This window comes from Roseovarius albus, assembly GCF_900172335.1.
Lineage (GTDB): Bacteria > Pseudomonadota > Alphaproteobacteria > Rhodobacterales > Rhodobacteraceae > Roseovarius > Roseovarius albus.
Map to the genome: position 1 here is coordinate 57301 of NZ_FWFX01000004.1, position 56767 is coordinate 114067.

Consider the following 56767-nt stretch of genomic DNA (forward strand, 5'->3'; position numbering starts at 1 on the left):
GGTGCCGCCATTGGCTTTTTCTTCATCAAAGCGGCTAAGGTGATATTCGAAGGTAAAGATTGAGGAACGCCAATCAGCGAGCTGTAGGGTGGGCAATGTCTGCCCACCACTGGCTTTTCCCGATACGTAAACGCCTATTTTGAAACGCATGGCGGGCAAAAGTGCCCACCCTACAGCGCTGCAGTCCTATATCGATTTCTACCGCACCGAGACCGGCCAAAAGCTCAACCACGCCATGTTCGCCGCCTTTGACCAGATGTATGATGAAATTTCATACTTACTGGGGCAGGCCGTGGCGCAGCAATTGCAGAGCGAGCAGCTTTGATACGTGGTACGCCTCGCATGACACACGACTAATTGGTCAACCTAAGCTATTTGACAAAATGGCACATAGCAGGCAGGGATTTTTCTTATGAATTTAGTAGATTGGGTAAATGGAAAAAGCTTGGTTTCAGCTTTTATAATGAGCGTTTGTGCGTCTCCAATGCTTGCTGACTGCAATCAGACTGAGAGCGTGGAAATCATAAGAGAGTTGAAAGAAAATCTTCTAGATGGTGACTACAATGAGTTCTTTCTGAATGCAGACATGAATAGTAAGGTGTCGGAGGATCTTATTGAAGATACCAAAGCGCAGCTACTTAGTTACATGGGCACGCCTGAGCGTTGTGTGGATATGGTGCGCAATAACTATTCGGAAAATTTCGCAACACTTATAGTCGCATTCATTGGCCGCAATTGGCAGGCATTATATGTTCACTTTGGTGTGCTAAAAGTTGAAGGCAGGTTTGAACTAATCTCAGTTCACCTTTCGACGGAATATGATGAAATTAATAAGTACATCAGGTAAGAATATAGTATGGGCACCATTGCATGAAGGCGTTGGCTCAAAAAGCATATGCATGGATGACGACCGGACTTGTCGGGCCGATCTTTTGCATCGTTATTCTCACTGTCGGTCTGGTGAAAGGCCATCTCTGGATCCGCCAACAGGATGTTTCCCCACTCATTGAAATCGCAATATTATTAGCGATACTGTAGGGTGGGTGCCAACCCACCATTTTCGGTGAGGAAGATAGAGGGGCGCTTGATGTTCTTTCACCTTCGTGAATAGATACCTGCGGCGGCATTTGAATCGCATCAGTAAAACTGTATTCGGGCGAGGGTCTTCCCATGGGATTCAAAAAACACATCGAAACATTGGATCCAGCTTACTACATTCTAGTGCCTGTGTGTTGCGCCATCGTAATACACCTATTTGTAAATCTTGGTATCGCCGTGATTGGCGCGTCAGTTTTCACAAAGATCGTATCGATAGGAATTCGCGGAATGAGTCTCAGCGCCTACCGGGATGCGGTGGGTATCGAAGCCGGGGGATTATCAACGCGAGAACTGCGAATAAAAGCCCAAGCCGATGATCAAAATCCCAAAGCCAAAGCCGCAATTCACGCTGCCAAAGCAGATGACTATGCCGCTGTCCTAATTGTATTGTCACTTGTTGTGACCCTTGGTGTGCACCATGGATAATCTGAGGGTGCCGACGCGCCGGTTATCACTGAAAAACTTAGGTTTTGGGGAAAACTCCCCATGGGCTTGAAGAGACACGTTGGAACTTTAGATCCTGCTTGCTACATTTTGGTGCCCGTCCTTTGTGCCATCTTAGCCAACTTTTTTGTGGATCTTGGTATCGCTGTGATCGGGACGTCGATTTTCACAAAATTCGCAACCGGAGGCTTTCTCATGACAAACATGGGGACCTATCAGCAAGCGTAGGGTGGGTGTAAACCCACCGTGTCTCAGCAGTTTGGCCGGCAGATAAATCCGTAGACTGGGCACTTTCTGCCCACCATTTCAACACAAGTCATTTATGTACAAAACCCCTGTACAAGTTGTACAACCTGTACATAAGTTTTCCGGCCCAAGGACGGTGATTTCTCCTTGACTTATCATCGTATTCCCCTGATAAGCGCGCATCTTGGCGGGATACTCCTGTCCGGATTCTTTATTTACGCTTCAAAGTAGCGCGCTGTTCGGGGCGGTCCATCGGGCCAAGAACTCCTTTCACAAGGGGCCGTAGAATGCGAAAACGAAAAGGAAAACGCAATGTTTGCGGTTATGAAAACCGGTGGCAAGCAATACAAGGTTCAATCGGGCGACATGCTCCGTGTTGAAAAGCTCGCGGCCGATGCTGGTGAAACAGTCCAGTTCAATGATATTCTGATGCTGGGTGGCGACGCCCCTGTTGTTGGTGCCCCTTTGGTAGACGGCGCTGCAGTCCAGGCCGAAGTCGTTGACCAGATCAAAGGTGACAAGGTCATTCACTTTGTCAAACGTCGTCGTAAGCACAGCTCGAAGCGGACCAAAGGTCACCGTCAACAGCTGACCCTGCTGCGTATCACTGACATCCTCGCCAAAGGCGCAGACAAGTCTGGTGTTAAAGCGGCTCTGGGTGCGGGTTCTGCCCCTGCAGCGTTTGAAGCAGCGGCTCCTGCAAAGAAGCCTGCGGCCAAGAAAGCAGCTCCTAAGGCAGAGGCGAAAGCTGAAGCACCTGCGGGCGCTGATGACCTGAAGAAACTGTCAGGTGTTGGTCCAGCGCTTGAGAAAAAGCTGCTCGCCGCTGGCGTGACAACTTTTGCGCAAATCGCAGCATGGTCTGATACAGACATCGCTGAATTCGATGAGAAACTGTCGTTCAAAGGCCGGATCGAGCGTGAAGGCTGGGTCGAGCAGGCTAAAGAACTGACTAAAGGCTAAGGAGAGACAAGATGGCACATAAGAAAGCTGGCGGTTCATCACGTAACGGTCGCGACTCTGCTGGTCGCCGCCTTGGCGTGAAACTCTACGGTGGCCAAGAGGTCAACCCAGGCAACATCATCGTGCGTCAGCGCGGTAACAAGTTCTGGCCTGGTGAAGGTGTTGGACAAGGTAAAGATCACACAATCTTTGCAACTGCTGAAGGCGCCGTGAAATTCCACAAGGGTTTCAAAGGCCGCACCTTTATTTCGGTTCTCCCGGTGGCGGAGGCCGCTGAATAAGCCGACCTTAAGGTTTTGAAAAACATTAAAGGATCGGTGATAAGCCGGTCCTTTTTCTTTTTAGGCGATCACTTGAGATCAAAATTTAATGATTACGTTACGGATTGGGATTAGAGGGCTTGAAGAGGGGGCCTGATAGTCCAAATCAGATGTAGCCAGGATCAGGCGCGATAGAGGAGAGCACGCATGTTACTGGAAAGAATTACAAATCAAGCTTTGATTGAAACTGATCGGTTCGATCTGCGGCCACTGCGTGTTTCTGATGCAGGGTTGATCACGTTGAACGTCAGCGATCCGCGCGTGGCGATGAACACCAGTTCGATTCCGCATCCACTGCCCCCCGGCACGACCGAGGCGATGATTGCGCGCGCACAAGCGGAAGACCGGATTGAGGATTTTTGGGCCATGGACGGCAGCAAGTCCGGTGGCGACGAGGTCATGGGTGTGATCAGCCTTGTTCGGCTGGAGCATGACCAATCTGAAGTCGGCTATTGGGTGGCACCCGCCTATTGGAGCACAGGCGTTGCCTCGGCTGCGGTTGAGGCGCTGTTAAAAGCCAATCCGCAAGGCAGCAAGAACATCTTTGCGGCCGTGTTTCAGGATAATGTAGCTTCGGCGCGTGTATTGACGAATTGCGGCTTCAAATACCTTGGTGATGCCGAAAGTTTCTCTGTTGCGCGTAATTCCAATGTGCCTACTTGGACATATAGTTGGAAAACTGATTGAGGCGGGCGTCGCCTTTGCTTAAGGACACATCATGAAGTTTCTGGATTTGGCAAAGGTGTACATCCGATCGGGTGCGGGCGGTAACGGCTGCATTAGTTTTCGGCGTGAGAAATACATCGAATATGGTGGCCCCGATGGCGGCGATGGCGGTAAGGGCGGATCTGTCATTATCGAAACCGTCGAGGGGCTGAATACGCTGATTGATTTTCGCTATCAGCAGCATTTTTTCGCAGGCAACGGTCAGCCCGGCATGGGCAAGCAGCGCACCGGGAAGGACGGCGACGATATCCTTTTGCGCGTTCCTGCAGGCACCGAGATTCTGGACGAAGATCAGGAGACGGTTATTGCGGACCTGACGCAAGTGGGGGAGCGTCTTGTTCTCGCCAAGGGTGGCAATGGTGGTTTTGGCAACCTGCATTTCAAATCCTCGACCAATCAGGCACCACGCCGGTCCAATCCGGGGCAAGAGGGGATTGAACGCACCATTTGGTTGCGTCTTAAACTAATTGCTGATGTGGGCCTGTTGGGCCTGCCAAACGCAGGCAAATCGACCTTTCTGGCCGCAACCTCAAATGCCCGGCCCAAGATTGCGGATTATCCGTTTACCACGTTGCACCCAAATCTGGGTGTGGTCGGGGTTGATGGCGTAGAATTTGTTGTTGCTGACATCCCGGGCCTGATTGAGGGCGCGCACGAGGGACGTGGACTGGGTGACCTATTCCTTGGCCATGTGGAACGCTGTGCCATGCTACTGCATCTGGTCGATGGGACATCGATTGACCCGGTGGAGGACTACACAACGATCATTGGCGAACTTGAGGCCTATGGCGGCGTACTGGCCGATATTCCGCGCCTGACCGTGCTGAACAAGACCGATGCGATGGACGAAGAAACCCGCGATGCGCTGGTCGATCAGTTGCAGCAGGCCAGTGGCGACAAGGTGCTGACCATGTCCGGAGTGTCGGGCGAAGGGGTTACACAGGTGTTGCGTGCCTTGCGCTTCGGGATCGAAAGCAGCCGATTGAAAAAGACCGATGAGTCAGAAGAGACAGGGTCGTGGCAGCCATAAAAGACGCAAAGCGCATCGTGATTAAAATCGGCTCGGCGCTCTTGGTGGACCGGGATAGCAATAAATTGCGCCTGAAATGGCTGAAAGCCCTGGCGGATGACGTCGCCATGCTTCGTGCCCGCGGCACCGACGTGATTTTGGTGTCATCTGGATCCATCGCGTTAGGACGTGGCGTTCTGGGCCTGCCAATGGTGGAATTGTCGTTGGAGCAATCTCAAGCCGCTGCTGCCGTGGGTCAAATCCAACTGGCGCATGCCTATGACCGGGCTTTGGGGGAACATGATATCAAATGCGCGCAGGTGCTTGTGACACTGGAGGACAGCGCTGATCGCCGTCGGTATTTGAACTCGCGTGCCACCCTAGAGCAACTCTTACGTTTCGGCGTTGTGCCGATCGTGAATGAGAATGACACCGTTGCCACGGATGAAATCCGCTATGGCGACAATGACAGGATGGCTGCACAGGTTGCGGTAACGGCTGGCGCAGACCAGTTGATCCTGCTCAGCGATGTGGATGGATTTTATTCTGCCAACCCTATGCAGGACAAGTCGGCTTATCGGTTTGATGTAATTGAGAAAATCACACCCGAAATTGAAGCGATGGCTGGCGACGCCGGCTCTGGCCTCAGCAAGGGCGGGATGAAAACCAAACTGATGGCAGCCAAAACCGCCACGGCAGCGGGCTGCGATATGGCGATCACCGAAGGGTCGGTCATGCATCCCATTCGCGCTTTGGAAGAGGGCGCTGCAGTGACATGGTTTACCGCGCAAGGCGATCCGCAGCAAAAGCGCAAAGTTTGGATTGCTGCGATGAAGCCAAAAGGGCAGATCACTATCGATGCAGGGGCGGCCAAGGCCGTGATAGGCGGCGGCAGCCTGCTGGCAGCAGGTGTGCGGGCCGTATCTGGCAAGTTTGGCCGGGGCGACGCGGTTACAATCACCGATTTGGAGGGCAATGCTGTTGGCACTGGTCTGACACGCTATGATGCTCAGGATGCGGCGGATATTGTTGGCAAGCGCTCTCAGGAAATCGAAGAGATCCTTGGTTATCCGCCAAGGGGCCCGATGATCCACCGGGATGACATGGCGCTTTAATTCTGCAAGAAATACACTCAAAATCCGGCAAGAGGATGATGCAATGAAAGATCTGGAGAACATTCAGGAGTTGATGGCTGATATCGGTCAGCGTGCCAAAGCGGCAGCAACGGAGCTGGCAATTGCACCTCCGGAAGCGAAGGAACAGGCGCTGAATGCCGCCGCTGATGCGGTTTGGGCCGCTCGCGAGCATATCATTGCGGAAAACACCAAGGATCTGGAGTTTGGCCGCAACAAGGGCCTGTCAGATGCGATGATGGATCGTTTGATGCTGGATGAGGCCCGAATCCAGGGGATCGTTGAAGGTCTGCGGGCCGTGGCTGGCCAGGAAGATCCTGTTGGGAAAGTGCTGACCGAATGGGATATGCCCTCGGGGATCAATATTTCGCGTGTGCGCACGCCTTTGGGTGTGATCGGAGTTATCTATGAAAGCCGCCCCAATGTGACAGCGGACGCAGGTGCCTTGTGCCTCAAGTCGGGCAATGCGGTGATTTTGCGGGGCGGATCAGAAAGCCTCTACTCCTCTTCCGCGATCCATGGTTGTCTGGTTGATGGCCTAAGGGCTGCCGGATTGCCCGAAGACGCGATCCAACTGGTGCCAACACGTGATCGTGCCGCTGTTCAGGAATTGCTAACGATGACCGATACAGTTGACGTGATCGTTCCACGTGGCGGCAAAGGGCTGGTTGGTCTAGTACAACGTGAGGCACGCGTACCCGTCTTTGCCCATCTCGAAGGTATCGTACATATCTATCTGGACAAATCGGCAGACGCCGAGAAGGCCGTGAACGTGGTGCTGAACGCCAAGACGCGCCGTACCGGGATCTGTGGCGCGGCGGAGTGCCTGTTGATCCATGAAGATCTGGTTGATGGTTTGGGAACCGCCGTGATTAAAGCCTTGTTGGATGCCGGGGTTGAAGTGCGCGGAGATGAAAAGCTGCAAGACATTGAGGGCGTCACCGCTTCGAGTGCGGAGGATTGGGGCAAGGAATACCTTGATATGGTCATTGCCGCGCGCGTGGTCAGCGACGTGGATCAAGCGATTGAACACATTCAAACCTACGGCTCGCAACACACCGATTGCATCATTTCAGAGGATCCGGAAGCCGCGAAAACCTTTTTTGCGCGACTGGACAGCGCCATTTTGATGCACAACGCCTCAACCCAATTTGCCGATGGTGGTGAATTTGGCATGGGAGCCGAGATCGGGATTGCCACTGGCAAGATGCACGCCCGTGGCCCTGTGGGGGCGGCGCAATTAACCAGCTTCAAGTATCTTGTCGTCGGTGATGGAACGCTGCGCGGTTAACCCGGTTGGGAAGGACCGCCCCGTGCGTGATAGTAAGAGTCAGCTGGTTATGTGATTGGCTAATCTGAAACGGTAGGTTTTGCGCATTCAGTGTCATAGGCAAAAGCGCGAATTCGACAAGAGAGGCTTGCAGGTCGTTGATTTCCTGACCGTTCTGTAAACAGGACCAGTATGGCGTCTCCGTGGAGAACCGAACGCCCTGCGCGGAAATCAGATACTGATGCGCGTTCTGCGATAGGGTAATCTGTCCGCCTTGGGGGAGCGTTTTCTCGAAGCAAAAGAGGGACAGTAGCAATGATTGCGCTTGGGCCCGGTCGATGGGGCCATCGATGTTGCAGTTCACGACGATACCATCTCGGACGACGTGGGAGATGTCAGCGGTCAACAGCGCCGTCAATGACACCTGACCACTATTCGCATTCCCAAAGGCGAGGCGGTAGATGTTGAGCCTAGCAATGGCACTTTGTGCGCTTTGCAAGCTCAAGTCATATTCCGGTCCGTTGGTAGCGCCCGTCAACTCAAGAAGTTCAAGCCCGTTTGAGACAGAGCCCAGCGGGCTTGCGAGATCATGACACAGCCGAGAGGCTACCAGAGAGGCAATTTTCAAACTATCGTACATGCTGAGGCCTGTGTTCTTGGGGGGAGCGCCATGACCAATCTGAATGCTTTTCTTGCGCCCGGGATGCTGGTTGAACACCCGCAACAACCCGACTGGGGGCAGGGACAGGTGCAGTCGAATATCGGTAACAAGATCACGGTTAATTTTCGCAATGCGGGCAAGGTGGTGATTGATGGATCGCGGGTGGCGCTTTTACTGAGTGAGGAAAGCTGAAAATCCTTACTGAAGGATTAATGCAGACGAGATAGCTCCACCGTTGCCTTTGACCCCGCCGCCTCGTACAAGCAGGGCAGATTAAAAAAGGGTCGTGCATAGGCGGCCAAGAGGGAAAGAACAGGCAGAATGAAGCCGGACATACCGCGGTATCATGTCAGAGTGGCGCAAGGTGAGGCCGACATTCGCAAAGCACAGCGTTTGCGCTATGAAGTTTTTGTCGAGGAACTGGGCAGCGACGGTGCCCTAGTAGACCATGAAAACCGGTTGGAGATGGACCAGTTTGATCCGTTTTTCGACCACCTTTTGTTACTTGATGCCCGAAATAATGATGAAGTCGTCGGGGTTTACCGGGTTCTACGGGATGATCAGGCTGAACGAATGGGGCGGTATTATTCCGAAGATGAATACGACCTGACCGCACTAAAAAATTCTGGTCGCAAATTGATGGAGCTGGGGCGATCCTGCCTGGCTGCAGATCATCGTGGTGGTCCGGCGATGTTCTATCTGTGGAATGCGCTGGCGCATTATGTTTATGAGCACGGGATCGAGATTATGTTCGGCGTGGCCAGTTTTCACGGTACAGATCCAAATGAGATTGCACCATCGCTCTCATTTTTGCATCACAACCACCTAGCACCGGAAAATCTGCGCACAAAGGCGCAGCCCGCGCAGTATCAGAACATGAACCTTTGTTCCGTAGAAGAGATTGACCGACGTGCGGCGATGAAACAAATACCGCCACTGATCAAAGCCTACCTTCGGTTGGGTGGCTTTGTGGGGGATGGGGCGTATATTGATCATGAGTTCAACACGATCGATGTCTGCTTGATCATGGACACCGAACAACTCAATGAAAAGCAAAAGAATATTTATTCCAAAGGTGTTGAGCGGTGAACCTCACCTGGAAGGCGGATGATGAACCGATACTGAAACCGATCACGTTTATGGGCTGGGTGCGGGTGGTTCTGCGTGGTGGGATCTTTGCACTGATCCTTGTGTTGGGGGCGATGATCTCGTTTTGTATTCAACTGATTGAACGGCCTTTGAGCGGTGGCAACCGCCCCATCAGCCCTTATCTCACCCAATGGGTGGCGTTGTCGTTTTTCAAGATCCTTGGGATGCGGCATGAGGTGGTTGGGGAGAGTATGAAACACCCCGGGGCTGTCGTGGCCAATCACGCGTCATGGTTTGACATCTATACGTTAAACGCCAGAAAGCGCATTTATTTTGTATCCAAATCCGAAGTGGCAAAGTGGCCTGGGATCGGGTTTTTGGCGCGCATGGTTGGAACGGTCTTTATTGCCCGCGATCCCAAGCAGGCCAAAATCCAGCAAGAAGTGTTCGAAACACGGTTGCTCTCTGGGCATAAATTGCTGTTTTTCCCCGAAGGGACTTCGTCCGATGGGCTGCGGGTCTTACCTTTTAAACCAACTCTTTTTCAGGCGTTCTTTGCTGGGAATTTGCGTGAAAAACTTCATATCCAACCGGTGAGCGTGATCTACAATGCACCAGAGGGCGAAGATCCTCGGCTGTATGCATGGTTTGGGGATATGGAGTTTGGGAGTCACTTCTTGAGCATTCTGGCCACACCCAAACATGGAAGCGTGCGCGTTGTTTACCATTCGCCGCTCAAAGTGAGCGCATTTTCAGACCGCAAAGCATTGGCAAAAGTTGCAGAAACGGCTGTGCGATCAGGCATGCCAGAGGAACGTCAGATCGGGGCCGGAGGTTAAGAAACCCCGTTTTCAATCGCAGTGGAGAAATGCTTGATCGCCTGTGCAGGATCTTCGGTTTGCCACAGCTCTTCACCAATGCCGAAGAAATCGGTATAAGGGGAGAGAGTACGGACAAGGTTCAGATCAAGCGCACCTTCGGCGACAACCGGCACTTCGATCATTTGTGACCACCAATCAAAAAGATCTTTTTTAGCCTGTGAGCCATCGCCAAGATTTGATGCCCCAACAGGGCCAAAGCTGACATAATCCGCACCGGATTCGCCCGCGCTCATGCCATCATGGCTGGAATTGCCACAAAAACACCCAACAATGGCGTCGGGGCCCAGCTCCTTGCGGGCGGTGCGTACGGTGCGAGCACCATCAAGCAGGTGAACACCATCTAGGCCCAGACGTTCGGCCAATAAGAAGTGCGTGTCTAGCACCAGTGCCACGTCGCGTTCGTGCGTCGCTGCGCGGCAGGCATCGGCGGCGCGGGAGAGGGTGTCCTCGTCATGAGACGACAGGGCAAGGCGCACACAGGCAATTTCCTGTGCGTCCAGAACGCTGGCCAATTGATCGGGAAAGCGGCTGAGTTCGATCTCGGGCGGCGTGATGAGGTAGATCTGTGCGTGTTCGGCCTCGGACATTTTTCACTCTCCCGGTAGTCGTCGCGCCCCTATAGCGCGGAAATTCCGCTTTGGCTATCGGGTTATGCAGTTTGAGACAGTCTGGCAGGCTTTTCAATGGGCTGTGGCTGGATTATGACGCTGGCGAGTTAAGGAGCTATCGCAATGTCCAAAGGTCATCCACAACCCGCCTTTGTTTTGGTTCGTCCCCAGATGGGGGAAAACATCGGCGCGGCCGCGCGCGCGATGTGGAATTTCGGGCTGGACAGGATGAGGATAGTGGCGCCACGTGATGGTTGGCCCAATCAACGGGCAGTGGCCATGGCCAGCGGGGCGGGGCGATTGCTGGATGAGGCGATGCTGGTGGATGATACGGCGGCCGCGCTGGAAGATTGCCATTATGTTTTTGCCACAACGGCACGGATGCGCGGGATGACCAAACCGGTTTATACGCCTGAAGAGGCGATGCGCGTGGCGGCCAAAAAGATTGGCGCAGGTGAAAAGGTGGCCGTTCTTTTTGGGCCTGAAAGGGCCGGGTTGGAGAATGACGATATCGCCAAGGCCAATGCCATTATCAATGTGCCGGTGAACCCGGAGTTTGCCAGTCTGAACCTTGGGCAATGCGTGTTACTGACGGCCTATGAATGGCAACGCAATCGCATCGAAGTTGCCCCTGTGCGCGATGAAATGGCGGGTACCGTGGTGGCTGAGCAGATCGAGATTGAGAAGTTGGCAGAGCACTACGAGCAGCGGTTGGGTGATGCTGGGTTCTTTTTCCCTGTGGGCAAAGAAGAAAGCATGAAGTTGAACCTGCGCAATATGTGGAGCCGCCTGCCATTGACCCGGGCCGATGTGCAGATGTTGCATGGTGTCATGCGGCAGATGGTCCGTTGGAAAGAACGCGGTTGAGAGTGCTTGAAGGTCGCCCAACGGCGCAATAGGGTCTCGGACAGCTAGCCAGGAGAATTACGTGTGAGCAACAAGCGCAGCATCTTTGAGGAAGTTGGATCAGAGCAGCCGGTCGAGGCCCCCAAGGGTGGGATGATTGACAAGGGGCGGGGCGGCGCACGCAAGGCGGTCCGCGCTTGGTTGATGATTCTCTTTGCGCTGGTGGTGGCGATGATTGTCGTCGGTGGTATGACGCGCCTGACCGATAGCGGGCTTAGCATCACCGAATGGAAGCCGATTACCGGGGCCATTCCACCAATGAATGCGGCGGATTGGCAGTCGGAATTCGATAAGTACCAGCAGATTCCTGAGTTTCAGGAACAAAACAGCTGGATGACGGTTGAAGACTTCAAAACCATCTACTGGTGGGAATGGGGGCATCGTCAACTGGGTCGTTTCGTTGGCTTGGTCTGGGCCGTCGGGTTTCTAAGCTTTCTGGCTTTGCGTAAAATTCCTACGGGTTGGACCGGTAAACTGATCATTCCGGGGGCTTTGGGCGGGGTTCAGGGCGCCATTGGCTGGTGGATGGTGTCCTCTGGGCTGGGCAATGGAATGCTGGATGTGGCGAGCTATCGTTTGGCGCTGCATCTGGGATTGGCATTTGTCATTTTGGCCGTGCTGGCGTGGTTCATCATGAAGCTGTGGCGCGAAGAGCGCGAGTTGATGCAGGCCCGGCGCGGCAAGGAAGAGAAGCTTTATAAGCTTTCGACCGGATGGCTGCACTTTGCAGGGCTGCAAATCCTGATCGGGGCGCTGGTGGCCGGCATTGATGCGGGGCGCACCTATACCGATTGGCCATTGATGGCCGGGGGCATTTTACCGCCAGAGATGTGGATGCCTGAACTGGGCTGGCGCAACCTATTTGAAAACCCGGGTTTGGTGCAATTTGTGCACCGCATCGTGGGTTATTTGTTACTGGGATTCGCCGTCATGGTCTGGATGAAGGGCCGTCGAAGCGCCAATGCAGCAACACGCGGTGCGTTTAACGCGGCCTTCCTAGCGCTTTGCTTGCAAGTGGTGCTGGGCATCATGACCGTGCTCTACGCCGCGCAGTGGCACGTGGCGATCACGCACCAGATTGTTGCCGTGGTGCTGTGGGTGCTGATCCTGCGCGCGCGGTTCCTGAGCCTGTATCCCGTGACACAATCCATCAGAGGTTAATTTTATGCGTGCTTATGACGAGTTGATGGCGTTTCAGCGTGAAAGCGAAGCGCTCGGGCAGGTGGCCGGGCGGCTGTCGTGGGATCAGGAGACCATGATGGCACCGGGCTCTGGCGCACAGCGGGCCGAGGAAATGGGCGCGTTGGAGGCGGTTTTGCACACCCGCAGGACGGACCCGCGGGTGGGCGACTGGCTAACGGTTTCCGAGGCCGATGTACAAAACGAGATTGAAGCCGCCCAGCTGCGCCTGATCCGGCACAGCTATGACCGCGTGAAACGAGTACCGGGTGATCTGGCCGTGGCTCTAGCACGAGTGACCAGCACGGCGCAGGGTAAATGGGCCGAAGCACGTGCAAGTGATGACTTTGCGGCCTTCGCGCCGGTTCTCGAAGAGGTTCTGGCGCTGAAACGGGAAGAGGGCGCCGCCCTAGCCAATGGCGGCGATGTTTATGACGCGCTGATCGAGGATTACGAACCCGAAACTTCGGCATCCGATCTGCAGGCAATGTTTGACGCTATGCGCCCCGGCCTGGTGGCCTTGCGGCAGGCCGCTTTGGACAGGCTCGAAGCGCCAAGCCTTCAGGGCACGTTCGATCTGGACGGGCAATTGGCCTTGTCGCGCGAGTTGGCGCAGGTCTTTGGCTATGACCTGAACCGGGGACGGCTGGATTTGGCGGTACATCCATTTTCCAGCGGATCGGGCGATGACGTTCGCATCACCACACGAGTGAGCGAGCATGATCCGTTCAACTGCCTCTACTCAACTATCCATGAGGTCGGTCATGCCTGTTACGAGCAAAATATTGATCACGCCTATCATCTGACACCTGCGGGCAAGGGCGTGTCTATGGGCGTGCACGAAAGTCAGAGCCGGATTTTTGAGAACCAACTTGGGCGGTCACGCCCGTTTTGTCATTGGCTGTTTGGCCGGATGACGGAGGTGTTTGGCGATTACGGTATCAAAGACGCCGACGATTTTTATGCCTGCGTGAATCGCGTGCATCGCGGTTACATCCGCACCGAGGCGGATGAGGTGCAATACAATTTACACATTATGCTCCGCTTTGATCTGGAACGGGCATTGGTCTCGGGCGATCTGCAGGTGAACGATTTGGAAGCCGCATGGAATGATCGGTTTAAGGCAGATTTTGGCTATGACGTTGAGAAAGCTTCAGATGGATGTCTGCAAGATGTGCATTGGTCTGTGGGCCTCTTTGGTTACTTCCCAACTTACGCTTTGGGGAACGTCTATGCTGGCTGCTTGTATCAGGCATTGCGGCAGGAAATACCGGATCTGGATACACAATTAGGGCAGGGTGATCTGACATCGGCGACCACATGGTTGCGGGAGAACCTGCAGCAACACGGCGGGCGCTTTAGGCCGCAAGAGGTAATCGCCAAAGCCAGCGGGAAAACACCGGATTCGTCCCCTTTGATGACCTATCTCGAACAAAAGTTCAGCGCGCTGTACAGCGGCTAAGTTCTATGGCCTAGCACATCCAACAATCAGATGGAATGAATTGAGACTCCGTCCAACTTTTGCACCTTAGTGAGACTTTGATTTCCAAAATTCCATCCGGTCGAGAACATCGGGACGACCAAGGTTCACTTCTACCCCGCCAATCATAAGAATGGCGGCAGGTAGCAGGTACTGGCTGTAGTAACCAAAATGTGAGCCAACCTTCTCTAGATTTTAGAAAGCGGCGGATAGGGCCGGGGGCGTGTTTAATGCACAGATTCAATATGTTAAGGTCGAAACGCCAAAAGGGCGTGCGCCGATTTCGGCAAGATTGTCAGACTGTATTCAGCGAACGCCACCATTAGTTGGAATGCAGAGCCACAGATCACATTGGAGTAATTTGACATACGTCAACAAAGTGGAACGTGACAGCAGTGCGTACGTCTGCATCTTGAGCAATGGAGGCCAGGTGACCTTCAGTTGAAGAAGATATGCGGACTTGAAAAAGCAACTCGCCGAGATAGTTCAAGTACGATCAATTTTATCGGTTGATAATCTCTTCGTCGTCGAGTTCGGCCCGTTCAATCCACTGGGTGGCAATGGTGCCAAGTAGGGTACGATTGCGGGTCTCGATTGCCTGCCGCAGGGATTGAAGAACATTCGCCATTTCAATCTCGGACAGGTGAGTTTTCTGCGCACGCATGATCTTGGGGTGTGGTGTGGTCAGCATGTCAGAACCGATCAGCAATTCTTCGTGCAGTTTTTCCCCCGGGCGCAGGCCAGTGATCTCTATGGCGATATCTCCGTCGGGATTGGTCTCGTTTTTTACGGTCAGGCCCGAAGCCTCGATCATCTGGCGGGCCAAATGGCGGATGGGTACGGGTTTGCCCATATCGAGCACGAAAACATCGCCACCTCGAGCGAAAGATCCCGCTAACAGAACCAAGCGCACAGCTTCAGGGATAGTCATAAAGTAGCGAGTGACGTCGGAATGGGTTAGTGTGACTGGGCCTCCATGGGCAATCTGGTCTTGAAACAGCGGAATAACAGAGCCGCTGGACCCCAGAACATTGCCAAAGCGCACCATGGAAAAGCGGGTATGATTAGACCGCGTGGCAAGATCCTGAATGACAAGTTCTGCCAGGCGTTTGGACGCACCCATTGCAGAAGAGGGGCGAACGGCCTTGTCGGTTGAGACAAGAATGAAACGGTCAACGTCATACTGCTTGGCGGCGTCAGCTACGACTTTGGTGCCGATGACATTGTTTTGCATACCTTGCAGGGCGTTGTCTTCGACCATCGGGACATGTTTGTAGGCGGCGGCGTGCAGGACAATGTTGATGTCGTTCTCACCAATCACCTCGTTGATCAGCGGCTTGTCTGTAACCGAACCCAATACGGCGGTGATACGCAAATCCGGAGCCTTATCTCGTAGCTCATTGTGGATCTTGAACAACAGCAATTCACTGTGATCCAGCAAGATCAGGTGTTTTGGGTTACAGCGAATGATCTGGCGACAAAGCTCGGACCCAATTGAGCCGCCAGCGCCCGTCACCAGAACATTGCGACCTTCAAAAGTTCCGCTGACCGCTGGTAGTTCTTCTTCTAGCTGTTCGCGGCCCAACAGATCATTTACGTCGAATGTCTTTGCCTGTGTCGTGTCCGCGACAGTGGAAGCTTGTTCGTCAGGAGAGACTAAGTGATGCATGAGTACACTAGCCGCAGCAATCACAATCAGGGCGGCCACAATGAAGGCCCCGGCGGACATCGATACACCTGGGGCGAGCAAAAGAACGCCAACGCTGGAAGAAGCCACAACCAAAATGATTAGGCACAAGGAGATGGCCCGCTTTTGTTTGACACTCAGTGACGCTGCAAAATCATGTAACATTCGGTAGGTCCCCGACACGATCAATGTTTGATGCCATCAATTTTTTCCTGCCTTTGAAAGGCTTATAGATAAAAAGCTGGCTCTCTACCAGCAAAGATAGGGTGTGTCCCACGCGTGTTACAAGGGGTGTTACGAGATGTCGCAAAAAGTTGTGTTGAGGTGAGATAACATACAAGAAACGGGATTTCAGATTACAATTTAGCCCGACAGGTTTGCCAGTCTGTGATCATATCTTTGGCGGTAACTGCATTTTCGAAATTTGGCAGTATCGATGCAAACAGGTCAGTGGAAAGCGATACCTCTTGCAAGGCGGTTTCAGGCGCGTCGCGCCATATAATTGGAATATCAGCGGCGCTTGCAAGCTCATCCATGCAGACTGGGATGGATGACGCAACGTTCAATGCATCTGGAAGATCGTTTGGTGGGCAGGTTGTCAGCGCAACAAGGATTTGTGACAAATGCCCGGGGGCGACGTAGCTGCGTCGTGGTCCTTTGCCATCAGAAAAGCGATCCAGATGTAAAGCTCGCTCGCTAAGCATGGCAGGCGCAAGGCTGTCTGCCCCCACGACGTTGGCCAGACGCAGGCAAACATGGGCAAAGGGATCTTCTTGCCGAAACAGTGCGATTTGCCTTTCCATAACGAGCTTGGCTAGACCATAGGCGCTCATCGGATTGGGTGTGCGTCCCTCTGGCATGTTACATCCCGGGCCATAGATGGCAGCCGAGGATATATGAAATACTTGGCTGGCACCGCTATGGGAGGCGAGGGCGCGGCTGGCCCAGGCCAGTTTGATATTGTCTTGCAGTTCCTGTTCAGACCCGCTGGTCCGCCCCCAAAGTGAGATGATGCTATGACAAGGCGGGATTCCATCCATAGGCTGGCCGGGAGACCATTGAATGTCTGCGTCAGACCCGCGTGACTGGGTGATGATATCGAAACCATGTGTGTCACGAATGCGCCAAGCGGCCTGCAATAGTTCGCCCAGCTTTCCGTTTGATCCAGTCAGCAAGATTCGGTGTTTGTCTTCAAGCGGTTCCACGTTCAGGCCCTCGGGTTTATGGTATCAGCCTGACATAGCACGAGCATGCAATGAATGGCAGGTTGTTTACCCTAAGAACGTGACTATGAGGTGTTATTCCGATTGTGCGGTTTCAATCGGGTGGGTTGCGACTCTCGCGTGCTTCGATGTTGTCGAGCTCCGCGATGCCCGTCTGGGCAATGTCAGTTTTTGCAGCTCTACTTGCCCCACGTTTGTATAGGCCATCAAAACAGCTGCGCTCAATGTGATATCACGCCAGAATTCCGTCAGATGTTCGACATCGAATGGGAAGAAATTTTGCACGACGCTTGAACACATCACAAACATGGCTAAAGCCAATGCATAGGTTCGAGTCATGAGACCGGTCATGAAGGCAACACCAATGCAAAAAAGCAAGCCGGAGCCCACAAGATCAGCCAACTCATATGTCATGTAAGGCAGGAATAGCGCACGCTGATTCACTCCAGGAATGAGATCAAGTGCAACCCCGATGAAATACGACCCCAGTGCAATGCGGATCAGGTTCATTGCCAATACGAAAATCCAGTGGTTCTTGGAGAAGGTCACTATTTCAATCCCTGTCAATTGATGTGATGCCCAAAATTGTGCAATTGGGCGCAGGACCAAAGTCCTCAGGAATTGCGGCGAAACTTTAGCCAAAGAATGAAAAAAAAGAAAGGGCCGGAGACAATCCGGCCCTCTCGCAATGCATTGTTTTAGCTTTCGCTATTTTCGCCGTCTTCATCTTCTGATTGTTCTGCGATCCAGGCGACACTGACGACCTCTTCACCCTTGCCAGTGTTGAATACTTTGACACCCCCGGCGCTGCGGGAGCGGAAGGAAATGCCCTCAACAGGTACGCGGATGGATTGCCCTTTCGAGGTGGCGAGCATGATCTGATCTTCCAATTCGACCGGGAAGGAGGCCACAACAGAACCTGCACGCAGGCCTTTATCAATGGCCTGCACGCCCATCCCGCCACGGCCCCGCACTGGATAGTCATGACTGGAGCTGAGTTTGCCAGCACCCTGTGCCGTGATCGTCAATAGCAGGTTCTCAGCTGCCGACATTTCGGCGTAGCGCTCCTGATTGATAGTGGCGTTTTCATTGACCTCTTCATCGTTGACAGCCTCGTCATCGGTCATGCCTGCAACCGCACGGCGCATCTTGAGATAGGCCGAGCGTTCATCAGCAGTGGCATCGAAGTGGCGGATGACGGACATCGAAACAACCTTGTCATCGCCTTGCAGCTTGATGCCGCGGACACCGGTGGATTTGCGGCCCTTGAAGACGCGCACATCGGTGGTGGAGAAGCGAATGGCGCGGCCCGAGTTGGTGAAGAGCATGACATCGTCATTCTCCGAACAGATGCGCGCGTTGACCATTTCCACGCCTTCGGGCAGATCCATCGCGATTTTGCCGTTGCGCATGACGTTGGTGAAATCCGACAGCGCGTTGCGGCGCACGTCGCCTGCTGTCGTGGCAAAGATGATCTGCAGGTTTTCCCACTCTTCATCCGGCACATCCACGGGCATGATCGCGGCGATGGAGACCCCGGTTGGAATGGGCAGGATGTTGACGATGGCCTTGCCCTTGGCGGTGCGGCCACCCAGCGGCAGGCGCCAGGTTTTGAGTTTGTAGACCATACCGTCGGTTGTGAAGAACAGCAGTTGGGTATGGGTGTTGGCCACGAAGAGTGTGGTGACAGCATCCTCTTCCTTGGTTTGCATTCCGGAAAGTCCTTTGCCGCCACGCTTTTGCGCGCGGAAGTCGGCGAGGGCAGTCCGTTTGATATAACCACCAGCGGTGATGGTGACGACCATGTCTTCACGCTCGATCAGGTCTTCGTCTTCCATGTCACCAGACCAGTCGACAATCTCAGTGCGGCGTGCAACGGCGAATTGGTCTTTCACTTCCCGTAGCTCGTCCGAGATGATCTGCATGATCCGCTCGCGCGAGGCTAGGATGGCGAGGTATTCTTTGATCTTACCGGCCAGTTCCTGCAATTCATCGGTGACTTCGCGTACCCCAATTTGGGTCAGGCGCTGCAGTCGTAATTCCAGAATGGCGCGTGCCTGAACTTCAGACAGATTATAGGTGCCATCATCATTGGCGGTATGGGTTGGATCATCAATCAGCGCGATATATTCAAGGATCGAATGTGCGGGCCAGCGACGCGTCATCAGTTTTTCGCGGGCTTCAGCGGCATCGGCCGAGGCGCGGATGGTGGCAACAACCTCGTCAACATTCGACACAGCCACGGCCAGACCACACAGGATATGGCTGCGTTCGCGGGCTTTGCGCAGCTCGAACGCGGTGCGCCGGGCGACAACCTCTTCACGGAAGGTAACAAATGCAGTCAGGAAGCCACGAAGGTTGAGCTGTTCGGGGCGGCCCCCGTTCAGAGCCAACATGTTGCATCCAAAATAGGTTTGCAGCGGTGTGAAGCGGAAGAGCTGGTTCAGTACCACTTCAGGTGTTGCGTCGCGTTTCAATTCGACGACAACCCGCACACCATTACGGTCAGATTCGTCTTGAACGTGAGCAATGCCTTCGATCCGCTTTTCACGGGCGGCTTCGGCGATTTTTTCAATCATTGAGGCCTTGTTCACCTGATAGGGGATTTCATCCACGACGATGGCGTAGCGATCCTTGCGGATTTCTTCCGTGCGGGTCTTGGCACGGATCACGACGCTGCCGCGCCCTTCGAGATAGGCCTTGCGTGCGCCAGAGCGGCCCAGAATGATGCCGCCAGTGGGGAAGTCAGGAGCCGGGACGTATTCGATCAGCTGTGCGGAATCGAGGTCAGGGTCCTCGATCAGCGCCAATGTAGCATCAATCACCTCGCCAAGGTTATGGGGCGGGATATTGGTAGCCATCCCGACCGCGATACCACCAGCGCCGTTGACCAGCATATTAGGATACCGGGCTGGCAGGACCGAAGGTTCGCGGTCTTTGCCGTCATAGTTGTCCTGAAAATCGACAGTGTCTTTTTCGATGTCGGCCAGCAAAGAGGCGGCAGGCTTATCCATCCGCACCTCGGTATAGCGCATGGCCGCAGGATTATCGCCATCCATCGATCCAAAGTTGCCCTGACCATCCAGCAATGGCAGTGACATCGAAAAGTCCTGCGCCATCCGGACAAGCGCATCATAAATCGCGCTGTCGCCATGAGGGTGGTATTTACCCATGACGTCGCCAACGGGACGTGCGGACTTGCGATACGATTTATCGTGTGTGTTCCCCGTTTCGTGCATTGCGTAAAGAATGCGGCGGTGCACCGGCTTCAGACCATCCCGCAGATCCGGGATCGCACGCGAAACGATGACCGACATGGCATAATCGAGGTAAGAGGTTTTCATCTCATCCGCGATCGAGATCGTCGGGCCATCATACGCCGGACGCTCTGGTTGGTTTTCTTCCATGTTTTCAGGATCTTGGGGGGTATCGTTCACGATGTTACCTGTACTGTCAGGGACTGCTATATTTTGTTGTTCTTAATATATCAGAGGCAGGATATGGGGTGCAATGCCTGTGCCCGGTTTAATTGGAAGTTAATTGGCAGCCGGACCGGCAAATTGATAACACATTGTTTTCATTGAAAAGTAATTTTTTTGTGCCATCATTAATATATCAGACAACAACAGGAGCAGAACAATGCAAATGTCTGAAACAGAAATGATGTTGAAGGGCTACGGGCTGACAACAGCCGAATTTTTCTATCACATGCCCGACCACATCCATGTTTTGAATACGTTCATCTGGCAGGAATACGATCTTGCGCCTGATTATCCGCGTTTGTTCGAATTTGTGGAATTTTGGCAAAACGAGATTGACGGACCGCTGCATTCTGTGAGCTTCACGCATCGAAAACTGGTGTCTGCTGGAGAGTGGCGGAATGTCAAAGGTGAATTTCACCTGCATTGACCATAGGGAGGAGCCGGGCAATTGTCCGGCTCTCATTTCTCTAGATGTGTAGCCCTAATCAAGGGATAATACGGGTGTACTTTGTGCCTTCGATCGTTGCGCCTGCCATGATGCCAGCTTGGCCGAAGATCACGGCCACAACGGGAGATGTTACCGTTGTTGTGTCAGCGGTCAAGTTTCCACCTTGATCAGGCAGGGCGTATTCGACGTTTGCACCAGCAACCCAACCCGGCGATCGGCGGAAGCTTTGCAGTGCATCTTCGGTCATGAAAAATAGAACGTGCGAGAATTGCTGTGCACCGATCTGAAGGCCGAAGCTGCCCTTTGCGGCGGAATAGTAGTCAACGGTTGCGTCGTTGATGCGCAATGCACCGCGTCCGTAACCGCCACCAAGGCCAAAGCCCGCCTCTGTTACGACCGGCATGACTAATACGCCGCTGGCTTTATTGGCCAGATCCCGGGCATTGGGATAATTTGAATAGAGATAGTTCAGCGTCGCATCGGCGCGCGCATCAATTTTTTGCGATCCGGGGCTACCTACGCCGTTGCCGCAAGCGGCCAAAACCGGAATGCCTGCAAGGGCACCCAGCGTAAAGCCGCGTCTGGAGAGATTGCTCATTTCATTGCCTGTTCGTTGCCTGACATTTGCCGGCTTTTTTGCATGCCGGTTGCAAAGGAGTATAGGCAACAGGAAGCAGGCTGTCACTATGGAACGACAACAAAGGCGGCTTATCGCCTGTATTTTATGGCTGAATTCGATATACGGGCAGCGGATGTGTTATGATCGGTTCTGAGGGTTGGATTGGGAGGCGGTCGATGTCTGAAAATGACAAAAGATTTGAGGGATCTATTCCCGAAATTTACGACAACTACTTGGTGCCGTTGATTTTCGAAGAATTTGCACATGAAATGGCCGACCATGTCGCGAAAGCCGCCCCGAGAGAAGTGTTGGAAACGGCGGCGGGAAGTGGTGTTTTGACGCGCGTTCTTGCGCCTGTATTATCTTGTGAAACCAACTATATAATTACCGATCTTAATGCGGATATGTTGGAGCGTGCAAAGCGGCAACAGCCACTGAATGAAAACTTTGGTTGGCAGGTCGAGGATGCAATGGACTTGCCTTTTGAGACCAATCGGTTTGACGTAGTATGCTGCCAGTTTGGGGTGATGTTTTTTCCGGACAAAGTGGCAGGCTTTGCTGAGGCACGTCGCGTATTAAAGCCCGGAGGCTATTTCATCTTCAGCGTGTGGGATGAGATACAGCACAGTGTGTTCGCCGATCATGTGACCCGTGCTGTTGGTTATGTTTTCGCAGATGATCCGCCCGTATTTTTAGCGCGAACGCCGCATGGCTACTTTGATTTGACCAGAATTGTCGGGCATCTGAAGTCGGCAGGATTCGCACAGGCAGAGATCAGAACGCTGACGCTGCCAAGTGTCGCCAAATCCCCGCGCGATGTGGCAATAGCCTATTGTCAGGGGACGCCCTTGCGCAATGAAATCATCGAAAGGGATCCTGACGGGTTGGAACGCGTGACCGATCACGCAACCCAACATTTGGAATCTGTGTTTGGCTCCGGTCCGATTAGCGGCAAAATTCGTGGTTATCTGATTACGGCGGAGGCTTAGCCAGCCAAAAGCCGCGCCATAGCCGGGGCAAAGTAGCTGAGAACACCGTCGCAGCCAGCGCGTTTGAACGCCATAAGGCTCTCGACCATGGCACGTTCACCATCGATCCAGCCATTTGAGGCTGCGGCTTGGATCATCGCGTATTCCCCGGACACCTGATATGCGAAGGTCGGGACCCCGAATTCCTGTTTCGTGCGCCGGCAGATATCGAGATAGGGCATGCCGGGTTTAACCATCACCATATCCGCGCCCTCAGCCAAATCACGGGCGATGCAGCGCATCGCTTCGTCTGAGTTAGCGGGGTCCATCTGGTAGGTTTTCTTGTCACCCTTGAGCGCGCCGGAAGCACCCACAGCATCACGGAACGGGCCGTAGAATGCGCTGGCGTATTTAGCGGCGTAGCTCAGAATCATGACGTCTTGATGGTCAGCGGTTTCAAGCGCTTGCCGAATGGACCCGATGCGGCCATCCATCATATCTGACGGTCCGATGATATCGACACCAGATTCGGCCTGACTGAGGGCCTGTTTGACCAGGGCCTCGACAGTTTCTTCGTTCACGATTTTGCCATCGCGCACAAATCCATCATGGCCGGTATCAGAATAGGGATCGAGCGCGACATCAGTCATGATTGCGATTTCGGGTACAGCTGCCTTGATGGCGCGTGTTGCGCGGTTTGACAGATTTTCGGGATTCCAGGCCTCGGCACAATCTGCGGTGCGTTTTTCGGCAGTTGTATAAGGAAACAGGCAAATCGCCGGAATGCCCAAATCTGCGGCCTCGCGGGCAGCTTCAACAATGCGATCTACGCTGCGGCGGACGACACCGGGCATTGAGGGCACCGGTTCTTCGACATTTTCACCCTCACGCACGAATACCGGCCAAATCAGATCGGACGCGGTGAAAGTATTCTCACTCACCATCGCGCGAATTGCGGCAGATTGGCGTGTACGGCGCAGGCGGTTGGCAGGGTGTATTGGCGGGGTTACGGACATGTCACGGTTTCCTGAATCGAATGCCCTTCAGTTACATGGATTTTCACACATCTCAAGGGTGGGAATCCCGATGCGTCAGCGCTAAGAATGTTGGACACAGTGTTGGGGACTTAAAAGTGGATTGGTACAGTCGCGTTTTCGAGCTGATTGACATGCGCAGTTTCAGCAACCTTTGGTTCTGGATCTCACTTGCTGTGTTATGGTCAACGACCAGCCATTGGGTGCTAGGCGTGCCATGGGATATGGCTATGCGTGCAAAAAGAAAAACCACTGAACAGAACGTTGCTGATTTCGAAGACGTAGTTCGGGCGAATGTAAACAGGATCATCTATATCATTGAGGAATCAGGTATTTTCCTCGTTGGATTTGTTTTCTTTATTCTTACATTTCTGTGCCTTGCGGGGTTTGTTTATTTAAATGAATTGTCGCAAGCTCTGTTTCTACTGGCTTTTCCAATGAGCCTTGTCGGTCTATTGACTATGCGCACAGCTTTCATCATTCGCGACAATGAATTGCGTGGGGATGAGTTGATTAAACGTTTGCAGGGCCACCGCCAGATCACACAATTGTTGGGGGTCATCGCGATCTTTGTCACGGCCATGTGGGGGATGTGGCAGAATTTGTCACACAGCATTATCGGGTGACGCAAATCTTGGTGGCTGCATTCAAATAAGGGCGTAACAGCATGAGTGAGCAAAAGCAGGTCACCCTTGGGGGTGCACCAGAAGGTTTTGATGCAAAGTTGCTTCTAAATGAGCTTGAAAACCGGCAAAAACCGGTGCTGCACATTGCGCGCGACGATAAACGTATGGCTGCGATGGCGGGCGCATTGCGGTTCTTTGCGCCGGATATGCCCGTGGTGCAGTTTCCAGGGTGGGATTGTCTGCCTTATGATCGTGTGTCGCCCAATGCGGATATAAGTGCTGCGCGCATGGCCACACTGGCGGGTCTGGTGCATGGCATGCCCGGTCAGTTTATCTTGCTGACCACATTGAACGCAGCGATGCAGCGTATTCCGGCGCGAGAGGTGCTGAAAGAAGCAGTGTTCAGCGCCACAGTCGATTATCAGATCGATGAAGCGGCCTTGCGAGGTTATTTGGTGCGTATGGGCTTTGTGCAGGCACCCACGGTGATGGAGCCGGGGGATTATGCTATTCGTGGCGGCATCATCGATATCTATCCGCCCGGCGAAAGTGGTCCCATTCGTCTGGATTTGTTCGGCGATGTGCTCGACGGCGTGCGCCGGTTTGATCCGGTATCGCAACGGACCACGCAAAAACTGGACCGGATCGAGCTGGCCCCGGTGTCTGAGGTAATATTGGATGAGGCGGCGATTACGCGTTTCCGCCAAAACTACCGCATTGAGTTTGGGGCCGCAGGCACGGATGATCCGCTTTATGAGGCGGTGAGCGCAGGCCGCAAGCATGCTGGCGTTGAGCATTGGTTGCCATTCTTCCACGAAAAACTGGAAACGCTGTTCGACTACCTGCCGGACGCATCGATTGTGTTGGATGATCAAGCGACAGCAGCACGATTGAGCCGCTGGGACAGTATCGAAGACCAGTATGACAACCGCATGCACGCGCTGCAGCAAAAGAAGCGCGAAGATACAGTTTATAAACCCGTGCAAGCCAACCTGCTGTATCTGAACGACGCAGCATGGGCAGAAACCACCGATGGGCATCGCCGTCTGCAATTGGCACCACTTCCGCAATCAACCGGGCCGGGCGTGGTGGATTCGGGTGGGCGGATCGGGCGCAACTTCGCGCCGGAACGACAGCAGGAAAGCATAAGCCTTTTCAGCGCACTGAAAGATCATGTTGAGGCAAAACTCGCCCAAGGCCCGGTGCTGGTGGCTTGCTATTCCGAAGGCGCGCGGGAACGGATGGAGGGCCTGCTCGAAGACGAAGGTCTGATCGGCGCTGTAACGGTCACTGATGCCACGCGAATAGGAAAAACCGGCCTTCATCTGGCGGTTTGGCCAATTGAGCACGGATTTGAAGCGCCGGGTCTCACGGTGATTGCCGAGCAGGACATTCTGGGTGATCGCCTGATCCGCGCCCCGAAACGGCGCAAGCGGGCTGAAAACTTCCTGACCGAAACCCAAAGCCTGAGCGCGGGTGATCTTGTGGTGCATGTTGATCACGGCGTCGGGCGCTATCTGGGGCTTGAGGTGGTCACCGCGGCGGGGGCGGCGCATGAATGCCTGCTGTTGGAATATGCGGAAAAGGCCAAGCTGTATCTACCGGTCGAGAACATCGAACTGCTCAGCCGTTATGGTCATGACGAAGGGCTGTTGGATCGGCTGGGCGGCGGTGCGTGGCAGGCGAAAAAAGCAAAGCTGAAAGAGCGCATTCGCGAAATGGCGGATCGTCTAATTCGCATTGCCGCCGAGCGGGCGCTGCGCAAAGCCCCCGTGCTGGAGCCTGAGCACCATGCTTGGGAAGAGTTCTCTGCGCGCTTCCCATATCAGGAAACTGACGACCAACTGCGCGCCATTGAGGATGTGCTGGGTGATCTGGAGGCGGGCACTCCGATGGATCGTCTGATCTGCGGCGATGTGGGTTTTGGCAAGACCGAGGTCGCGATGCGCGCGGCCTTTGTCGCGGCGATGCAGGGCATGCAGGTGGCGGTGATTGCGCCGACAACGCTGCTGGCACGTCAGCATTATCAAAGCTTTGCCGAACGCTTCCGTGGCTTTCCGGTCAATGTCAGGCCTTTGTCGCGCTTTGTCAGCGCGGGTGAGGCCAGCAAGACCCGCGAGGCCATGGCCAAAGGACAGGTCGATATTGTCGTGGGGACCCACGCGCTTTTGGCCAAGAATATTCGTTTCCAAAACCTTGGCCTGCTGATCATCGATGAAGAGCAACGGTTTGGGGTGGGCCACAAAGAGCGGCTCAAGCAGTTGCGCAGCGATGTGCACGTTCTGACGCTGACCGCGACACCGATCCCTCGCACATTACAGCTAAGCCTTTCTGGGGTGCGTGACCTCAGCATCATTGGCACACCGCCGGTGGATCGCTTGTCGATCCGCACCTATGTCAGCGAGTTTGACAGCGTCACCATTCGCGAGGCGCTGCTGCGCGAACACTATCGCGGCGGGCAGAGCTTCTATGTGGTGCCGCGGATTTCCGACCTGCCCGAGGTCGAGGCTTTCCTCAAAGATCAAATGCCAGAAGTGACCTATGTGGTTGCGCATGGGCAGATGGCAGCAGGGGAGTTGGATGATCGTATGAACGCGTTTTACGACGGGAAGTATGACGTGCTGGTAGCCACCACGATTGTGGAATCCGGTTTGGATATTCCGACGGCGAACACCATGGTGATCCACCGTGCCGACATGTTCGGTCTGGCTCAGCTTTATCAGATCCGGGGCCGGGTGGGGCGCAGCAAAACGCGTGCTTACGCTTACCTGACCACCAAGCCGCGCTTGCGTCTGACTACGGCAGCAGAAAAGCGTCTGCGAGTATTGGGATCGCTCGACACGCTGGGGGCAGGATTTACCCTTGCTGCGCAGGATCTGGATATTCGAGGAGCGGGGAACCTGTTGGGCGAGGAACAATCTGGCCAGATGCGTGATGTGGGTTATGAACTGTACCAGTCGATGCTGGAAGAGGCGATTGCCAAGATCAAGGCAGGCGAGCTGGAAGGGTTGTCGGATGCCGATGACCAATGGGCACCGCAGATCAATCTGGGCGTGCCCGTTCTGATCCCCGAAGCTTACGTGCCCGATCTGGATGTGCGTCTGGGATTGTATCGCCGTCTCAGCAGCCTGCAGAGCAAGGTAGAACTGGAAGGCTTCGCCGCAGAACTGATCGACCGTTTTGGTAAGCTTCCGAAAGAAGTGAATACTTTGTTGTTGGTCGTGCGGATAAAGGCGATGTGCAAAAAGGCCGGAATCGCCAAGATGGACGGTGGTCCAAAAGGCGCAACCATCCAGTTCCACAATGACAAGTTTGCCTCGCCCACTGGGTTGGTTGAGTTCATCAAGGATCAAAATGGTCTGGCCAAGGTCAAAGACAACAAGATCATCGTGCGGCGTGATTGGCGCAAAGATAGTGACAAGATCAAAGGTGCCTTTGCTATCGGGCGAGATCTTGCAGAAAAAGCCGTGGCCGAGAAAAAGCGCGCTAAAGCCAAGGCGGGATAATCAGATACTACTGAGGATCAGTGCCTCATCCGCGAGGCATTTGTCGAAGTTGTAAGATCGCCCAAATTCAGACCAGCCAATGCTGTGCAGGATGAAATCAGCCTGACACAGCTGCGAGGCGGCGAGGGTGATCGCGCCCTCGTATCCCGCCTGTGCGTCATTGAGCTTGGAGGAACTGAGCATGCCATCGCCGCGACAGGGCACCCCAAGCCGGCGCACAAGCTGCGCCCCGGCGATTTGCACCAGTTGCGATTGCGGGCTACCAAACATCGGGCCCATCTGCTGCATCTCGAACGGTGTGGCAAACAGCCCACCCACCACCGGTGCGCCGGGGCGATAAATCTGGGTCAGGGCAAGGCCGACCATGATCTCAGCGAGCCCCTGTGCCAAGGCCCCCATAATGCTTACCGGCGCTGTGGCCCCCATCATCATGTAAGAGGCGACCATATTGCCCTGGCCCAATTCGACCGCCGCTCGCAGGCAACGCAGTGGATTGGGTTGGATCACCAGCGGTGGGGTAGTGTTGATCATGTGCATCAGGTGGCATTTCGACGGATCGGTACCGACCTCATGTGCCACATCGCGCAGGGCTTGCTCAGATATAATCGAGCCACACATGGGTTTCTTCGAGTGTTCAAGATGTGCGCGTGCCATAGCGATTGGGCGGGCCTCTTCCGGCACGTCGTGCGGGATGGTCAGGAGAGATCCTGTGGTGCCTAACAACTCAGACCGGTCACAAAGCAATACTAGCGCCTCGTAATCCGCCATCGTAGCCTGATGGCGATTTTCGTCATGTGTCTCAACAACCGGCGGGCCGTAGGTAGGCGCGTAAAGCGGCTTTTCCCCGATCACGACATCGCATTCAGGACTCTGACCATACCAGGTGAACTGTCGCGGGGCCTGTGCGATCAGGGCGCGCAGATCATCTCCCTTGGTAAAGACCTTATCACTCTCGATCCGCGCACCGACTGCGGCCATCGCCTCATGGCTGATCGGATCATCCTGCAGGATGACGCCCACCTCGGCCAACACCTGATCTGCCATGTCTTCGATGTGTTTGATCTGTTGATCTGACAGGGGTGCGTAGACAGGAAGGAAGGGCTGCATGACCGAAGAACCTTGGACCAGAAATGTTTGTCTCTCGGATCACTATGCAAGTGCAGGGCTGTTTTGGAAAATGAATTTGCGGCGTTTTATGATCAAAATCAGCCATCTGTAGGCAAAGAAAAACCCCGGCGCTTAGGCCGGGGTTTCAATGATTAGTTGGTGGCTTTTGCCGCGTCTTTCATTGCGTCTTCGCCCTTTTTCCAAAGATTGCCCTGCCACAGCTCTTCAAGGCCAGTTTCACCGCTGGCGCCCTTGGTGGTCAGGTAATCATAGTAAGATGTCGGCTTGTGTCCGGTGATGTTGTAAAAGTCCGGGCTGCAGCGGGTGTAGAACCCGTTGGTCAGATATTCAAAGAACTCAGCACGGGTCGCCCCAAAATCGTTTTCGAAATCGACCATGTTTTGCGCGCGATATTCAATCGCTTTGTCCATGGCACGACCAAGATCGGTAGCAATTTCAGCCATCGACTGCGGAGCAGGGCCGGTGATGTCATAAAACTTGTTGCCGTGGCGTTCAGGGCCTTCAGACAAAACAACCGCCGCCGCCTCTGCAATATCGCGCGTGGCAACGAACGAGTTGCGCATGTTGCCCAACGGGTTCGAAAACCAGCCTTCATTGGCGATGCTGTCGCAATCAGTTTTCAGCAGGTGGTTCATGAAGAAATTGTTGCGCAATGCAGTGACGTTCAGACCTGCATCGATCAGTGCCTTTTCCCCCCACCAATAGTGCTGCAGCATCAGTGGGATTGCGGCGCCATCGCGCGAGGCATGTGTATCTGCATCATAAGAGGCGGTGTTGGTATCCGCCCCCATGCAGCTGACGCGCACAACATGTTTAATCTGATCTGTGCGCTTGCCAAGTTCTTTACAGAAGTTCAGGTGCCCATCGAGCATTGGATCAAGCGAGGCTGAATAGATCGCTGAGACGCCATCGAGTGCCGGACCCCAAGTATCGGGTGAGGAAAGATCAAACTTTACCACTTCATCTGCGCCCAGTGCTTTCAAATGTTCAATCTTGCTGTCGCTGAAATAGCAAGCGCGCACGGTGAACTGATCCCCCGCAGCAAGGCGCGCGACAAGTTCGCGGCCAATACGGCCGGTGGCGGAAGTGATGAGGACAACGGGTTTGGACATGAGACATTCCTAGGCTGAGGCAAACAGAGATGTTTGCGCAATATGCGGAGAAAACGGAAACGAGAAAGGGTTTAAGCGTCAGATCGCCTGATTAATCCGGCGGCGGCAGGCGGCTCGATTTGAGCTTTTTCACTTTTTTTAGCAAGTGCGCGCGCGCAGCAATATTGGCGCGGCGCACACGCATAGAGGTCAAAAACGCCTCTTCGGCGGTTTGCGAGGTTGCCCCGAGGATCTTGACGATTTCCGCAATGACATTTTCATCGTCAGAGGCATCGATGTATTTGATGACCTGCAGGGCCAGGTCATCAGCCAGATCTTCGGTGACGCCCATTGTTTACCTCGTATTTTCCGTCAGGCGACGCTTCACATAGGTCGAAACGGAGCCAATCATGTGATCCATATGCTCGGGCTGTTTGAAGAAGTGGTCAGAACCTTCCAACTCTTCATGCGTGATGGTGATGCCTTGCTGTTCGTGCAATTTGTTCACCAACGTGTGCGTATCCGCAGGCGGTGCCACGCGGTCGGCAGTACCGTTGATAATCAGGCCGGAGGACGGGCAGGGCGCCAAGAAGCTGAAGTCATACATATTGGCTGGTGGCGAGACTGAGATGAAACCAGTGATTTCCGGACGGCGCATCAACAATTGCATGCCAATCCAAGCGCCGAACGAAAAGCCTGCGACCCAGCAGTGTTTCGAATTGGCGTTCATTGACTGCAAGTAATCCAGCGCCGACGCCGCATCAGACAATTCGCCCACGCCCTGATCGTATTCGCCTTGCGAACGACCTACGCCACGGAAGTTGAACCGCAGCACGGTAAAGCCCATGTTGTGGAAGGCGTAGTGCAGGTTATACACGACCTTGTTGTTCATCGTGCCGCCGAATTGGGGGTGCGGGTGCAGGATGATCGCAATCGGTGCGTCACGTTCGCGTTGAGGGTGGTAGCGGCCTTCTAGGCGGCCTTCAGGGCCGGGAAAAATAACCTCGGGCATATGGCTCCCTGTCATATGAATGGGTGATTGCACATTCTTGACGAAATCCGTCAACCACCTTAGAACTGTTCTAAATTCCGGCAATTGCCAGACTGCATGTAAGCGAGATAAGCCCTGCGTCCAGCAAGGTCAATCAGTTCGCGAGGGAGAGACGTATGAAACTGAGCACAAAAGGCCGATATGCCATGGTTGCACTGACCGATATCGCACTCCAGAATGGCGATGATCTGGTGAACCTCGGGGATATCTCCAAACGGCAGGACATCTCTTTGCCCTATCTGGAGCAGCTGTTCGTGAAACTGCGTCGGGCGGAACTGGTCGAATCTGTGCGCGGCCCCGGCGGTGGATATCGTCTGGCGCGGCCTGCGTCCGATATTCGTGTTTGCGATATTCTAGCGGCCGTGGATGAAACTGTGGATGCGCTCCACAAGGGGGCAGGCGCATCGGGCGCGGCCAGTGGGTCAAAGGCGCAGTCGGTTACCAACCGGCTGTGGGAAGGCTTGAGTGCGCATGTCTATGTGTTCTTGCATCAAACCCGGTTGAGTGATGTGGTGAAAAACGAGCTGGCCCCTTGCCCGGCCGTGCCGTCATTGTTTGCGATTGTTGATGACGAATGAAGGACTCCTTTCCAGAAAGACCAAAAATAGAGATAGCAGATAAACCCAATGATCATGAATCATTGGGGCGTTCGGTGCCGCATGCGATTAGGAGTTCTAGCCCTGTCATTTCTATGGCGCATAAGTTTGCCACGATGGCTGACAAGCATTACATGAGTGCAGATCATTGCTTGCTCTATCTTGCGAGGCGGGTGGGGTATGTAAGGCAATATCGCGAGCGTTCTCAAAACTTTTTTGGGCGGTTAATTAATAAAATCATGGGCGATGATCCTGAGGTTGTGCCTCTGTCAGGCGCTGTTGTTGCGGGTGTCCTGACATTCTTAGGGGATCCTCTGCCTAAGACGTTTGACCGTGGGCAAGATTATAATCTGCGCTTCGATATCGCTGATAAGTTACTGTCCCGAATGCTGGAAAAAGCTGAGGTTGAAGGGATGTTGAAATGAAGCGCACGTACCTCGACTATAACGCGACTGTCCCACTGCGGGAGGACGCCAAGGCAGCAATGGTTGCGGCGATGGACGTCGTTGGAAATCCGTCCAGCGTGCATGCCGAAGGTCGAGCCGCCAAAGGGTTGATCGAACGCGCGCGCGGGCAGGTGACAGCGGCTTTTGGCGCCGAAGGTGCGGATGTCATCTTTACCTCAGGGGCCACCGAGGCGGCGGCGCTGGCTTGTGCAGGGCGGGGCCTGCTGGGGGCGGATGTCGAGCATGATGCCGTGCGGGCTTGGGTTGAAAATGCGTTGAACGTAGATGCAGACGGTGCGGTGTCTGTCGTTGTGCCAGATAGGTCGGCATTGCAATTAGCGAATTCTGAAACAGGCATCACTCAAACGTTACCCGAGGGATTAGCCGTCAGCGATATGACGCAGGCCTTTGGGAAAGTTCCTTTGGCGTTCAATTGGGCGGGCTGTCAGATGGCACTGATTTCAGCCCACAAGCTGGGTGGCCCAAAAGGCATTGGTGCCCTTGTGATCAAGCGTGGCACGGATCTGGCGGCGCAGATCAAAGGCGGTGGTCAGGAAATGGGCCGCCGCTCTGGTACCGAAAATGTTGTCGGAATTGCAGGATTTGGGGCCGCGGCAGAGGCAGCAGCGCAGGATTTAGCAGATGGCGTTTGGGCGAATGTTGAGAAACTTAGAAACATTCTAGAATTAGCTATTGAGGAATCCGCGAAAGAGACTATTTTTGTCGGGAAATCTGCGCGACGTCTGCCAAATACCAGTTGTTTTATCTCTCCGGGATGGAAAGGAGAGACGCAAGTGATGGCCATGGATCTGGCCGGTTTTGCCATTTCAGCAGGCTCGGCCTGTTCCAGCGGCAAGGTCAAAGCCAGCAATGTTTTGTTGGCCATGGGTTACGACGCAGCGGCGGCATCTTGTGCCGTTCGGGTCTCCTTGGGGCCGACGACGACAGAAGACGATATTTTGCGGTTTGCCGAAAGTTGGGGCAAAGCGCATGCGAAATTCCGTGCCCGTGCGGCATGATGACGAAATGAAGGAGAAGGCCATGGCGGCGCTGGATGAAGTTCAGGTCAAAGAGGGTGTCGATCAGGAAACGGTCGATGCCGTACGCGAAGTCGGTGGCGCTTATAAATATGGCTGGGAAACCGATATCGAGATGGAATATGCGCCCAAGGGCCTGACCACCGATATTGTTAAACTGATTTCTGAAAAGAACGAAGAACCCGATTGGATGACCGAGTGGCGGCTTGAAGCTTATGCTCGTTGGCAGAAGTTGGAAGAGCCAGATTGGGCGATGGTCGATTATCCTGAGATTGATTTTCAGGATCAGTATTACTATGCGCGTCCCAAGAGCATGGAAGTCAAACCCAAGTCGCTGGACGAGGTCGATCCCAAGCTGTTGGCAACATACGAAAAACTGGGCATCCCTCTCAAGGAACAGATGATCCTCGCTGGTGTCGAAGGCGCCGAAGATATGCCTGCCGAGGGCCGCAAAGTCGCGGTGGATGCGGTTTTTGACTCGGTCTCAGTCGGCACAACCTTCCAGGCCGAATTGAAAAAAGCTGGAGTGATCTTTTGCTCGATTTCCGAGGCGATCCGTGAGCATCCCGAACTGGTCAAGAAATATCTTGGCTCGGTCGTGCCGGTCAGTGACAATTTCTATGCAACGTTGAACAGTGCCGTGTTCTCGGATGGATCATTTGTTTATGTCCCGCCGGGTGTACGATGCCCGATGGAGCTGAGTACTTATTTCCGCATCAATGCTGAAAACACTGGCCAGTTCGAGCGCACGCTGATCATCGCCGACAAGGGCAGCTATGTCAGCTATCTTGAGGGCTGCACCGCACCGCAACGCGATACCAGTCAGTTGCACGCTGCCGTGGTTGAGATCGTGATCGAAGAAGACGCCGAGGTGAAGTACTCCACCGTTCAGAACTGGTATCCCGGAGATGAGAACGGCAAGGGCGGGATCTATAACTTTGTGACCAAACGTGCCGATTGCCGAGGAGATCGCTCCAAAGTGATGTGGACGCAGGTCGAAACCGGCTCGGCGGTGACATGGAAGTACCCATCTTGCATTCTGCGTGGCAACGACAGCCAAGGCGAATTCTACTCGATCGCCATCACCAACAACATGCAGCAGGCCGATACAGGCACCAAGATGATCCATCTGGGTAAAAACACCAAATCGCGGATAGTCTCCAAGGGCATCTCGGCGGGCAAGGCGCAGAACACCTACCGTGGTCTTGTCAGCATGCACCCAAAGGCCAAAGACAGTCGTAACTATACTCAATGCGACAGCTTGTTGATCGGCTCAGAATGCGGGGCGCATACGGTGCCTTACATCGAGGTAAAGAACAATTCATCGCGGGTTGAGCACGAGGCGACAACATCCAAGGTGGATGATGATCAGCTATTCTATTGCCGCCAGCGTGGTATGGACGAAGAAGAGGCTGTGGCACTGGTGGTCAACGGGTTCTGCAAGGATGTTTTGCAGGCGCTGCCTATGGAGTTCGCCATGGAAGCGCAGCAACTGGTTGCGATTTCGCTCGAGGGCTCGGTAGGCTGAGAACTGATGCGCGCGCCTGTCATCATATATAGGTCTGAACCAAATTGGTCTCGGGGCTTTAAAAGCCGCGCAGGAATTGGATTTCCTGTTCAACAGCCTGTGATTGCGAGTTGGTTGCCATGGTCGCGTTCTCTGGTTAACCGTTGGCTGCAAACAACCGAGCTGAATGCGGACACAAATGAACGAAGAGCAAAAACAAGCCTTTCAGGATCGCGTTGCGCGATTAAGCGACAAGGGCAAGGCACAAGCAGAGGCGCGCAAGAAAACCCGCAAGAAAGGCGTGGTGTTCGAAAGGCTGGCCTTTCCGCTATCGATTTTAGCCGCCTTCGCTCTGGGTTACTTCACCGCGTTTTTGTCGCGCTACGTGATGTATCACATGGTGGGCCTGCCCGAGCCGGGGAAGGTCGACATCGCCAGTCTGGTGTTTGCAGCCGCGATTATTCTGACGATGTCCGCGATTCTGAAATCCAAGCAAAAGGAATGCGCAACGGCCAGTTCTTTTGGCTTGCTCGCCGCGGTCTTTACACTGCACAATTTTGTCTGGGAATATCCCGATCTGTTCGAACAGGTCTACGGACCCGATTGGGTCAAATCCTTGCAACAGCAAACCGAGCCATCAAGCCTGTTTGTGTTTGGCCAGGTGATCGAGCTGGGCTGAAGTTGCCAAATCTTGGACGTGCGGCGCCCATCTCCAGAAATTCAAAGATAACCGGCCTTGATGGAATGCTGTCAGGCCATAACCGAATATTGCACGCGCGCACCGCGTGATGACGAACGAAGCGAGGACGAAATATGTTGGAAGTCAATAACCTGCACGTTGATCTTGAAGAAGAAGACAAGACCATCCTGAAAGGCGTAGACCTGAAGGTTGAGGCCGGCAAGGTGCATGCGATTATGGGGCCAAATGGCTCTGGCAAGTCGACCCTGTCTTACGTTCTGTCTGGCAAGGACGGCTATGAAGTGACAGGCGGCTCTGCCACATTGGGTGGCGAAGACATTCTGGAGATGGAGCCAGAAGAGCGTGCCGCAGCGGGCTTGTTTCTGGCGTTCCAATACCCTGTCGAAATTCCCGGTGTCGGCAACATGACCTTCCTGCGTACTGCAGTAAACGCACAGCGCAAGGCGCGTGGCGAAGAAGAACTGTCAGCCGCAGATTTTCTCAAAGAAGTCCGCGCCAAGGCCAAAACGTTGAAGATTGACGCTGATATGCTGAAGCGCCCTGTAAATGTTGGCTTTTCTGGCGGTGAGAAGAAGCGCAACGAGATCCTGCAGATGGCGATGCTGGAACCCAAGATGTGCATTCTCGATGAGACCGACTCGGGCCTTGACGTGGATGCGATGAAACTGGTGGCCGAAGGTGTGAACGCGCTGCGCGACGAGGGGCGCGGGTTCTTGGTGATCACACACTATCAACGCCTTCTGGATCACATCAAACCGGATGTTGTCCACATCATGGCCAACGGTCGTATTGTCAAAACCGGCGGCCCAGAGTTGGCTCTGGAAGTTGAAAACAACGGTTACGCTGACATTCTGGCGGAGGTAGCCTGATGGCACAGACGCAGAAAAAGTTTGATACAACCGCCTCGCGGCTGGACGGCGTGAGCCTGCCAGAATGCGGTGCCTGGTCGCGTAACGCGCGTGATGCGGCACTGGCCCGTGTCCGTGAAATGGGCCTACCGGATCGCCGAGACGAATATTGGAAATACACCCGCCCGGATACTCTGACCCAGACTGACGCGCCCGAAGCAGCGTTTTTTGATGGGGACGAAAGCGAACACTATGCCGATGTCGACAGGCTTAAAATTGTATTCGTTGATGGCGTGTTCGATGTCGAGGCCAGTGATAATCTGGCACTGGAAGGGGTCAAAATTGACCGCCTCTGCGCTGCGGATCAAAGCGACATTCATTGGGCCAAAGAGATCTACGGTGTCTTGGAAGAGCGCGGGCAAACGCCGGTGGAACGTCCCTTGGCCGCGTTGAACACTGCGCTGGCCTGCGATGGGATCTTGATCCACGCAACTGGCGAAGTCAGCAAACCGATCAACTTGATTTATTACCATAAATCAACTTCTTCCGATGCGATTCTTCACCATGTTATCAAGCTGGATAAGGGCGCGGATCTGACTGTTTTGGAAAACGGCCCGGCGGCTGCACGGTTCAACAAGGTGATGGAGGTCGAAGTTGCCGACGGCGCATCATTCCACCATATTCGCAAACAAGGTCGAGATCACGAGCGACGCGCAGTAACACATATCTTTGCTCGCTTGGGCGAAAAAAGCAGCTTCAAGTCGTTCACTCTGACAGCCAACGGCGTGTTGACACGCAACGAATGCGTGATCGAGCTAACCGGCGATGATGCGATTGCCCATGTGGCAGGTGCAGCCGTGGGTGATGGTGATTTCCACCATGATGACACGGTGTTCATCACGCATGACGCAGAACGCTGCGAAAGCCGTCAGGTGTTCAAAAAGGTGCTGCGCAATGGGGCCACAGGCGTGTTCCAGGGTAAGATTTTGGTCAAGGAAGGCGCGCAGAAAACTGATGGCTATCAGATCAGCCAGTCATTGCTGCTTGATGAGGATAGCCAGTTTCTGGCCAAGCCCGAACTTGAGATTTACGCCGATGATGTGGTTTGCTCGCACGGGTCAACCAGCGGTGCAATTAATGAAGACGGGCTGTTTTATCTGAGGGCCCGCGGCATTCCACGCCCGATCGCAACAGATTTGCTGACGCTGGCGTTTCTGGCCGAGGCTGTGGAAGAGGTCGAAGACGAGATCCTGCGCGAAGACATCGTTGCCCGCCTGACCGGCTGGCTGGAGCGGCGGCGCGGCTGATGTCAGCCACACGAGATATCGTGGCCACCTACCGGAGCCCCCGGCGGGTGATGCAGCGATTGTTGCAAGCGGGGCAGAGGGAAGATCGGGCGTTGGTCTTTCTTATTTCAGCCTGTATGATCGTCTTTGTTGCGCAGTGGCCACGTTTAACACGTGAAGCCCATCTGACTGAGCAGGAACTTAACCCGCTTTTGGGCGGGGCGTTGCTGGGATGGATTTTTATCGCTCCGCTGTTCTTTTATGCCTTAGCGCTCGTTAGTCACTGGGTGCTTCGTCTCATCGGGGGTAAGAACAGCGCATACGCGGCGCGGATTGCGCTTTTCTGGGCTTTTCTGGCGGCCAGCCCATTGATCTTGCTACACGGATTGGTGGCCGGCTTCATTGGACCTGGCCCGGGGTTAAGCCTCGTCGGCTTTGTCTGGTTTATATTGTTCCTGTGGTTCTGGATCGCAAACATGCGAGAAGCAGGATGGGGCGACAGAAAATGATGGAACTGCTTCGAGAAACTTTGTTTAGCCCGGGAAAGGCAGCCGAGAAACTTCTCGCAACCGATTTCCGCGCTGATGCGTTGTGGATGGTTTTGATCCTGATGGGGGTGATGAATGCGCTGGTGCATGGGCTCAGCATGTATTTATCACCCATCCCGGATGGGGCAGTTGTCCCTACATTATTCCTGTCACCGCTCTTGTTTGGTTTTGCGTCTGTATTGTCGTTGGTCGCCATGGTCTATCTGTTGTTCTGGTTGGGGCAAATGCTGCAGGGGCAGGCGGCGTTGAAGGATATCCTCGTGCTGGTGGCATGGGTACAAGTATTACGGCTTTTGGCGCAGGTCTTGGGTACGGTGGCAGTGTTTTTCATACCGGCGTTGGGAGGCCTCGCCATGCTGGTCGCGACTGTATGGGGGATTGTCATTTTGGTGGTTTTCATCAACAAGGCACATCGGTTTTCGAACCCGTTCAAAGGACTGGGCGTCTTAATCGGAGCAATGCTGGGGATGGTCATTGGGCTGTCTATCTTATTCGGCGCATTGGGCGCATCTACTGCAGGGGTGGCATAACATGCTGGATGTGGCAAAGATCAGAGAAGACTTTCCCATTTTGTCGCGCGAAGTGAACGGCAAGCCTTTGGTTTATCTCGACAACGGGGCGTCGGCGCAAAAACCAAAAGCGGTGATCGATGCGATCAATCTGGCCTACAGCCATGAATACGCAAATGTACATCGCGGGCTGCACACACTGTCCAACATCGCCACGGAAAAGTACGAGGCCGTCCGGGCCATCATCGCCCGCTTTCTGGGCGTAGCAGATGAAAATCAGATCATTCTGAACTCCGGCACCACCGAAGGCATCAACATGGTTGCCTACGGCTGGGCGATGCCCCGCCTGCAGGCGGGGGATGAGATTATCCTGTCGGTGATGGAGCACCACGCCAATATCGTGCCATGGCATTTCCTGCGCGAACGCCAGGGGGTCGTGCTGAAATGGGTGGACACCGAGGCTGACGGATCGCTTGACGTGCAAAAGGTGATTGATGCCATTGGCCCCAAAACCAAGCTGGTCGCCATCTCGCATCTCTCAAACGTTCTGGGAACTAAGGTTGACGTCAAAACTATCTGCGATGCCGCACATGAGCAGGGGGTTCCAGTGCTGGTGGACGGATCACAGGCCACCGTGCATATGCCAGTCAATCTTGATGAGATCGGCTGCGATTTCTACGCCATCACAGGCCACAAGCTTTATGGCCCTTCGGGATCCGGCGCGATCTTTGTACACAAAGACCGTCTGGCCGAAATGCGCCCCTTCATGGGCGGCGGCGATATGATCCGCGAGGTCAGCAAAGAAGCTGTCACCTATAACGATCCGCCGATGAAGTTCGAGGCGGGCACGCCGGGTATTGTGCAAACCATCGGGTTGGGCGTGGCGCTGGAATATATGATGGATGTCGGGATGGAGGCCATCGCCGCCCACGAAGACAGCCTGAGCCAATATGCACAACAACGCCTGACAGGGCTAAACTGGTTGAACGTGCAAGGGCAGACGCCTGATAAGGCGGCAATCTTCTCCTTCACCATGGACGGGGCCGCGCATGCTCATGACATCTCGACCATTCTCGACAAAAAGGGTGTGGCTGTGCGCGCCGGCCACCACTGCGCCGGACCGCTGATGGACCATCTTGGCGTCACTGCCACCTGCCGGGCCTCCTTCGCGATGTACAACACCACAGATGAGGTGGACAAGTTGATCGAGGCGCTTGAACTGGCGCATGATCTCTTCGCTTGACGGTTACGGGCAAGGGAACGGCCAGCGCCTTACCAGAATGCGACGCGCCCCAAGCGAAAACTCCCTTGATCCACGATTACGTATTGCGGGTTGTGTGATGGGTGACTATACCCCATCACGCACGCACCTGTAGCTCAGCTGGATAGAGCGCTGCCCTCCGAAGGCAGAGGCCAGAGGTTCGAATCCTCTCAGGTGCGCCATACTCCCCCAGAAATCTACTTTAAACATCGGACAGGCGACCCTTTTCGAACAAGATGCCATTCCAGAGGTTAAAACACACCCAAACCATCGAACAGGTTCTTTGTAATGGCGGTGCGCTTGAATCGATACGTTGCTTTCGCTTCATTTCTGTATTCCGCCCAAAAAGAGATCGCCTCAAGCGTGGCTTCATCTAAAATTCGGCTGGGGGTTTGATCCAGAAATTTTACATCTTTGAGTACCGCTTGGATGTGCTCGACTTGAGCGCGGGTCAGTTGACGTTCAAGGATCAGAGTAAGCGAGCTGTTCACCCAAGGCACTACGGCAACGCGGTCATCGACCTGCAGCAGATCGATGAATTCTTCACCTTCGCAGGCATAGCCCCAACTTCGTAAAAGACGTTTGTCACCATCTGATTGATCGCCGTCAATCGGGCCGATCATGACATCGGCCAACAGCGGATCATCCATATTTTCAGGAGAATCCGTTTCGCGAATGGCCCACTCATCACATTCAAGATCTGCTGTGCTGATACCGTCCCGCGCAAACACAAAAGACGTCCCAATGATGTCACTTAAATCTTTGCCATCCAGCGTGCTGGCCACATCACTGGCCACGCGCGCATCAACAACAATATACTCTCCGATGGGAGGGGAAAATTGAGTTTCGGTAGACGGAAGGCAATTTGGAGGCTCGCCGCCGCCGCACACACACAGGACATCCGGTGGGCAAAAACATTCGCCAGCGGGAACGTAGGCGCAGCCGGTTTGCGAGTGGCATTGAGCGACGGTTTTTTGACTTTGCAAGCGGTCAATTTGGGTGCCGCTGGTATTCAGAATGGCCTGTGCAAAGCCAATCTGACACCTGTCCCATGGGGCAATGCATTCAGATTTTGCGGTAAGCATACACTGGGTTGACCCGATGCAGGTGAGCTGATCCAAAGTGCTGCAGTCAACCTCTTGTGCGGATGCAGGCAGGGCGTATGACATCCCCGCCACCGTGACTTGAAGTACTCTGGTCAATCTCCGGAACACGTTCCAAAGCATGGCACCTTTCCCTTCGGGGTTAGATTTTACGCAGATAGGCCCAGGACACATATCCTTTCAGCCCGCGCGCACGGTCTAGCGAGACTTTGCACCAGCGCGTTGCACCGGTTCTTTCGCAGCTGTGGACACGCAAAACTGTGCCATTCGGAAGTCCGACGATTACACTATACCCCGTACCCGGACCCGCGCGAAGTTTCAGCATATCATCTTCAGCGACACCATAAACCTCGTGCTTTCCAAGCGAAGATGCCAGTGCCGGATCGGGGCTGAAAGCAACGCCAAGAAACAGCGCGACGAGGGGGACGAGGGGGAATATGCGCATCGAATGCTCCGGATTGCTTGTTCACCAAAACAGTATCGTTTGATGTCTAAGAATGGAACAGGTTGGTGGTTGAATAACCCTGACCAACCCCGATATCCACCGCCGGGTGCGACATCGGCTTCTTCGATCCCAGTTCTCCGCAAAATCCACTCTGTCGCGTTTTGCACAAAACCCGCGTACGAATTGTACAAGTTGTACAAAATTTTAAGTCTATTTTCTGGGATTTTGGTATCCAAAAACGATCTGAAATCAGATGTTTTTGGCTCCGGCGGTAGGGATCGAACCTACGACCAATTGATTAACAGTCAACTGCTCTACCGCTGAGCTACGCCGGAACATGTGGGGCATATAGCAACAGGTTTTGGTCGCGTCCAGAGGGATTGTGACAATTTTTTATTTTTTAGATTTGGTGCCGAAATTCAGTTGAAATTTCGTGTCAGGGCTGAGGTCTGAAAGCGGTTGGACTTGTTTTCTCATATATAGATCAATGAGGTGAGCAAGGACATTTCGCGTGGCTGCAGGTATAAGTCGGTCGGGCGTATCGGTGTATATCTTTTGGGCAAGATCTGGAGGCGAGGCAGGACCAATCTTGAGCGCCTGCAAAATTTCCCGTTCGCGCGAGTTGCGATGAGAAATCAGCCATGAAAGGCGCTTAGAAGGCTCAGAAATCGGATCGCCATGGCCGGGATAGTAGATGGTGCTATTGAGTGTTTCAAGCTTGCGACAGGACGACATAAAGTCCGTCAGGTCCCCGTCAGGCGGAGAGACCAAAGAACTGGCCCAACCCATCACCAGATCTCCGGTGAAAAGCGCGGATCCGTATTCAAAACAGAGGTGATTACCCAGATGTCCAGGCGTCCAGTGCGCTGTGATTTTCCAACCCTGCGCGGCTATACTCTCCCCATCGGAAAGGCAGATATCGGGGGCGAAAACTGGATCGATGCCTTCGCCAGAAATTGGGAAGCCGCGCTCGATCAAATGCTGCATAATTTGACTGCGCCCGGTGCCAGAAGGGCCATATGCATAGATTTTTGCGCCGGTTAACTCAGATAGTTTTGCCGCCAGCGGCGAGTGATCCAAATGCGAGTGAGACACGAGGATATGGGTGATTTTTTGGCCAAGTTGCACAGTCTTTAAGATAGTGTCCAAATGCACTTGGTCATGCGGTCCGGGGTCAATCACGGCCAGATCGGTTGTTCCCAAAATATAGGTGTTTGTCCCGGTGTAAGTCATCGGTGACGGGTTAGGCGCAAGAATCCTGCGGATCGTAGGGGATAAATCTTGCACCTGTCCGGGATGCAGGTTTGCAATTTCAGTTTTGTCGCTCATGATCCCTTTTTCTTGTCTCGCTGTGCGGTTAGGATTCTGTATGACGTTTAGATGGCTCAAACCTTATATGCCGCGCAGTCTTTATGGCAGGGCTATTTTGATTCTGCTTTTGCCGGTTGTCACCCTGTTACTGGTTGTATCGGTGATATTTATTCAGCGTCATTTCGAAGGTGTGACGCGGCAAATGACGCAGGCGGTCAGCCGTGAAGTCCAAGTTATGGCGCAAAGCGGTATGACAGTGGATGAGGCCGCAACGTCTGACATGGCGCGTGTGCTTGAAATAACGGTTGAACAAATTCCCGAAAACGACGTGCCAAAGCAGGATTTTCGCCGGTGGTATGACGTCACAGCAATTGTTGTGACACGCGAATTCAATCGATTGCTGCCTGATGTGGCAGCGATCTCGTTGCCAGATGATTACGTGGTTAAACTTTATTTTGTGCGCGATGGTGAAGCCTTTGAACTGAGTTTTGATCGGCGCAGGGTGTCGCCTTCTAATCCGCATCAGTTGCTGGTGAACATGCTGGTGTTTAGCATCTTGGTGACCATTGTGTCATATTTCTATCTCCGAAATCAGCTCAGACCGATCACGCGACTGTCGCGTGCGGCTGAAGCCTTTGGTCGAGGGCATAATGTGCCATATCGTGCAGCGGGCGCGATCGAGGTCCGAGCTGCAGGCAATGCTTTCCTGAACATGCGGGCCCGGATCGAGCGACAGATTGAGCAACGAACAATGATGTTGTCTGGGGTGAGCCATGACTTACGTACTCCGATAACGCGCCTGAAGCTTGGGCTGTCGATGTTGGAGGCCGAAGATAGCGAATTGCTTCAACGTGACGTGCTCGAGATGGAGCGGTTGATTGAAGAATTTCTGGCTTTTGCACGAGGGGCGCAGGAGGGAGTGCCGGAAGCCGTGGACCCTACAGAGTTTTTGAGCGAGATTGTTGAAGACAGCGCGCGCGCTGGAGATAAGGTCAAGTTTGTTTCGCATGCAGGTGAGGGGCAGGTCATGTTGCGTAAGAATGCCATACGCCGAGCTGTGAGCAACTTGATTGGAAATGCCGTACGTTATGGAAACCATGCAGAAGTGTCGATGAAACTGACCGAGCGAATGTTGCGGATCAGAGTCGAGGATGATGGACCGGGCATCCCCGCGGATTCGCGAGAACAGGCAATGAAGCCATTTGCCCGTCTGGATGTCGCGCGAAATCAAGACTTAGGGAGCGGTGTCGGGCTGGGATTGGCGATTGCAGCAGATATTGCCCATGCCCATGGCGGTACGCTCAGGTTAGGTGAGAGCGACGCTTTGGGTGGTCTGAGAGCAGACATTATCATTGCGCGATAAGATTATTCCCTGCGGAAGTCCGTAGGCACCGTCACGATGTGCTAAATTCGCATTAACAAAATCTGTAAATCTTTCGAACTGATGTCGGGCAGCATGTGTTGCCGGGATAGACAATTGCGAGAGGCAATAAGATAGACATGACACAGTTGACAAATTCACAACAAGTTTTGGGACCCTATGCCTATTACACAAAGCTAGGAACGCTGATCGTGCGCGCCAATGCCGGGAATGTCACCTTGGAGGTTCTGGCAGATCAGGTGGGCAACATCTGGATCACTGACCAGGTTTTTTCCAAAGATGGTGTGCATAAGATTGACGTCAGCAACAGCACAATACGGTTGACCCCTGCAGGAGGCGCCGAGTTTAGTTTCTTGGCGGGGTGAGACATGAAAATTTGCTCACCCTTTACCCATGCGATGGTCTCGCCTTTTGTGAAAACTTCTGATGAAACTGAGCCCGTGATTGATCCGTCTTCGTTGTCAGGATTGTCGTCTTGGATCAGGGCCGATACTGCAGTGTCGGTTGATGGCAGCAATATAATTACAACGGTCAAGGATGTGCGGGATACCGGATATTCAGAACCGGTGGGTGCACCGTCAATCGCTGGATTAGCGGCCTGCGCCATCGATGTCTCAACTCGCGAAGTTCTGTATTGGAAAAATCCATCTTATGCCACGACACCTGCAAGTGTAACCAAAAGTCCGGTGATTGCACACGCTCTTAGGATCATGGGAGGGTATGGCGTAAATCTGACAGACAGCATTACGATGGAGGCCGGTGATTTCGAGGGTCCTGAAACGACACCATCGCTGGCAGTCGGTGATACAATGTCACTTCAGGATCTGATGTATATTTCGATGCTTGAAAGTGCCAATGCTGCAGTACGCTGTATTGCGCGGGTGTTGGGGCGCGAGGTTTTATCCGATCCAACGGCTCCGCCGCATGTGGCTATTGAAGCCTTTATCGCAGACTTTACGGACGCATTGATGGAAGATGGTATCAACGGGTTTCATATGGAAAGCGTATCTGGTGTTTATGACTTTGAAGGAGAAATGCTCGGAGGGGCAGGTGGTAGCGATCACGTTGCGACAGCGCATGCAGTTGCCCAATGGGCGAGGTATAGCCATTTGACCTCTGGTATGGATGCAATTTGGGGGGTGGGGAGCCACAGTTATACGATTACGGCAGGACCGAACCAAGGCAGCAACACGATTAACCATTTGATCGGCATGGCGTCAGATGTGGATGTTTATGGCGCCAAGGGAGGTGCCTTGCCGGGTTTGGTGGGCAAAGTCGTGCATGCGGTCGCCGATTTGCCAGATGGTAGGAAAATTGCGGTTGCGGTTCTTCAGTCCCATACGCGGGAAAGCGATGCGCGCGCGATCATCAATTATTGTGCGGGGATTCCAGCGGGATCCGGTGTCACGCCACAAAACATATTACCTGGCAATGGGGTGCAGTTCTGGAAAGAAGGGAGCAATCCAGCGCCGTTGTTAGTTTCGGATGCGTTGGGTGCGGCTTTTGATTTTGGCAGTGCTACAGATTCAGTTGGCCCTTATCTGCGGGCGGATGTTCCTGGCATGCGAACGCTGTTCTTCGTTTGGGATCGAGAGGTCAGTCAGATAGGGGCAACCGTGTGGGAGGCCTGGATGGATATTTGGGGCGGAACGGTTCAGAATGTAGAGCGGCTAACAACAGACAAGGGCACGAATGGCTGGTGGTCCAAAGCTCCGGGCGTCACGATTTACAAAAATGCAGTCGAAACCGATGCGCTCTTGCCGTTTGAGCGGTGTGTCATTGCAATGACGATTACCGAAGCAGATAGTTTGGGGATTTTTGGATCTGGCCGAAACGACGAATATAGAAATCTCTCTGGTAAAATTCGAGAGATATTGACCTTTGAACGTGTCTTGAGCTTATCTGAAATTCGGCAGATTACTGACTATTTGGCTGACGAGTACGGCGTTTCCTAAGTTCGATCAATAAGCCAAACATCGTCAAATACGAACGTTTAAGATCAGATTCTATACTATTGTATAGAATAGATAATCAAAACGGTTTGGTTCTGACCATCGACGTACTACGCTGTGAAGTAAGAATCGTTTCTAATCTGATTTTACAAATGGGGTCACCTAAGAATGTTTTATTTCACGGCGGGTACGTGGGCGCAGTCTGCGGTCTTTGCAATTGTTTTTTCTGCATTATCGTCGCAAGGAATTGCGCAGGACGCTTCTGCACCCCCGAAGGTTTCGATCGCTGCTGCATATACGCAAGACATCGTGGATGAGGCACAATTCATTGGTAAGGGTGAAGCCATCGACCAAGTCGAGATTGTGGCTCGGGTGAATGGATTCGTCGAAGAAGTGGCCGCAGAAGATGGTGCTACAGTAGAATCTGGTGATCTTCTTTTTCGAATAGAGCCAGACAGTTATGCGGCGACTTTGTCAGCACGCAAGGCAGATTTGGCCAAAGCGCAAGCCAATTTGGAATTGGCACAGATTGAATTCGATCGCAAAACTGAACTGGTGCGCCGTGGGTCAATCGCCGAAGCTGAGGGTGATGTTGCGAAGGCAAATGAATTAGGTGCCGAGGCTGAAGTGCAGGCGGCACAGGCGGCGGTTCAACAAGCGGAACTTGAACTAAGTTATACTGAAGTCAAAGCGCCATTTGCGGGTCGGATTGGCCGGATGGAGGCAAGTGTCGGTGAGTTGGTTGGGCCAACGACGCCTTCGTTGGTCTCTTTGGTGAGGGAAGCGCCGATCTACGTGCGATTTTCTCTAACGGAAAAGCAGCTCGGCGATGTCTTGGAGCGTTTGCAGAAAAGCCCGAGTGAACTGACGCATTCTGACACCACACCAAATGTGTACCTGACCTTATCGACTGGTACGGACTTGGATGAGGCAGGGAAAATTGTCTTTCTCGACAACCGAATTTCACCGACAACGGGTTCGATCTCGCTTTTGGCGGAATTCCCGAATGAAAAACGCCTGATCCTAGATGGTGCGTTCCTAACCGTACGGATCGAAGCACTGCAACCCACGCAGCATTTGCTGATACCGCAGGCCTCTGTCCAACGCGACCAAAGGGGGGACTTCGTGCTTGTCGTCAATGCCCAGCAGATGGTTGAACAACGTTATGTCACCTTGGGCAAACAGGTTGAAACTGCTGTAATCGTCTCAGAGGGGCTGCAGGCGGGGGAAAGTGTGATTGTCGAAGGATTGCAACGTGTACGTCCCGGTGTCGAAGTCGATGCCATTCTTGCTGGTCAGCAAGAGGGGTAAGGCGAGTGTTTTCAACAATCTTTATCTCTCGCCCGAAGATGGCGATCGTCATTTCAACCGTGCTCACCATTATGGGGGGCATTGGCTATGCCGTTCTGCCGGTTGAACAATTTCCGGATATCACGCCACCGGTCGTGACAGTTAACGCCGATTATACTGGCGCGAACTCTGAAACTGTAGAAAACACGGTTGCAGCTCCGATTGAGGCACAGGTCAACGGTGTGGACGATATGATATACATGTCGTCGGATAGCACCGATACGGGGTCGTATTCGTTGTCTGTCACGTTCGAGGTGGGAACAGACCCGGATATTGCTTCGGTCAACGTGCAAAACCGCGTGGCACAGGCGACATCCAGCCTACCATCCGAGGTGATCAATTCCGGGGTCGTGACACAAAAGGCATCAAACAGCATGCTGCTGGTGGCGACTTTGTCCTCGCCAAATGGCACCTATGATGAGGTGTTCTTGTCGAACTACGCGGCCATCAACCTTAAAGATGCGCTTGCAAGGGTCAACGGCGTTGGTAAAGCGGACATCTTGACCAATTTCGAATATGCGATGCGGATCTGGATGGACCCGGACAAGCTGGCGACGTTGGGCCTGACACCGAGTGATCTGATTGCGGTCATACAAGAACAGAACCTCGAAGTATCCGCCGGCCAGATTGGTGCGCCACCTACACCTGATGGGCAACAATTTCAGTACACGATCAAATCCAAGGGGCGTTTGACCACGGTCCAGGATTTTGAAAATATCGTTGTTCGAACCGGTGATGACAGCAGTATCGTGCATATTCGTGACGTGGCGCGGGTGGAATTGGGCGCAAGCTACTATAGCGCCTCGGGCCGTTACAAAGGCCTGCCAGCGACTGTTTTGGCCGTGTACCAGGCCCCCGGCGCGAATGCGCTGGCCGTGTCTGAAGGTGTGCTGGCGGAGCTTGAACGCTTATCCAAGGCCTTTCCTGATGATGTCGAATATTCAGTTCCGTTCAACACAACCGACTTCGTTGAGCAGTCGCTCAATGACGTTGTTTCAACGCTGATCATGACATTCGTCTTGGTGATTTCAGTGGTGTTCGTGTTCCTTGGGAACATACGCGCGACAGTCATTCCGGCTGTTGCGATCCCGGTGTCATTGATCGGAACATTCGCGTTCTTGCTGCTGTTTGGCATGTCGCTCAACACCATTTCCTTGTTCGCTTTGGTGTTGGCCATCGGCATCGTGGTGGATGACGCGATCGTTGTTGTCGAAAATGTCGAACGTTTGATTGCAGATGAGGGGTTAAGCCCGCCGGAAGCCACGCGCAAGGCCATGGGGCAGATTACAGGGCCTGTGATTGCCACGACGCTTGTATTGTTGGCGGTCTTTGTGCCGGTGACTTTTATGCCCGGGATCACCGGTCGACTTTATTCGCAGTTCGCCGTGACAATCTCGACAGCAGTGGTGATTTCGTCGATCAACGCGTTGACCTTATCGCCAGCGCTCTGCGCTTTGGTTCTGAAGCCGCGCTCTGGACCGCCAAAGGGCCTTCTTGCCAAGTTCGAAAGCGGCATTGGCGCGGTGCGGGGCGGATATGTCGGCATCGTTCGCCGGTTGGTACGTGCACCGATTTTGGGTCTCGCAGCGCTTGCTGTGGTTCTTTTTGGTTCAAGCGGATTGATGACTGCGCTGCCAAAAGGGTTCTTGCCCCTGGAAGATAACGGGTACCTGTTTGTTGACCTACAGCTTCCTGATGCGGCGTCTTTGGAACGGACGGAACTCGTGAGTGACCGCGTGAATGACCAAATCCTGGATGTTCCCGGTGTCCAAAGCACGATCTTGGTTAATGGCTTCAGTCTGTTGAGTGGGGCAGGGTCAAACGGTGCAATGATCATCGCTAACCTTGAACCATGGGATGAGCGAGAAACCGAAGAGCTCAGCGCTGACGGAATTTTGCAGAAAATCCTAGGCATAGCCTTTCAGGAATCCAGTGCCAGTGTGATCGCCTTTAATCCTCCTCCAATCTCGGGTCTAGGTATGAGCGCAGGTGTGGAGATGAAGGTGCAGCAAACCGGAGGGGGGACAGCACAAGACTTGTCGGCTGCTCTAGGATCTTTGGTCTACGCTGCCAACCAGCGACCAGAAATTGCACAGGCCTATACGACCTTCCGGGCCAATGTGCCCAAGGTATTCGTGGATCTGGATCGTGAAAAGGCCAAATCTTTGGATGTATCGATCAGCGATATCTTTTTGACGTTGCAGTCCTATATGGGATCGTTCTATGTGAATGATTTCAACCTGTTCGGCCGTGTTTATAAAGTGATGATTCAGGCAGAGGGCGAGTATCGCGACAAGGTTGAGGACATCGACGCGCTCTATGTGCGCTCTCAGACCGGAGAGATGGTGCCACTGGGGACATTGGTCACAACAAAAAGCGAGTTAGGGCCAATCCTGCTGAACCGTTACAATATGTTCCGGTCTGCAACCATCACGGCCGTGCCTGCCGAAGGGCTTTCGACGGGGGATGCTATTCGCGTTTTGGAGGAGGAAGCGCTCACCGCCTTGCCGCCGGGCTTCGCCTATGAATGGACCGGTACAGCCCAGCAACAGCTAAGCTCGGGGGGATTAGTGGTCGTGATTCTGATCATGGCCATCGTCTTTGGCTATTTGTTCCTGGTGGCGCAATATGAAAGCTGGACTATGCCGGTGGGGATTCTCCTGTCGGTTACAGTGGCTCTGTTCGGCGCTTTGGCTGCAGTGTTCGTGGTTGGAAGTGATATCAATCTCTACACCCAGATCGGGATGATCATGTTGATCGGTTTGGCGTCCAAGAATGCCATTCTGATTGTTGAGTTTGCCATGGAACAGCGCGCCAAGGGCCTTTCCACCAAGGAAGCCGCCCTAGAAGCCGCAAAGCAGCGTTTCCGTGCTGTTATGATGACGGCCTTGTCGTTCTTGTTGGGGGTGGTGCCCTTGATGACAGCCTCCGGGGCAGGAGCGGCCAGCCAACGCGCCATCGGCGTGGCAGTGTTTGGGGGAATGCTTGCGGCGACGGTTGTTGGGGTGATCCTCGTCCCTGTGCTCTACGTGATCATGCAGAGCCTGCGTGAAAAAGTGAAAAGGCAAACCTCATAAGCGTGATGCTAGGGGCGGTCATATAAATATATGGCTGCCCTTATCAACGCAGCAGTGCAGCAGATATCGTTCGAAAAAAATGCGGAAAATTCGGGTCCCGGCTGCTAAAGCGACGCGAGGCTGTAGCTTTTAATGCTTGTATCAAGGCGAAAGCTGCTGCTGATGGAAAACCTTAAATAGTGGTTAAGATTGTCGGGACATGCACTCCGCTGATAGAACGGATGATATCTGAATCATGAAATATCTAAATTCCCCAGACGGACCGATGATACATCTTTAAGAGATTCTGCGTATGAAAGATGGGCGGTGGCTGGTCTGGTTATTCTTGAAGAAGACCCCCTATCAACATTTGGCACGCTAGCAAAATACACTCATCCTCCCTTCATCGGCACCGCTGCCCGATACAGATGCCATGTCGCGTGACCGAGAATCGGAAGTACAACAACCAATCCCAGGAAGAACGGCAAAGTACCGATGGCCATTAGGGCTGCAACGATGAATCCCCATTGTAAAACCGTTGCCGGGCTCTGTTTGGCAACCTTGATTGATGTCGCAACAGCAATTGATACACCTACATGCTGATCAATCAGCATTGGAAAAGATATGAGGCTGATGACTAACACCAAGCAAGCAAATAGAAATCCTACACCCAACCCAACGATTACCATCGCCCAGCCTGCCTGAGTGGTCGTGACATCCAGAAGGAAAGTACCAGCGGAGGCTGGTGGTTCAGGTCCCAATGTCAAAATATAAATAAGATAGGCACAACACATCCATGCGAGGAAGAGACAAAGAAGATAAAAGCCCAAAACAAGCACTGGGCCCAGATTCCGAGCGCTCAATGCAGACAGGGCGGCATGCCATCTGATTTCCTTATTTGTCTCGCGCTGGCGGCTCATTTCATAAAGGCCAATCGCTGCGACGGGGCCCAGCAATGCAAAGCCTGCAGCTAGAGGAGCGATAAGCGGCAATAGGGTCTTATTGAAGGCCATAACCACCAGAGTAGCGCCGATTATCGGATATATGAGAACGAGAAATATGACATCGCTGCGCATGCTCTTAAAATCATCGAGGCCCATTCGGAGTGCTTTACGTATGTCCGCACTGTCGATTGGGTTGGTTTTTGGTACTTCAGTGATTTCGGTGCCCAATGCACCCACGGCTTCGCCCGCCGCGCGGCTGGCACCAAAAACAGCGTCCAACGTCCAACTTAGTGGATTTCCGATTGTTTTTACCATTCCGTCCTCCTGAAGATTGCCAGAACGGAAACACCCGTCCTTAGCGGGTCAAAGCCTTAGTGGTTTGAATGCAATCCAAGCCAAAGGGATGATGTGGGTATCGCCAATCTTAACATATTTTGTGGAAATTGTCGCATTGTTTCAAAGATGAATAGCTCAAACCTCGGGTGGCGGATAGGCGAAGCTCTCTCACGGGGCCGCGAGAAGGTTCCCGTCATCTACAAGGTTTCACACCAACAACAGTGTTCGCAACAAAGGCAACTACAGACCCTGAAAAAGCGCTAGGCGTGATATTGAACAGAGGACCACCGAGACACATCCAGATGAAGTTAGGATAACTCTCATCTATAAGATGATCATCTGGAAATCTTTATATCACATGGGAGAAGGTGCGATTTGCAGTGCAAACACTCATTCCTAGGAGAATTAAACAAGTGGTTATCCGGCAGGCCACGTTACCTTTGAAAATTAAAAAACTTAAGGAAAGTGGCGGACCGAGGGGGGGATAAGTTAATTAAAATCAAATACTTGAGTTGACTGACTTCCAATCAATGGTCGGCAATTGTTGGCTAACCATCAAGTCAATCTGCTTAGTGTATTTTCCAGAAGTTCTTTCATGTTCTTAATTACGCCGTTATCAAGGTCCGATCCGTCCCATGGTGTTTTTCGCAATGGCTTCACTGTCGGGCCATTTTTGCTGTCTGTAGCACCATACGAATTAAGTTCACCAAGAGTCGCGTGTTCCAGTAACTTGTTTCGCACGCGCTTTACGCCAATGAATTTTGATTTTTTTTTGCCACAAAGGGTCTTTTCAATAATGTCCCAAGTTCTGCTCGCTTTATAGTAAAAATTATCAAGCATTTCAGCAATTTGCCGTTCTATGTTGTAGCGTTCTGTGTTGTTTTCAAACGTTAACGGCTGAGGTACAAAGAAATGAAGGTTTACAGAACTTACCAACTCTATTGGAACGTCTTTGCTTGCACGATTTAACTTTCTGGAATTCGCAACTTTACCGCCCACGTATTCTGTATAAATTTCTGTTTTTGGGTCAAAATATGTATAGTTTTGGTTCATCTCGGGTAATGAAAGGTATGCATTATTGAGCTCCACCAGCTCTTTACATCGAGTGTATAAAACTTCGAGTGAAACTTGTATCTCTTCGAGAGTTTTGTTTTTTGGGTTTTCCTCCATTAGATCGAAGATTCTTGCTCGCACTTTTTGATAAAGTTCGTCCAACTCCACGGCTTACTCCAATGAAATTTCAATATTGTTATTCATACAACAATCATCTCTAAGATGATTAAAAGTACAAGCGGATTAATAGAGGTCCCAAGTAGGTGCTAGTATTATCAAGCCAATTACTACCTCAAAATGATGTCCAGCGTCTCAAATAGGTTGCTGTCCTATATGGACTGCAACATTGCTGCATTACCAAAGGCTTATACAGGCGAACCTGTTCCTCCATGCGCGGTTGACGATAAGTGACGTAGAACTTATTCATAGGGAGTTAAATGGAAATTAACGCACCTAATGGATGATTTGGCGACACATAGTGGAGATTATGCACAATTGTCGAAGGGCAAACTAACTGGCTAACTGGTTAGCCACGTTCCCTTTTTGAGTTATTGAAACTTAAGGGAAGTGGCGGACCGAGGAGGATTCGAACCCCCGACCCCTTGATTCGTAGTCAAGTACTCTATCCAGCTGAGCTATCGGTCCGTGAGGGGGGAATTAGACTTTGCGGCTGGGGTTTGCAAGAGACTTTTTGCAGAAACTTTCACTTTGTCGAAATATCACCTTTTGGCAGGCGGATCAGAAACGTCGTGCCGGTTTCATCGGTGCCTTCAAGTGAGATCGCACCGCCATGACCTCGGATCAGCTCATCAGCGATACTGAGGCCCAAGCCAGTTCCGCCTTTGGTGACACCACCTCGAAACGGGGTAAACAGGTTTTCGCGAGCTCTTGGTGGTAGGCCGGGGCCAGTATCGCGCACGCGGATAAGCCATGCTTCGTCATTCTCGCGTGCTGATACATTGATTTCTCCGGCTTTTCCCGTGTTTACAATGGCCTGACGTGCGTTGCGGATAAGGTTAGAGATGACCCGGTAGAGTTGCTCGGAGTCGGCGCGAACGGACATGGCATAGGGGATATTCACAGAGAAACTGACCTCGGAATCTCCTACCGCCAATCGCTCACTGTCTATCACGTCATTGACGATGTCCGCTAACATGAAACGGTTGAGTGTCGGGGAGGGCTCTTCTGCCTTGCCATAGGCTAGCGTGTTTTCGCATAGGTTCACTGCACGAGTGATCGAATTGACCAGCTTAGGAGCCAGACGGCGAACTTTGGGATCCTCGCTCATTTCGATCCGGTCGGTGAACAATTGCGCACTGGTCAGGATGTTGCGCAAATCGTGACTGACTTTAGCTACCGCACCCCCCAATTGGGCAAGGCGTTCTTTTTGACGTAGGGCAGAAGTGAGTTCGGTTTGCAATGTTTGCAATGTCTCTTCCGCGTCACGTAGCTCTGAGATACCTGCGGAGGGTTGGATGATGCGCCGCGCGTCCTCTGGGGCGGCGGCATAGGCCTTCATGTGGTCGATCACGCCTTGGATCGGCTTTCCAAGAAAGCGGCGCACAGCAAGAAACAAGAGGCCCGCGGTCACAACTGAAATCACTGCTGACAACAATAAAATGCGCAGGCCATAGTCGATCATGGCATCACGGAGGGGTGTTGATTCTAACGTAACTTCAATCAGCAGACCGGCCATCTGCGCAGGTTCGCCAATTACACGAATGACCTTGGGGTCGTTGTTCATAAGGCAGGCGATGGCATCTTTAATCAACTCAAAGGCCGATGCATCACGCAGATCAAAGGTCATTGCGATTTCTGATGGCATCGGAGAACTTAGCATCAACTGCCGCGCCTCATTGCGGCGCAAAACGACGTTGAACACACCGGCATTCTGCAGCAATTCCTCCTGAAGCTCCGGGCTAATCGTATCATTGGCAAGCAAGGCCAGAGAGGCGATTTGCGCCTTTTCCAGCTTTGCCATCAAATAGTCTTCGCGAAAGCGTGCCACGGATGGCACAAAAATCAAGACCTCAGCCAGCATGACGAAAACCGCGGTCAGAATCAGGAATCGGCCCGAAAGAGAATTCAATAAACGCATACTCGCCCCCGCGATTTCACCTCATGGTAGCCAGTTTTGCACAAACCTGACAGCCCGTTTTAATGTTGGATTTTCAAACAGTTTAGGGGAAAAATATACCCCCGTAGCCCGCTTGTTGATTTCGCCGATTGTCGGGTAGGGTGCAACCATGGCAGCGACATGTTTCATCTTGAGGCCATTGGCAATGACCATGGACCACAGACTAATCAGTTCACCAGCTTGTGCGCCGACGATTGAGGCACCAACTGGCTTGCCCTTGTAGACCATGACCTTGATCAGGCCCGTAGTCTTACGCTCCGTAATGGCGCGGTCATTGTGATGGTATTCAAAGCGGGCCACCTCAAGCCGGTCACCATAAAGTGCTCGCGCGTCTGTTTCTTTCAGGCCGACCTGAGCTAACTCAGGGTCTGTATAAGTGGCCCAAGGGATATGGCCGGTGCGCTGTTTGGCTGGCAAACCCAGCAGAGCCGAACGTATAATCAGCCCGGCATGGTAGCCCGCAACATGGGTGAATTGCAGCCCGCCAGCAACATCACCAATGGCATAGACCCGTTTGTTTGAAGTCTTGAGCTGATCATTTGCCACAATCCCACGCTTATTGGTTTCAATACCCGCTGCATCAAGGTTCAATTTGTCGATGTTAGGCTTGCGGCCAACAGCCATCAAAAGATGCGTGCCTTGGAACCTGCGCCCATCTTTAGCTTCGACCGTGATCGTTTCGCCAGATTTGCTGATGTTGGTGGCAAGGGCGTTTTCGGCGATTTCGATGCCTTCGCCGCGCAGCTTTTCCAGAACAATCGCGGTCAATTCCGGATCATCATTGCCAAGGGCAGTGGCACCCTCGATCACCGTAACTTCTGAACCGAGCCTGCGGTGTGCCTGTGCCATTTCCATGCCAATCGGTCCACCGCCGATGATCAGCAGGTGCTTGGGATGCTCGCGAAGCTCAAACAGGGTTTCATTGGTCTCATATGGAACATTTTCCAAGCCCGGAATCGGGGGAACAAAGGGGGAGGAACCTGTCGCGATGACGATTCTACGGGCCGTGATGGCCGTGTCTCCGGCTTCGACCTCGGTTTTTGAGATGAAACGACCATATTCGCGAATGACATGCACGCCCAGATCTTCGAACCGTTCCTGGCTGTCGACGGGCTCGATCTGTGCAATGACATCGGCGACATGTTCTTTGGCAGCACCATAGTCGATTTTCGGCACAACATTCGCAATGCCAAAGGCCTCTGTGTGACTTTGATGATACGCCGCTTTACTGCTGGCCAGTAGCGCCTTGGAAGGCACACAGCCAAAGTTCAGACAATCGCCACCCATTTTGTGACCTTCGAGCAGGACAACCTTCGCGCCCATCTGGACAGCACCAGCAGCAACGGATAGCCCACCTGATCCAGCCCCTATGACCAGCAAGTCAGTCTTAAGCGTTTTCATGTTCAGAAATCCTTGTTGCCACGCATGGCTTTGATGACAATGGGCAGTGTTGCCAGTACGCATAGACCCAAGATCGGCCCAATAACTTGTGGCTCCCAAAGCAAAGATAGATCCGGGCTTTCACCGCGATCAAACACTTCGCCTAAGCCAACTCCGATCCAGGTGAAGACAATCGCTCCAGGAATGATCCCTAGGACGGTTGTAAAAGCAAAGTTCCGGAACTTCACACCCACAAGGGCAGGGACCAGATTGGCAACAAAGAAAGGCACGACCGGGATCAGGCGCATCAGAAACAAAACACTTATTTCGTTTTCATGCAGGCCGGTTTTGATTTTCTTTAGCGTTCCATCTGAGCTGTCTAGTTTTGCTGCCAGAGAGCGGCCCAACCCCCAACGAGCGGCAAAGAAAATAGCAAATGCCCCTAGCGAGGCAGCGATGACGTTGAATATTGTGCCCAATGTGAGCCCAAATAAAAAACCGCCGGTAACTGACGCAACCGCAGCACCGGGCAGGGAGAACGCAACGATGATGAAGTATATGCCGATGAAACAGAGAACGAGCCCAATGAAGTTCGCATCGCGAAAGGCGAGCAATGAATCGCGTTGGTCTCTGAGTGTATCAAAACTCAGGTAATCGCCCAGTGTGAAGTATCCAATGATGGCGGCAATCATAATCGCAGCCAAC

Annotated in this window: 56 protein-coding genes and 3 tRNA genes (2 of these 59 running past the window's edge); 37 read left to right on the top strand and 22 right to left on the bottom strand. The window is 53.3% G+C overall.

What is annotated here, in order from left to right:
* The 10 genes from ROA7450_RS07640 to ROA7450_RS07685 all read left to right on the top strand — a co-directional run.
* Nucleotides 1–63, top strand: partial view of a hypothetical protein gene (locus tag ROA7450_RS07640; protein WP_085805118.1) — the end only. It extends 162 nt beyond the left edge of the window; only the last 63 of its 225 coding nucleotides appear in the window; the start codon falls outside the window, past its left edge; its stop codon occupies nt 61–63.
* A gap of 85 nt (nt 64–148) precedes the next feature.
* Nucleotides 149–325: a hypothetical protein gene (locus ROA7450_RS20975; RefSeq protein ID WP_159454021.1), complete on the top strand. Its 177-nt coding sequence runs from the start codon at nt 149–151 to the stop codon at nt 323–325.
* 87 nt (nt 326–412) lie between these two features.
* The gene (locus ROA7450_RS07645; protein ID WP_143534397.1) at nt 413–847 is read left to right on the top strand and encodes a hypothetical protein; all 435 of its coding nucleotides are present in this window, start codon (nt 413–415) and stop codon (nt 845–847) included.
* A 479-nt stretch (nt 848–1326) separates the two neighbouring features.
* Nucleotides 1327–1524: a hypothetical protein gene (locus ROA7450_RS20760; protein ID WP_143534398.1), complete on the top strand. Its 198-nt coding sequence runs from the start codon at nt 1327–1329 to the stop codon at nt 1522–1524.
* A 576-nt stretch (nt 1525–2100) separates the two neighbouring features.
* Nucleotides 2101–2751, top strand: coding sequence for a 50S ribosomal protein L21 (locus ROA7450_RS07660; protein ID WP_085805122.1), 651 nt, complete (start codon nt 2101–2103; stop codon nt 2749–2751).
* 11 nt (nt 2752–2762) lie between these two features.
* Nucleotides 2763–3032 carry a 50S ribosomal protein L27 gene (gene rpmA / locus ROA7450_RS07665; protein WP_085805123.1) on the top strand — a complete coding sequence of 90 codons (270 nt, stop codon included), beginning with the start codon at nt 2763–2765 and terminating at the stop codon, nt 3030–3032.
* 186 nt (nt 3033–3218) lie between these two features.
* Entirely contained in the window at nt 3219–3758 is a 540-nt protein-coding gene (locus tag ROA7450_RS07670) for a GNAT family N-acetyltransferase (RefSeq protein ID WP_085805124.1), read from the top strand.
* Nucleotides 3759–3789: 31 nt separating this feature from the next.
* The gene (gene obgE, locus ROA7450_RS07675; protein ID WP_085805125.1) at nt 3790–4827 is read left to right on the top strand and encodes a GTPase ObgE; all 1038 of its coding nucleotides are present in this window, start codon (nt 3790–3792) and stop codon (nt 4825–4827) included.
* Nucleotides 4815–5921 carry a glutamate 5-kinase gene (gene proB / locus ROA7450_RS07680; protein ID WP_085805126.1) on the top strand — a complete coding sequence of 369 codons (1107 nt, stop codon included), beginning with the start codon at nt 4815–4817 and terminating at the stop codon, nt 5919–5921. Before obgE ends, proB begins: the two co-directional genes overlap by 13 nt.
* 43 nt (nt 5922–5964) lie before the next feature.
* Nucleotides 5965–7230: a glutamate-5-semialdehyde dehydrogenase gene (locus tag ROA7450_RS07685; RefSeq protein WP_085805127.1), complete on the top strand. Its 1266-nt coding sequence runs from the start codon at nt 5965–5967 to the stop codon at nt 7228–7230.
* Here the strand turns inward: ROA7450_RS07685 and ROA7450_RS07690 are convergent.
* The gene (locus tag ROA7450_RS07690; protein WP_085805128.1) at nt 7190–7849 is read right to left on the bottom strand and encodes a histidine phosphotransferase family protein; all 660 of its coding nucleotides are present in this window, start codon (nt 7847–7849) and stop codon (nt 7190–7192) included. The two genes, ROA7450_RS07685 and ROA7450_RS07690, sit on opposite strands and share 41 nt — an antisense overlap.
* A gap of 30 nt (nt 7850–7879) precedes the next feature.
* Here ROA7450_RS07690 and ROA7450_RS07695 point away from each other — a divergent pair, with 30 nt between their 5' ends.
* The 3 genes from ROA7450_RS07695 to olsA all read left to right on the top strand — a co-directional run bounded on the left by ROA7450_RS07695 (nt 7880) and on the right by olsA (nt 9798).
* The gene (locus tag ROA7450_RS07695) at nt 7880–8062 is read left to right on the top strand and encodes a DUF3553 domain-containing protein (RefSeq protein ID WP_085805129.1); all 183 of its coding nucleotides are present in this window, start codon (nt 7880–7882) and stop codon (nt 8060–8062) included.
* Between the two features lie 129 nt (nt 8063–8191).
* Complete coding sequence (gene olsB, locus ROA7450_RS07700) at nt 8192–8959, top strand: L-ornithine N(alpha)-acyltransferase (protein WP_085805130.1); 768 nt, start codon at nt 8192–8194, stop codon at nt 8957–8959.
* Entirely contained in the window at nt 8956–9798 is an 843-nt protein-coding gene (gene olsA, locus ROA7450_RS07705) for a lyso-ornithine lipid O-acyltransferase (protein ID WP_370738204.1), read from the top strand. Before olsB ends, olsA begins: the two co-directional genes overlap by 4 nt.
* Here olsA and ROA7450_RS07710 read toward each other — a convergent pair.
* Entirely contained in the window at nt 9795–10427 is a 633-nt protein-coding gene (locus tag ROA7450_RS07710; protein ID WP_085805131.1) for a thiamine phosphate synthase, read from the bottom strand. The genes olsA and ROA7450_RS07710 overlap by 4 nt on opposite strands.
* A gap of 144 nt (nt 10428–10571) precedes the next feature.
* On the opposite strand from ROA7450_RS07710, the gene ROA7450_RS07715 reads away from it, so the two are divergent.
* From ROA7450_RS07715 to ROA7450_RS21505, 4 genes are all read left to right on the top strand, one after another.
* Complete coding sequence (locus ROA7450_RS07715) at nt 10572–11315, top strand: RNA methyltransferase (protein ID WP_085805132.1); 744 nt, start codon at nt 10572–10574, stop codon at nt 11313–11315.
* Between the two features lie 63 nt (nt 11316–11378).
* On the top strand, nt 11379–12515 hold the full coding sequence (ctaA, locus tag ROA7450_RS07720) for a heme A synthase (protein ID WP_085805133.1): 1137 nt from the start codon (nt 11379–11381) through the stop codon (nt 12513–12515).
* A gap of 4 nt (nt 12516–12519) precedes the next feature.
* On the top strand, nt 12520–13995 hold the full coding sequence (locus ROA7450_RS07725) for a carboxypeptidase M32 (RefSeq protein WP_085805134.1): 1476 nt from the start codon (nt 12520–12522) through the stop codon (nt 13993–13995).
* Nucleotides 13996–14236: 241 nt separating this feature from the next.
* Nucleotides 14237–14458: a LytTR family DNA-binding domain-containing protein gene (locus ROA7450_RS21505; RefSeq protein WP_085805135.1), complete on the top strand. Its 222-nt coding sequence runs from the start codon at nt 14237–14239 to the stop codon at nt 14456–14458.
* Nucleotides 14459–14515: 57 nt separating this feature from the next.
* Here ROA7450_RS21505 and ROA7450_RS07735 read toward each other — a convergent pair whose 3' ends face one another.
* The 4 genes from ROA7450_RS07735 to gyrA form a co-directional block, all read right to left on the bottom strand.
* Nucleotides 14516–15865: a UDP-N-acetylglucosamine 4,6-dehydratase family protein gene (locus ROA7450_RS07735; protein WP_085805136.1), complete on the bottom strand. Its 1350-nt coding sequence runs from the start codon at nt 15863–15865 to the stop codon at nt 14516–14518.
* 191 nt (nt 15866–16056) lie between these two features.
* On the bottom strand, nt 16057–16905 hold the full coding sequence (locus ROA7450_RS07740; RefSeq protein WP_085805137.1) for an NAD-dependent epimerase/dehydratase family protein: 849 nt from the start codon (nt 16903–16905) through the stop codon (nt 16057–16059).
* A 93-nt stretch (nt 16906–16998) separates the two neighbouring features.
* The gene (locus ROA7450_RS07745; RefSeq protein WP_143534399.1) at nt 16999–17472 is read right to left on the bottom strand and encodes a hypothetical protein; all 474 of its coding nucleotides are present in this window, start codon (nt 17470–17472) and stop codon (nt 16999–17001) included.
* Nucleotides 17473–17621: 149 nt separating this feature from the next.
* Entirely contained in the window at nt 17622–20330 is a 2709-nt protein-coding gene (gene gyrA, locus ROA7450_RS07750) for a DNA gyrase subunit A (RefSeq protein ID WP_085805139.1), read from the bottom strand.
* A gap of 232 nt (nt 20331–20562) precedes the next feature.
* Here gyrA and ROA7450_RS07755 point away from each other — a divergent pair, with 232 nt between their 5' ends.
* Nucleotides 20563–20832 carry an usg protein gene (locus tag ROA7450_RS07755; RefSeq protein ID WP_085805140.1) on the top strand — a complete coding sequence of 90 codons (270 nt, stop codon included), beginning with the start codon at nt 20563–20565 and terminating at the stop codon, nt 20830–20832.
* A 58-nt stretch (nt 20833–20890) separates the two neighbouring features.
* Here ROA7450_RS07755 and ROA7450_RS07760 read toward each other — a convergent pair whose 3' ends face one another.
* On the bottom strand, nt 20891–21451 hold the full coding sequence (locus ROA7450_RS07760; RefSeq protein ID WP_085805141.1) for a lipid-binding SYLF domain-containing protein: 561 nt from the start codon (nt 21449–21451) through the stop codon (nt 20891–20893).
* A gap of 197 nt (nt 21452–21648) precedes the next feature.
* Between ROA7450_RS07760 and ROA7450_RS07765 the strand changes: the two genes are divergently transcribed.
* Entirely contained in the window at nt 21649–22461 is an 813-nt protein-coding gene (locus tag ROA7450_RS07765; protein ID WP_085805142.1) for a class I SAM-dependent methyltransferase, read from the top strand.
* On the opposite strand, the gene hemB is transcribed toward ROA7450_RS07765, so the two are convergent.
* Entirely contained in the window at nt 22458–23456 is a 999-nt protein-coding gene (gene hemB / locus ROA7450_RS07770; protein ID WP_085805143.1) for a porphobilinogen synthase, read from the bottom strand. The genes ROA7450_RS07765 and hemB overlap by 4 nt on opposite strands.
* A 116-nt stretch (nt 23457–23572) precedes the next feature.
* Between hemB and ROA7450_RS07775 the strand changes: the two genes are divergently transcribed.
* Nucleotides 23573–24100: a component of SufBCD complex gene (locus ROA7450_RS07775; RefSeq protein WP_085805144.1), complete on the top strand. Its 528-nt coding sequence runs from the start codon at nt 23573–23575 to the stop codon at nt 24098–24100.
* A 41-nt stretch (nt 24101–24141) separates the two neighbouring features.
* Complete coding sequence (gene mfd / locus ROA7450_RS07780; protein WP_085805145.1) at nt 24142–27606, top strand: transcription-repair coupling factor; 3465 nt, start codon at nt 24142–24144, stop codon at nt 27604–27606.
* Here mfd and ROA7450_RS07785 read toward each other — a convergent pair whose 3' ends face one another.
* The 4 genes from ROA7450_RS07785 to ROA7450_RS07800 all read right to left on the bottom strand — a co-directional run bounded on the left by ROA7450_RS07785 (nt 27607) and on the right by ROA7450_RS07800 (nt 30837).
* Nucleotides 27607–28713, bottom strand: coding sequence for a trimethylamine methyltransferase family protein (locus ROA7450_RS07785; protein ID WP_085805146.1), 1107 nt, complete (start codon nt 28711–28713; stop codon nt 27607–27609).
* A gap of 152 nt (nt 28714–28865) precedes the next feature.
* Nucleotides 28866–29846, bottom strand: a complete 981-nt coding sequence (locus tag ROA7450_RS07790) for an SDR family oxidoreductase (protein WP_085805147.1) — start codon at nt 29844–29846, stop codon at nt 28866–28868.
* A 91-nt stretch (nt 29847–29937) separates the two neighbouring features.
* A complete protein-coding gene (locus ROA7450_RS07795; RefSeq protein WP_085805148.1) occupies nt 29938–30177 on the bottom strand; it encodes a hypothetical protein in 240 nt (79 codons plus the stop codon).
* 3 nt (nt 30178–30180) lie between these two features.
* On the bottom strand, nt 30181–30837 hold the full coding sequence (locus tag ROA7450_RS07800) for an alpha/beta hydrolase (RefSeq protein ID WP_085805149.1): 657 nt from the start codon (nt 30835–30837) through the stop codon (nt 30181–30183).
* Nucleotides 30838–30992: 155 nt separating this feature from the next.
* Between ROA7450_RS07800 and iscR the strand changes: the two genes are divergently transcribed.
* The 11 genes from iscR to ROA7450_RS07855 all read left to right on the top strand — a co-directional run bounded on the left by iscR (nt 30993) and on the right by ROA7450_RS07855 (nt 39796).
* Complete coding sequence (iscR, locus tag ROA7450_RS07805) at nt 30993–31454, top strand: Fe-S cluster assembly transcriptional regulator IscR (protein WP_085805150.1); 462 nt, start codon at nt 30993–30995, stop codon at nt 31452–31454.
* Nucleotides 31451–31897, top strand: a complete 447-nt coding sequence (locus ROA7450_RS07810; protein WP_143534400.1) for a hypothetical protein — start codon at nt 31451–31453, stop codon at nt 31895–31897. Before iscR ends, ROA7450_RS07810 begins: the two co-directional genes overlap by 4 nt.
* Entirely contained in the window at nt 31894–32937 is a 1044-nt protein-coding gene (locus ROA7450_RS07815; protein WP_085805152.1) for a cysteine desulfurase family protein, read from the top strand. Before ROA7450_RS07810 ends, ROA7450_RS07815 begins: the two co-directional genes overlap by 4 nt.
* Before the next feature lie 22 nt (nt 32938–32959).
* On the top strand, nt 32960–34483 hold the full coding sequence (gene sufB / locus ROA7450_RS07820; protein ID WP_085805350.1) for a Fe-S cluster assembly protein SufB: 1524 nt from the start codon (nt 32960–32962) through the stop codon (nt 34481–34483).
* A gap of 178 nt (nt 34484–34661) precedes the next feature.
* Complete coding sequence (locus ROA7450_RS07825) at nt 34662–35141, top strand: hypothetical protein (protein ID WP_085805153.1); 480 nt, start codon at nt 34662–34664, stop codon at nt 35139–35141.
* Nucleotides 35142–35275: 134 nt separating this feature from the next.
* Nucleotides 35276–36031, top strand: coding sequence for a Fe-S cluster assembly ATPase SufC (gene sufC / locus ROA7450_RS07830; RefSeq protein WP_085805154.1), 756 nt, complete (start codon nt 35276–35278; stop codon nt 36029–36031).
* Nucleotides 36031–37317, top strand: a complete 1287-nt coding sequence (gene sufD, locus ROA7450_RS07835; protein ID WP_085805155.1) for a Fe-S cluster assembly protein SufD — start codon at nt 36031–36033, stop codon at nt 37315–37317. Before sufC ends, sufD begins: the two co-directional genes overlap by 1 nt.
* The gene (locus ROA7450_RS07840; RefSeq protein ID WP_085805156.1) at nt 37317–37805 is read left to right on the top strand and encodes a YIP1 family protein; all 489 of its coding nucleotides are present in this window, start codon (nt 37317–37319) and stop codon (nt 37803–37805) included. Before sufD ends, ROA7450_RS07840 begins: the two co-directional genes overlap by 1 nt.
* The gene (locus ROA7450_RS07845; RefSeq protein WP_159454022.1) at nt 37802–38374 is read left to right on the top strand and encodes a Yip1 family protein; all 573 of its coding nucleotides are present in this window, start codon (nt 37802–37804) and stop codon (nt 38372–38374) included. Before ROA7450_RS07840 ends, ROA7450_RS07845 begins: the two co-directional genes overlap by 4 nt.
* Before the next feature lies 1 nt (nt 38375).
* Nucleotides 38376–39596 carry a cysteine desulfurase gene (locus ROA7450_RS07850; protein ID WP_085805158.1) on the top strand — a complete coding sequence of 407 codons (1221 nt, stop codon included), beginning with the start codon at nt 38376–38378 and terminating at the stop codon, nt 39594–39596.
* 123 nt (nt 39597–39719) lie between these two features.
* A tRNA-Arg gene (locus ROA7450_RS07855) sits at nt 39720–39796 on the top strand.
* Between the two features lie 69 nt (nt 39797–39865).
* On the opposite strand, the gene ROA7450_RS07860 is transcribed toward ROA7450_RS07855, so the two are convergent.
* The 4 genes from ROA7450_RS07860 to ROA7450_RS07875 all read right to left on the bottom strand — a co-directional run bounded on the left by ROA7450_RS07860 (nt 39866) and on the right by ROA7450_RS07875 (nt 42491).
* The gene (locus tag ROA7450_RS07860; protein ID WP_143534401.1) at nt 39866–40699 is read right to left on the bottom strand and encodes a hypothetical protein; all 834 of its coding nucleotides are present in this window, start codon (nt 40697–40699) and stop codon (nt 39866–39868) included.
* 160 nt (nt 40700–40859) lie between these two features.
* Complete coding sequence (locus tag ROA7450_RS07865) at nt 40860–41162, bottom strand: SH3 domain-containing protein (protein ID WP_085805160.1); 303 nt, start codon at nt 41160–41162, stop codon at nt 40860–40862.
* 260 nt (nt 41163–41422) lie between these two features.
* Nucleotides 41423–41497 (bottom strand) — tRNA-Asn (locus tag ROA7450_RS07870).
* A 58-nt stretch (nt 41498–41555) separates the two neighbouring features.
* Complete coding sequence (locus ROA7450_RS07875) at nt 41556–42491, bottom strand: MBL fold metallo-hydrolase (RefSeq protein WP_085805161.1); 936 nt, start codon at nt 42489–42491, stop codon at nt 41556–41558.
* Between the two features lie 40 nt (nt 42492–42531).
* Here ROA7450_RS07875 and ROA7450_RS07880 point away from each other — a divergent pair, with 40 nt between their 5' ends.
* From ROA7450_RS07880 to ROA7450_RS07900, 5 genes are all read left to right on the top strand, one after another.
* Nucleotides 42532–43836: an ATP-binding protein gene (locus ROA7450_RS07880; RefSeq protein ID WP_085805162.1), complete on the top strand. Its 1305-nt coding sequence runs from the start codon at nt 42532–42534 to the stop codon at nt 43834–43836.
* Between the two features lie 137 nt (nt 43837–43973).
* Nucleotides 43974–44219, top strand: coding sequence for a hypothetical protein (locus ROA7450_RS07885; RefSeq protein WP_200812938.1), 246 nt, complete (start codon nt 43974–43976; stop codon nt 44217–44219).
* A gap of 3 nt (nt 44220–44222) precedes the next feature.
* Complete coding sequence (locus ROA7450_RS07890; RefSeq protein ID WP_143534402.1) at nt 44223–45809, top strand: serine hydrolase; 1587 nt, start codon at nt 44223–44225, stop codon at nt 45807–45809.
* Nucleotides 45810–45974: 165 nt separating this feature from the next.
* Nucleotides 45975–47117 carry an efflux RND transporter periplasmic adaptor subunit gene (locus tag ROA7450_RS07895; protein WP_085805164.1) on the top strand — a complete coding sequence of 381 codons (1143 nt, stop codon included), beginning with the start codon at nt 45975–45977 and terminating at the stop codon, nt 47115–47117.
* Between the two features lie 5 nt (nt 47118–47122).
* Nucleotides 47123–50233 carry an efflux RND transporter permease subunit gene (locus tag ROA7450_RS07900; protein ID WP_085805165.1) on the top strand — a complete coding sequence of 1037 codons (3111 nt, stop codon included), beginning with the start codon at nt 47123–47125 and terminating at the stop codon, nt 50231–50233.
* A 371-nt stretch (nt 50234–50604) separates the two neighbouring features.
* Here the strand turns inward: ROA7450_RS07900 and ROA7450_RS07905 are convergent, their stop codons facing one another.
* From ROA7450_RS07905 to ROA7450_RS07930, 6 genes are all read right to left on the bottom strand, one after another.
* Nucleotides 50605–51435, bottom strand: coding sequence for a DUF2189 domain-containing protein (locus ROA7450_RS07905; protein ID WP_234999466.1), 831 nt, complete (start codon nt 51433–51435; stop codon nt 50605–50607).
* A gap of 612 nt (nt 51436–52047) precedes the next feature.
* Nucleotides 52048–52713 (bottom strand): hypothetical protein, encoded by a 666-nt coding sequence (locus tag ROA7450_RS07910; protein ID WP_085805167.1) that lies wholly within the window; start codon nt 52711–52713, stop codon nt 52048–52050.
* Nucleotides 52714–53113: 400 nt separating this feature from the next.
* A tRNA-Arg gene (locus ROA7450_RS07915) sits at nt 53114–53190 on the bottom strand.
* 58 nt (nt 53191–53248) lie between these two features.
* Nucleotides 53249–54643, bottom strand: a complete 1395-nt coding sequence (locus ROA7450_RS07920) for a sensor histidine kinase (protein WP_085805168.1) — start codon at nt 54641–54643, stop codon at nt 53249–53251.
* A gap of 21 nt (nt 54644–54664) precedes the next feature.
* Nucleotides 54665–56083, bottom strand: coding sequence for a dihydrolipoyl dehydrogenase family protein (locus ROA7450_RS07925; protein ID WP_085805169.1), 1419 nt, complete (start codon nt 56081–56083; stop codon nt 54665–54667).
* Nucleotides 56084–56085: 2 nt separating this feature from the next.
* On the bottom strand, nt 56086–56767 hold the 3' portion of the coding sequence (locus tag ROA7450_RS07930) for a TVP38/TMEM64 family protein (RefSeq protein ID WP_085805170.1). Its footprint extends 50 nt past the window's final position; the window shows 682 of its 732 coding nt (coding positions 51–732); the start codon falls outside the window, past its right edge; it ends in the stop codon at nt 56086–56088.

Excerpts from the sequence above, each read along its gene's own strand:
- ROA7450_RS20975 (WP_159454021.1), top strand. The coding sequence starts at position 149 with ATGGCGGGCAAAAGTGCCCACCCTACAGCGCTGCAGTCCTATATCGAT.
- ROA7450_RS07645 (WP_143534397.1), top strand. The coding sequence starts at position 413 with ATGAATTTAGTAGATTGGGTAAATGGAAAAAGCTTGGTTTCAGCTTTT.
- ROA7450_RS20760 (WP_143534398.1), top strand. The coding sequence starts at position 1,327 with ATGAGTCTCAGCGCCTACCGGGATGCGGTGGGTATCGAAGCCGGGGGA.
- ROA7450_RS07660 (WP_085805122.1), top strand. The coding sequence starts at position 2,101 with ATGTTTGCGGTTATGAAAACCGGTGGCAAGCAATACAAGGTTCAATCG.
- rpmA (WP_085805123.1), top strand. The coding sequence starts at position 2,763 with ATGGCACATAAGAAAGCTGGCGGTTCATCACGTAACGGTCGCGACTCT.
- ROA7450_RS07670 (WP_085805124.1), top strand. The coding sequence starts at position 3,219 with ATGTTACTGGAAAGAATTACAAATCAAGCTTTGATTGAAACTGATCGG.
- obgE (WP_085805125.1), top strand. The coding sequence starts at position 3,790 with ATGAAGTTTCTGGATTTGGCAAAGGTGTACATCCGATCGGGTGCGGGC.
- ROA7450_RS07685 (WP_085805127.1), top strand. The coding sequence starts at position 5,965 with ATGAAAGATCTGGAGAACATTCAGGAGTTGATGGCTGATATCGGTCAG.
- ROA7450_RS07690 (WP_085805128.1), bottom strand. The coding sequence starts at position 7,849 with ATGTACGATAGTTTGAAAATTGCCTCTCTGGTAGCCTCTCGGCTGTGT.
- ROA7450_RS07695 (WP_085805129.1), top strand. The coding sequence starts at position 7,880 with ATGACCAATCTGAATGCTTTTCTTGCGCCCGGGATGCTGGTTGAACAC.
- olsB (WP_085805130.1), top strand. The coding sequence starts at position 8,192 with ATGAAGCCGGACATACCGCGGTATCATGTCAGAGTGGCGCAAGGTGAG.
- ROA7450_RS07710 (WP_085805131.1), bottom strand. The coding sequence starts at position 10,427 with ATGTCCGAGGCCGAACACGCACAGATCTACCTCATCACGCCGCCCGAG.
- ROA7450_RS07715 (WP_085805132.1), top strand. The coding sequence starts at position 10,572 with ATGTCCAAAGGTCATCCACAACCCGCCTTTGTTTTGGTTCGTCCCCAG.
- ROA7450_RS07725 (WP_085805134.1), top strand. The coding sequence starts at position 12,520 with ATGCGTGCTTATGACGAGTTGATGGCGTTTCAGCGTGAAAGCGAAGCG.
- ROA7450_RS07735 (WP_085805136.1), bottom strand. The coding sequence starts at position 15,865 with ATGTTACATGATTTTGCAGCGTCACTGAGTGTCAAACAAAAGCGGGCC.
- gyrA (WP_085805139.1), bottom strand. The coding sequence starts at position 20,330 with ATGGAAGAAAACCAACCAGAGCGTCCGGCGTATGATGGCCCGACGATC.
- ROA7450_RS07755 (WP_085805140.1), top strand. The coding sequence starts at position 20,563 with ATGCAAATGTCTGAAACAGAAATGATGTTGAAGGGCTACGGGCTGACA.
- ROA7450_RS07760 (WP_085805141.1), bottom strand. The coding sequence starts at position 21,451 with ATGAGCAATCTCTCCAGACGCGGCTTTACGCTGGGTGCCCTTGCAGGC.
- ROA7450_RS07765 (WP_085805142.1), top strand. The coding sequence starts at position 21,649 with ATGTCTGAAAATGACAAAAGATTTGAGGGATCTATTCCCGAAATTTAC.
- hemB (WP_085805143.1), bottom strand. The coding sequence starts at position 23,456 with ATGTCCGTAACCCCGCCAATACACCCTGCCAACCGCCTGCGCCGTACA.
- mfd (WP_085805145.1), top strand. The coding sequence starts at position 24,142 with ATGAGTGAGCAAAAGCAGGTCACCCTTGGGGGTGCACCAGAAGGTTTT.
- ROA7450_RS07785 (WP_085805146.1), bottom strand. The coding sequence starts at position 28,713 with ATGCAGCCCTTCCTTCCTGTCTACGCACCCCTGTCAGATCAACAGATC.
- ROA7450_RS07790 (WP_085805147.1), bottom strand. The coding sequence starts at position 29,846 with ATGTCCAAACCCGTTGTCCTCATCACTTCCGCCACCGGCCGTATTGGC.
- ROA7450_RS07795 (WP_085805148.1), bottom strand. The coding sequence starts at position 30,177 with ATGGGCGTCACCGAAGATCTGGCTGATGACCTGGCCCTGCAGGTCATC.
- ROA7450_RS07800 (WP_085805149.1), bottom strand. The coding sequence starts at position 30,837 with ATGCCCGAGGTTATTTTTCCCGGCCCTGAAGGCCGCCTAGAAGGCCGC.
- iscR (WP_085805150.1), top strand. The coding sequence starts at position 30,993 with ATGAAACTGAGCACAAAAGGCCGATATGCCATGGTTGCACTGACCGAT.
- ROA7450_RS07810 (WP_143534400.1), top strand. The coding sequence starts at position 31,451 with ATGAAGGACTCCTTTCCAGAAAGACCAAAAATAGAGATAGCAGATAAA.
- ROA7450_RS07815 (WP_085805152.1), top strand. The coding sequence starts at position 31,894 with ATGAAGCGCACGTACCTCGACTATAACGCGACTGTCCCACTGCGGGAG.
- sufB (WP_085805350.1), top strand. The coding sequence starts at position 32,960 with ATGGCGGCGCTGGATGAAGTTCAGGTCAAAGAGGGTGTCGATCAGGAA.
- ROA7450_RS07825 (WP_085805153.1), top strand. The coding sequence starts at position 34,662 with ATGAACGAAGAGCAAAAACAAGCCTTTCAGGATCGCGTTGCGCGATTA.
- sufC (WP_085805154.1), top strand. The coding sequence starts at position 35,276 with ATGTTGGAAGTCAATAACCTGCACGTTGATCTTGAAGAAGAAGACAAG.
- sufD (WP_085805155.1), top strand. The coding sequence starts at position 36,031 with ATGGCACAGACGCAGAAAAAGTTTGATACAACCGCCTCGCGGCTGGAC.
- ROA7450_RS07840 (WP_085805156.1), top strand. The coding sequence starts at position 37,317 with ATGTCAGCCACACGAGATATCGTGGCCACCTACCGGAGCCCCCGGCGG.
- ROA7450_RS07845 (WP_159454022.1), top strand. The coding sequence starts at position 37,802 with ATGATGGAACTGCTTCGAGAAACTTTGTTTAGCCCGGGAAAGGCAGCC.
- ROA7450_RS07850 (WP_085805158.1), top strand. The coding sequence starts at position 38,376 with ATGCTGGATGTGGCAAAGATCAGAGAAGACTTTCCCATTTTGTCGCGC.
- ROA7450_RS07860 (WP_143534401.1), bottom strand. The coding sequence starts at position 40,699 with ATGCTTACCGCAAAATCTGAATGCATTGCCCCATGGGACAGGTGTCAG.
- ROA7450_RS07865 (WP_085805160.1), bottom strand. The coding sequence starts at position 41,162 with ATGCGCATATTCCCCCTCGTCCCCCTCGTCGCGCTGTTTCTTGGCGTT.
- ROA7450_RS07875 (WP_085805161.1), bottom strand. The coding sequence starts at position 42,491 with ATGAGCGACAAAACTGAAATTGCAAACCTGCATCCCGGACAGGTGCAA.
- ROA7450_RS07880 (WP_085805162.1), top strand. The coding sequence starts at position 42,532 with ATGACGTTTAGATGGCTCAAACCTTATATGCCGCGCAGTCTTTATGGC.
- ROA7450_RS07885 (WP_200812938.1), top strand. The coding sequence starts at position 43,974 with ATGACACAGTTGACAAATTCACAACAAGTTTTGGGACCCTATGCCTAT.
- ROA7450_RS07890 (WP_143534402.1), top strand. The coding sequence starts at position 44,223 with ATGAAAATTTGCTCACCCTTTACCCATGCGATGGTCTCGCCTTTTGTG.
- ROA7450_RS07895 (WP_085805164.1), top strand. The coding sequence starts at position 45,975 with ATGTTTTATTTCACGGCGGGTACGTGGGCGCAGTCTGCGGTCTTTGCA.
- ROA7450_RS07920 (WP_085805168.1), bottom strand. The coding sequence starts at position 54,643 with ATGCGTTTATTGAATTCTCTTTCGGGCCGATTCCTGATTCTGACCGCG.
- ROA7450_RS07925 (WP_085805169.1), bottom strand. The coding sequence starts at position 56,083 with ATGAAAACGCTTAAGACTGACTTGCTGGTCATAGGGGCTGGATCAGGT.